Consider the following 57,097-nt stretch of genomic DNA (forward strand, 5'->3'; position numbering starts at 1 on the left):
TTTCGTGGATCTGTGCGCGCAACTCGTCGGCCTGGTCGCCGGCGAGGGTCGCGGTGTGTTCGAGCAAGCGTTCGGTGTCGCTGACCAGGGTCTGGAAATCGTCCATCAGGATCTCTTGAGCAGTCTTTGCCTTGGTGCCGGCCATGGGGAATCTCCGTTAGTGGCTTTCTGAAGCGTTCGAGTATGGGCCTTGCGCGAAGGTTCAGCGCAATCGGCTGGTACAACTCTTGCTGTGTCGTGGTGCGCGATCCGGCCGCTGTGCGCTGTTGCCGGGCGCGGAGCCGGGAAAACCCGGCCCGGATGATAACGGTTTGTGTCAGGACATCGGCCAGGTGCGCCAATACGGTTCATGAACCTTCGGTTCGAGGACCCGCCGGGCGCAACTTGGTGCAAGAAATGCCCGCGTGAACCGCTTTGGTGCCATTTTCAGCCTTGGGTCTGCCTCCTCATGGAAAATCTGCAAAGCGCTGTGGACACGCTGGTTCACAGCTCCAACACGTTGTTCATTCTGATCGGCGCGGTCATGGTGCTGGCCATGCACGCCGGGTTCGCGTTTCTGGAGGTCGGCACGGTCCGCCAGAAGAACCAGGTCAACGCATTGTCGAAGATTCTCAGCGACTTTGCGGTCTCGACCCTGGCCTATTTCTTTATAGGCTATTGGATTTCCTACGGCGTGACCTTTCTCCAGCCGGCGGCGGTGCTCAGCGCCGATCACGGCTACGGGCTGGTCAAGTTCTTCTTCCTGCTGACGTTCGCGGCGGCCATTCCGGCGATCATATCCGGTGGCATCGCGGAGCGGGCGCGGTTCGTGCCGCAACTGTGCGCGACGGCCCTGATCACGGCGTTCATCTACCCGTTCTTCGAGGGCATGGTCTGGAACGGCAACTATGGCCTGCAGGCCTGGCTGGCCGCGACCTTCGGCGCAGGCTTCCATGACTTCGCCGGCTCCGTGGTGGTGCATGCCGTGGGCGGCTGGCTGGCGCTGGCGGCCGTGCTGTTGCTGGGCCCGCGCAACGGCCGCTACCGCGACGGCCGCCTGGTGGCGTTCGCGCCTTCGAGCATTCCGTTTCTGGCGTTGGGGTCGTGGATCCTCATCGTCGGCTGGTTCGGCTTCAACGTGATGAGCGCGCAGACCCTGCAAGGCGTCAGCGGGCTGGTGGCGGTCAATTCGCTGATGGCGATGGTCGGCGGCACGGTGGCGGCGCTGATCGTCGGGCGCAACGACCCGGGCTTCCTGCACAACGGCCCGCTGGCCGGGCTGGTGGCGGTGTGCGCCGGTTCCGACCTGATGCACCCGGTCGGCGCCCTGGCGACCGGGGCGATCGCCGGCGCCCTGTTCGTATGGTGCTTCACCGCCGCCCAGGTCAAATGGCGGATCGATGACGTGCTCGGCGTCTGGCCCCTGCACGGATTGTGCGGCGTGTGGGGCGGGGTGGCCTGCGGGATTTTCGGCCAGAGCGCGCTGGGCGGGCTCGGCGGCGTCAGCCTCGCCAGCCAACTGATCGGCACGGCGCTGGGCGTTGTCGTGGCGCTGGCCGGCGGGTTCGCCGTCTATGGGGCGATCCGCGCGCTGCATGGCCTGCGCCTGACCCAGGAGCAGGAGTACTACGGCGCGGACCTGTCGCTGCACAAGATCGGTGCGGTCAGTCAGGACTAGGTCTCTTCGTCTTCGCTGCCGGGGTAGAACCCGTGCAGCAGGCGATAGCGGTCGATGCGCACCTGATCGACCTTCTCCTGCACCTTGTGCGCAGGCAGGCCCAGCAGGATCAACGCGTGCGAGGCGAGCATCAGGCTCGACTCCAGCAGCTCCGGCACCACTTCGTTGGCGCCGGCGGCCTTCAGTTCCGCCCATTGGCTGTCGTCGCGGGTGCGCACCAGGATCGGCACATCGGCGTTGAGCCGCCGGGCCTCCTTGAGCACCCGCAACGCCACGTCGCTCTGATCCACGGCAATCACCAGCAGCCGGGCGCGCAGCAGGCCGACGGCGGTCAGCAGGTCGCCGCGGGCGGAGTCGCCGTAATGCACGTCCCGCTCGGTGGCGGCAGCCTCTTGAACGCGCACCGGATCGTTGTCCAGCGCAATGTAGGGTTGCCCGGCGTTGCGCATGAAACGGCCGATGGACTGGCCGACACGGCCGTACCCGCAGATCACCACGTGCCGGTCGAACCCGGCGTTGAGGGCGCTGATTTCCTCGATCTGCGCGGTCTGGTTGGGTTTGCGGTGCAGGCGGGCGGCGATGCGCGGGGCGGCGCGCAGCAGCAGCGGCGTGAGCAGCATCGAGCAGAAGGTCGCGGCGAGCAGCAGGGCGCCGAGCCCGTCGGGCAGCAGGCTGTGCTGTTGCATCTGGGCCATCAGCGCAAAGCAGAACTCGCCGCCCTGGGCCAGCGCCAAACCGCTGCGCCAGGCGGTTTCGCTGTCGCTGCCGCGCCACTTCACCAGCGCCGCCACCACCGAGCCCTTGATCAGCAGCAAGCCCAGGGTCAGGCCGAGGATCGCCAGGCTGTGGCTGGCGAACAGCTGCAGGTCGATGAGCATGCCGATGCTGACGAAAAACAGGCCCAGCAGGATGTCGCGGAACGGCCGGATGTCGGCCTCGATCTGGTGCCGGTAGTGGCTCTCGCCCAGCAGCATGCCGGCCAGGAACGCGCCAAGGGCGGGGGACAGGCCGAGCAAGTGAGTCAGCCATGCCGTCAGCAGCACGATCACCAGGGCCAGCAGCACGAACAGTTCGGCCGAGCGTGAGGCGGCCACCTCGTGGAACAGGCGCGGCAGCAGCCAGCGGCTGGCCAGCAGCAATCCGAAGAACAGCACCACGGTCTTGAGCAGCGTGAGCGGCAAGGCCCAGTACCAGGCTTGCCCGCCGGTCCCGGCGAACGCCGGCACCAGCGTCAGCAGCAACACCGCCACCACGTCCTGGAACAGCAGCACGCCCACCGCATTCTGGCCATGGCTGCTGAACACTTCCCCCAGGCTGCCCAGCTCCTTGGTGACGATCGCCGTGGACGACAGCGACAGCCCCGCTCCCAGCAGCAAGGCCGGCAGGGTGTGCATGCCCAGCAACATCAGGACACCGCCCAGCAGCGCCGCACTGAACAGCACCTGCTGGCTGCCCAGGCGAAACACCACGTTGCGCAGGGCGATCATCTTCGACAGGGAAAACTCAAGGCCCAGGGAAAACAGCAGGAACACCACGCCCAGTTCGGCCAGGTCCGGCAGGTGTTCGCTTTCGTTGACCCAGTCGAACGCCGTCGGGCCGACCATCAGCCCCACGCACAGGTAACCCAGCACCGGTGGCAGGCGCAGGCGGCGGAACAGGGCAATCACCAGCAGGGATGAGGCAAGAATGATCAGCAGGTTGGCGAACACGAAACACTCCGGTCGGATGGGCGGGCCATTGAAGCGTAGAGGCAAAAAACATCGAAGCATCGGGTGAAATGCATTTCGGTGCCGTGATCTGTGTCAGGGCATCGGCGGACGGGGGCGATGTGCGGGCGCTGCCGTCAGGGTGGCTCGACGGGTTTTCGGGGGCGGCCTAGAATGTCCGTTCACTTTTTGGGAAGAGCGCACATGCTTCCGGAATGTCAGCTGTTCGGCACCCTGGGGTGCCATCTGTGCGAGGTCGCCGAGTCCCTGTTGATGCCCTTCGTCGAGAACGGGTTGCTGGTCGAGTTGGTGGACATCGCAGACGACGAGTCCTGGTTCGAGGCCTACAGCCTGCGGATCCCCGTCTTGCGCCGCACGGACACCGGGGCCGAACTGGGGTGGCCGTTCAGCGCCGATCAAGTGGTGGCGTTCCTGGGTTAGCGTTGGGTTCCTGCCTGGCGCTTGTTCCGCTTGTCGCGCTCGCCGACACGTCCCTTGGCAATTTCCGTTTGCTTCTATACTGTATGCGCATACAGTAAATGAGCGGATTCGCCATGCCTTGTCCCTTTCGGGCAGCGGCAGGCGCACCGGACGTCAGAGGGATGAGCCGTGGTCAATGTCGAACAGTTGAAGAACAGCGTGAACCGGATGTCGGTTGACGTGGTGCGCGAGGCCGTCCTCGAACTGCGCCTGGACGGACTGGTCACGGAAGGCAAGACGCCGTTCAGCAAGCTGCATTTCAACACCTGCTTCGCCGAGATCGAGGCCCTGTTCCAGCGGGCCGGGTACCACAAGCAACTGGACGTCGTCGGTTATCAGGGGTTGCTGTACGCCTTGTACGACCCGGGTCGTTGGGAGGCTGTCGACGTGTTGCGCTGGCTCAAGGAGTTCACCGAAGCGGCCGCCGCCGAGCCTGCGCCGGCCTGAGGCGGATTGCGGAATCGGCGCTAGGTTCGTTTCGTTCCCTGTTGGATAATGCGCGCCTGCATTGAGGGTTCGAATTTCGTATGTCCACATCAACATTTACCGCGGCCCGGCATCAGGCCAGCACCCTTCACCTGCCGCCCGGCGCCTGGCTGACGGTGCTCGACTGCCTGTGCGAGCGCTTCAGCGCCATCAGCCGCGAGCAGTGGCTGGACCGGATCGCCCGTGGTCGGGTGCTCGACGGCGAGGGCCGACCGATTTCAGTGGACTTGCCTTACAAGGAAGGGCTGCGGATCCATTACTTCCGCGAGGTGCCGGATGAGAAGCCGATTCCGGTGCAGGAGTCGATTCTCTATGTCGACGACCATCTGGTGGTGGTCGACAAGCCGCATTTCCTGCCGGTGATCCCGTCTGGCGGTTATGTCGAGCAGACCTTGCTGCGCCGCTTGATCCGGCGTCTGGACAATCCGCATCTGGTGCCGCTGCACCGCATCGACCGCCACACGGCGGGACTGGTGATCTTTTCCGCCGACCCGCAGAGCCGTTCGGCGTATCAATCGCTGTTCCCGACCCGGCAGATCGAAAAGCGCTATGAAGCGATTGCGCCGGCCTTGCCCCAGCTGAGCTTTCCGCTGGTGCACAAGAGCCGGCTGGTCGATGGCGTGCCTTTCTTCCGCACCCAGGAGGTCGAGGGCACCTGCAACTCGGAAACCCTCGTGCAGGTGCGGGAAAAGAACGGCGACCTGTGGCGCTACAGTCTTTTCCCGGTGACCGGCAAGAAGCATCAGTTGCGCGTGCACATGACGGCGTTGGGCGCGAGCATCTGCAACGATCCGTTCTATCCGCAGGTATCGGCCGACGCTGACGCCGAGGACGATTACGACAAGCCGCTCAAGTTGTTGGCTCAGGGATTGCGCTTCATCGACCCGGTCACGGGCCAGGAGCGCGAGTTCGAAAGCCGCATCACGTTGCAGTGGTGACCATTGCCGGGGATGTTTCCGGCAGGCATGAAAAAGCCCGCATGATGCGGGCTTTTCTGTATCCGGTGTCCGTGCAGAAGGCTTACAGCTCTTTGACGGTACGCACCTGATCCTTGTTGATGCGGGTCTGCTTGCCGTCCAGCTGTTCGAACTCGTAGAAGCCCGAGTCCTTGTCGTACTTGGGCGAGTCGACGGCCTGGATTTCGCGACCGTCATTCAGGGTGATCACGGTCGGCGAAGCGCAGCCGGCAAGCGTGGCCAGGCCCAGAGCGAGCATGAAAGTGGCGAGGGTCCGTTGAGTCATGTGTTTGTCTCCGAAGGGAAATTCTTTTGGTTACTGAGCTTGAGACGTATGCACGGCGTGCAAGTTCCTTGCTTGGCGTCAGTCTGACACAGTGTTATGTGCGCTTAACAGTTCGGGCGTGTTGAGATTGGCCAGCCGGGGATCGTTGTCCGGGCATTGCAGGGCAACGGCGCCGAGGTGGCGCATCACCCGGCCGGGACTGCGCTCACCCGCGTCCCAGGCGGCCTCGAAGGCGGACGAGAGGCTCACGGGGATCACGCACAGCAGGGGTTCCCAGTGCCCGTCATGGTGCAACATTAAAGGTTTGTCAGAATCCAGTGCGGCGGTTTCCCGCATGCCGTGCAGCAATGCCGCGTCAATGCCCGGCACATCGCAGGGCAACACCAACAGGTGCGGGTGGCGCGCGGCCTGCAGACCCGAACGGATGCCGGCCAGGGGGCCGGGAAAGCCGGTTTCGTCGTCCGTCACCAATTGGTCGGCGAATGGCGCATAGCGCTCCCGGTTGCGGTTGCAGGAGATGATCAGGTCGTCCGTCAGCGGGCGCACCTTGCGCTGCAGGTGAGCGATCAGGGGTTCGCCCAGCCACTCCACGAGCCCCTTGTCCTGGCCGCCCATGCGTTGACCGCGCCCGCCGGCCAGCAACAGGATGGAGCAGGGCGGCAATGGTGGGTTCGTGTTCATGGCGGCTCTCCGGTGGGGCAGAAAAAGGGGGCGCTGTGATATAACACCGGGCTGTTTCTCCTACAACTGGACGCGCCTATGAAAGCCAAGGCCGATGTACCTTTCGCACCGCTCAACATCGCGGTGCTGACTGTCAGCGATACCCGCACCCTGGAAACCGACACGTCAGGCCAGGTCTTCGTCGATCGGCTGACGGCGGCCGGCCATCGTCTGGCCGAGCGGGTGCTGCTCAAAGATGACCTGTACAAAATTCGCGCGCAAGTGGCCGGGTGGATCGCCGACGATGTCGTGCAGGTGGTGCTGATCACCGGGGGCACGGGCTTCACCGGTCGCGACAGCACCCCGGAGGCCGTCGCGTGCCTGCTCGACAAGCAGGTCGACGGGTTCGGCGAGCTGTTCCGTCAGATCTCGGTGGCGGACATCGGCACCTCCACCGTGCAGTCCCGGGCGCTGGCGGGCCTGGCCAATGGCACGCTGGTGTGCTGCCTGCCGGGGTCGACCAATGCGGTGCGCACCGGTTGGGACGGCATTCTCGCGGAGCAACTGGACGCACGGCACCGCCCGTGCAACTTCGTGCCTCACCTGAAACAGGCGGTGCCTTGTGAATCCCGCGGGTAAGCCGGGCAAGACCGGCAGCCTGATGCCCGTGGAAACGGCGTTGGCGCGATTGCTGGACATGGCCGAAGCCGCACCGATCGTCGAGCGCGAGCATTTGCCGTTGGCGCAGCTGGAGGGGCGGGTGTTGGCCGTCGATCTGGTGTCGACGCTGGATCTGCCGCCCTGGCCCAACAGCGCCATGGACGGTTACGCCCTGAACCTGAGCGACTGGACAGGGCAGCCCCTGCCGGTCAGTCAGAAGGTGTTCGCGGGGCAGGCGCCCGCCCCCTTGCAGCCCGGCACCTGCGCACGGATCTTCACCGGGGCTCCCGTGCCGGCCGGTGCCGATTGCGTGGAGATGCAGGAAAACAGCGAGGTCCAGGCCGACGGGCGCGTGCGTTTCCTCGAACCCCTGGTGGCCGGGCAGAACATCCGGCCCCAAGGCCAGGAAACCACTGCTGGCGAGTTGATCCTCACGGCAGGAACCCGCCTCGGGCCGATTGAGCAGGGCCTCGCCGCGTCCTTGGGGTGTGCCGGGCTGGATGTCGTGCGCAAGGTGCGTGTCGCCGTGGTGTCGACGGGGGACGAGCTGATCGAACCTGGCCAGCCTCTGGGGCCGGGGCAGATCTACAACAGCAACCGGGTACTGCTGTGCAGTTGGTTGCAGCGCATGGGTTGCGAGGTGATCGATGCCGGCATTCTTCCGGACGACCTCGATGCCACCCGCGTGCGTCTGGGGCAGTTGCAGGATGTCGATCTGATTCTGTCCACGGGCGGGGTCTCGGTGGGGGAGGCTGATTTCCTTGGGGTCGCCTTGAGGGAAGAGGGTGAACTGGCGCTGTGGAAGCTGGCGATCAAACCTGGAAAACCGCTGACGTTTGGCCATTTCCGGGGCGTGCCCGTGATTGGCCTGCCCGGAAACCCGGCCTCGACGCTGGTGACGTTTGCCTTGCTGGCGCGGCCCTACATCTTGCGGCGCCAAGGCGTTCAGGATGTCACACCCTTGAAGTTCCGGGTGCCCGCACGGTTCGACTGGCCTCAGGCCGGTAACCGCCGCGAGTATCTGCGTGGCCGCCTCGATCAGGGCGGTGCCATCATTTACCGCAACCAGAGCTCAGGCGTTTTGCGCAGTGCGGCGTGGGCCGAAGGGCTCGTGGAGGTCATGGAAGGACGCACCCTGTCCAAGGGAGACGAAGTGTCCTTCATCCCCCTGAGCGAGCTGTTGGCCTGATCTTTCCGGGTGGGTGCGAAGTCGCAGGCAAGGCTTGGCACTCACCCGGACATCAAAGGGCTCAGCAGCGATACGAGCTGGTCGAACCGGCTGTTGGCCACCCATCCCAGCATCCCTAGCACAACCGCTGTCGCTCCCGCGGAATAGGCCAATCGATGCTTGATGGATTTGACGTCATCACGGATCTCGTCCATGTCCCGGCGGATGTATTTGAGGTGGGTTTCCAGTTCGACGACGCGTGGTTCCATTTCGGCCTCTCCGGTTTTCCTGTCGTTGGTCTTTTGTTCGCTCTGCTGACCGGGTCGATTCTCGGTGAGGGAGGAAACAGGGCTCAACGGCATTCTGGCTTCATGGCTCAACATGACAGTGCCCGCCTTCTGCCTGGTTCTCGCCTGCGCAACCGTTGAGGTTGCCCAACCCTTCAAGCGCCCATGAGGTGTCTACGCTCATTTCATGCACATCCTTGTGTTGTGGTCAGATGGTGATTGATACCGCCTGCACACGGTCTCCCATTGCCGGAATCAGGTCAATTGAGCCGATTCCTCAGGTTTTGTAAGAAAGATCTTTGTGCTGTAGGACGGGAACGGTGAGCTTCCCGGCCCGCCGAACGCATTCGAGATTTTTTGCCGTCAATGATGGTCAACATGGCCTGTACCGTCTCTGTCCTGAGGGAAACTGGCATGAGTGAACGCAAGGCGCTTTTGATATTGCATGGCAAACAGGCACTCAACGAGCAGGTGCGTGCCGCCGTAGAAGGCAGGCGCAAGGACGGCTGGACGCTGGCGGTGCGCCTGACGTGGGAAGCCGGCGATGCGCGGCGGATCGTGGAGGAGGCGCTGGAGGCCGGCTACCCGCAGATCATCGCAGGCGGAGGGGACGGCACCTTGCGCGATGTGGCGCAGGCATTGGCGAACCACGGGCGCAAGGCCAGCCTGGTCCTGCTTCCGCTGGGCACCGCCAATGACTTTTCCCGTGCCGCCGGCATTCCGTTGGAAGTGCCGCAGGCCTTGGCTTTGCTGGATGCGCCGGCGTGTGACATCGACCTGGGCGAAGTGGGGGGGCAGGTGTTCCTCAACATGGCCACCGGCGGCTTCGGCAGCCAGGTGACCGCCAATACGTCGGAAGACTTGAAGAAGGTGCTCGGCGGCGCCGCTTACCTGTTCACCGGACTGTCGCGGTTCAGTGAGCTGCATGCCGCCTACGGCGAACTGCACGGGCCGGATTTCTGCTGGAGCGGCGACCTGCTGGCGCTGGGCATCGGCAACGGCCGGCAGGCTGGCGGCGGGCATGTGCTGTGCCCGCAGGCGGTGGTCGACGACGGACTGCTGGACATCGGCATCCTGCCGGCGCCGCAAGAGGTGGTGGGCACGCTGAAGACGTTGCTCAGCGATGGTTTCGGTCTGGACAACCTGTTCGTCAGGGCCCGCCTGCCCTGGGTCGAGATCAAGGTCGCCGAGGGGCTGTGCATCAACCTCGACGGCGAGCCGCTGGAGGGCGACAACCTGCGGTTCGAGGCGCGCCCCGGTGCGTTGCGGGTGCACCTGCCGCAGGACTCGCCCTTGCTGGGCGGTACGGGGGTCAGTCGTCCAGGCTGATGATCTGCTCGCGCACCGCGAACAGCACCAGGCCGGCCACGTCGTAGATCTGCAGGCGTTTCATGATCTGTGAGCGGTGGGTCTCCACGGTCTTGATGCTCAGCCCCAGACCGTTGGCTATCTCCCGGGTGGACTTGCCCCTCACGATCAGTCGCAGGATCTCCAGCTGGCGTGCCGTCAGGTTGTGGGTGTCGGTCGTCTCGGGCTGGCTTTTCTGGGTGCGGATCAGCGCCTGGTTGATCACCGTGTGGGCGATGGCCGGGCTCAGGTAGCGCTCGTTGTTGCGCAGGGCCTCCAAGGCATGTTCCAGCTCGGTGGCGGTGGTGTCCTTGAGCAGGTAGCCGTGGGCGCCGGACTCCAGCGCCTGCATGATCAACGCAGGATCGGTGTGCATCGACAGGATCAGCACCTTGCTTTGCGGGCGCACCCGCTTGAGCTGCTGCAAGGCTTCCAGGCCGCCGGTCTCCTTCATCGAGATGTCCAGCAGCACGATGTCCGGAATCAGCCGTTCGACGAGTTCGAGCAGCTGCGAGCCGTCGCTGGCCTCGCCGATGACGGCGTAGCCGGGAATGTCGAGCACCAGAGCGCGCACGCCGGCCCTGATCAGCGAGTGGTCATCCACCAGGAGTAAGTTACAAGTCAACGCAAAACCTTATGGGTGCTGGCCCGCTCAAGCGCGCGGGGCGCCCAGGGGAAAAGTGCTTCGATTTGAGTGCCTTTGCCTGGCTCGCTGGTGACGGTCAGTTTGCCGCCCAGCTGTTCGATCCGTTCGGACATGCCCGCCATGCCACGCTGCCCTTCGCGGCCGGGGTTCTGCGCCGGCGAAAACCCTTGGCCGTCATCGTTGATCATCAGGGTGAGGCCTTGGGGCAAGCGCTGGATGCGGATCAGCAGGTTGCTGGCGTTCGCATGGCGCAGGATGTTGGTCACGGCTTCCTGGGTGATGCGGAACGCGGCCACCGCCATTTCCTCGGGAATGCCGTTCAGGCGCTGCTGGCAGTCCAGGCTCCAGTGAATGGCCGTGCTGCCCAGGGTTTTGAGCAAGTGGGCGCGCAGACTGGCTTCCAGGCCCAGGCTGGTCAATTGCCGCGGGTTGAGGATGGCCGACACGTCCCGCACTTTGTTCAGGGTCTCTTCGAGGGTGTCGCACAGCGCCGAGCAGGAAGTCTGCAGGTCGTCCGGCAGGCGCCGCTTGAGCCATTCGCTCTGCAGTTTGGCGGCGGTCAGCAATTGGCCGATGTCGTCGTGCAGTTCCCGGCTGAGGCGATGGCGCTCGTTTTCCTGGACTTCCAGCAAGCGGTCGGCCAGTTCCTGGGGCTGAAACTTGATCGACTTGCGCGATAGCCGGTACTGCACCGCCACGCAACCGGCGGCCGCGACATTGACCAGCAGCAGGCCGAGGGACATCGGGGCCGACAAGCCATAGGTCAGCGCGCAGCCCGCCGCAGAGCAAATGCACAGCGTCAGGGTGAACCGGCGTGCGTTTTCCCGGGAGGGCGGCCATGTGGTGATTGACTTGAGGCTGGCGTGCATAGCGGATGGAGCCAATGGATGATCGCTGCGGGCAGACCGGCCATGGGGGCTGGCGGATCTCTGTCTTAAAATATTGCCGTTCGGTTCAATGCTTCAACGTGGCGACCGGGTGAAAGTGATCGTTAACTTCGGTCTATGTTGCGGTGGGAGTCACCGTGCCATTAATTGAAAGCAACTAGCGGGCGGCATAATACCACTTCGGATACCGTTGGTCGCGTTTGCGATATATGTCCAGCAGGTCAGAAAACATGCTTTGTTGGACGCCTGTTCCATAAGGGAAAAGTTGATATTCAAGACTCGATAGATATCGGCTTTTCCTGAAGTTTCATGTACAGGCAATCCCCGATATCGACAAGGAAAGTGTTGTCGGGCGGCGATTATTGTTTTTGTGGATTTGTCGCTGGTAGATATGCAAATGGTCTGAATGCGACCTGCGCATGGGCACGTCAGGCGGGCGGCGTGCGCCTGCACGTCAGGGTCAGCGGCCGATGAGGGCCTGTCGCTCCGGGTAACCGACAAGGGTCATCGGCTTGGCGCCGAGGGGCGACTGAAAGCACGGCTGGCCGACTTGAAACGCGAAGGCTTCGATCAGCGACGTCTGTTCGCTTTCATCGAGGCCCAGTTGGCCGGTGTGCTGATCGACCAGCTCCAGTTGCCAGGCCATCAGGGTGAAGCAGTCTTGCAGGGCGCCCAGCGCCTCGGCGTGCAGGTTGACCTGTTCCAGCGTCTGGTTGAGCAGCCGGTGAAGGGTCAGCGAAAACTCGGAGATCGCCTTGAGCGCCAGGTCGTTGGCCTTGTGCGCCAGCTTGAGGAGCGTGCGGAGCATGCAGTCGATGGCGTCCCGGTCGTTGCTGATCAGTTGCAGATGGCTGAGGCATTCTTCGGACTTGGCCAGGAGCGTTTCGGCCTCGACAAGAAATTCGGGGAACCGCTGCGCCCACTCTTTACGGTCGATCGGCATGCTTATCTCCGCAACGTCATGTCTGATGAGCGAATGTCGTGTGTGCCGCCGATCATGGACCGTCGTGAGGCCGCACCCCGGTGCGCCTGGGTAGGGGCTGGGGATTTTGGGAGGGTGGTGAACCACTGACCTGCGATCGCACACAAAAGCCTGACTCCGTTCATGCAATGAGAATGGCGTCACATTAATGGCTATTGGATACTGCGAACATCAGGTTGGGCCTGATTGTTACTAGGGGATTCCCTTAGGCACGGGAACCTGGCACGAAAAACGAGGTCGCGCCGGTGGGACTTCAGCAGATGAAAACTCGGGGCCAGTAAACCATGATGTTAATGTGACATCAATGCTTTGACGTGGCATTTTGCAGTCTTGCGGCGTGGGATCAAGATCCGGCCCATGCAGCCGATAACCCCTTTTAGTAGTGAATTCATCAGAACAAGCCCAGGAGTCATTGATGGCCGGCATTCTCGACACGGTAGACCAACGCACGCAACTGGTGGGTGAGAATCGCCTGGAAATTCTCATGTTTCGGCTGGCCGGGCGCCAATTGTTCGCGATCAACGTATTCAAGGTGCAGGAAGTCCTGCAACTGCCCAAGCTGACCCTGATGCCCCAGCGTCACCCGTTCGTCTGCGGCGTGGTCAACCTGCGCGGCCAGACCCTGCCGGTGATCGACCTGTCCCAGGCCATCGGCATGCGCCCGCTGGTGCCGGGCCCGAACAGCACCATCATCGTCACCGAATACAACCGTTCGGTGCAGGCGTTCCTGGTGGGCGGCGTAGACCGCATCGTCAACATGAACTGGGAAGCCATCCTGCCGCCGCCGACCAGCGCCGGCCGCCAACACTACCTGACCGCGATCAGCAAGGTCGACGATCAGTTGGTGGAAATCATCGACGTCGAAAAGGTGCTGGCCGAAATCGTGCCGTACAACGCCAAAGTGTCGCGGGACAAGCTCGACGATCCGGTGCTGGAGCGTGCACGGGGTCGCGAAGTGCTGCTGGTGGACGACTCCAACGTCGCCCTGTCGCAGTTGCGCGACACCCTCGGCCAGCTGGGCGTGAAGATGCACATCGCCAGCGACGGCCTCAAGGCCCTGAACCTGCTCAAGTCCTGGGCCGACAGCGGCGCGAACATGACCGACAAACTGCTGATGGTCTTCACCGACGCGGAAATGCCGGAGATGGACGGCTACCGCCTGACCACCGAAATCCGCAACGACCCGCGCCTGCGTGGCCTGTATGTGGTGCTGCACACCTCGCTGTCCGGCAGCTTCAACGATTCGATGGTGAAGAAGGTGGGCTGCGACAACTTCCTCTCCAAGTTCCAGCCGGACAAGCTGGTCGACGTGGTGCGCCAACGGCTGATGCTCGACGAAGTGCAGGCCTGATCACGGGCGGGTTCTGCGTCGCCGCATGGGGGCTTTGATTCAGCGGCCGGCTCGTATAGGGTGGCGTTCTTTACCCTCCAGGGAGTTGGCCATGCTGCGTCTGAGCGCGCTTTACCGTTACCCGTTGAAATCCGGCAAGGCCGAGATCCTGCAAGGGATCGGCCTGGACAAGCTGGGGCTTGAAGGGGATCGACGCTGGATGCTGGTGGACGAGCCCAGCGGACGTTTCCTCACCCAGAGGGCCGAAGCGAAGATGAGCCAACTGTCGGCGCTGTGGAATCCCGCAGGTGGCCTGACCCTCAGCGCTGCGGGCCTTGGAGCCATCGATGTCGCCGTGCCAGGCGATGCGGCCGAGCTGCGCGGCGTGACCATCTGGCGCGACACCTTGCGCGTGCCGGACGCCGGCGATGAGGCGGCCCGCTGGGTCAGCGATTTCATCGGCAAACCGACGCGGCTGGTGCAAGTGCCCCTGGACCGCGCCCGCATCACCCAGGCCGGCTACGGCAAGGATGACGACCAGGTGGCGTTCGCCGACGGTTTCCCGCTGTTGCTGATCGGTGAGGCCTCGTTGCAGCACCTGTCGCAAGAGGTCGGGCGTCCGCTGGAAATGCTGCGCTTTCGGCCCAACCTGGTGATCGAGGGCAGCGAGGCCTATGCCGAGGACGGCTGGAAGCGGATCCGCATCGGCGAGGTGGAGTTTCGCGTGGTCAAGTCCTGCTCGCGCTGCATCCTGACGACGATCGACCCCAAGACCGGCGAGCGCAGCGCCGACCGCGAACCGCTGGCGACCCTGCAGAAGACCCGTGCCCAGGCCGACGGCGCGATGTTCGGGCAGAACCTGGTGAACGACGGCAACGGCCGGTTGGAAGTCGGCATGCCGGTGGAAATCCTCGAGTAACCGATCCCTGAACAAAAATGCCCGTGTCCTTGGACACGGGCATTTTTGTTTGTGGCGCGATCCGTCGGATCAGCCGCGGTATTCGCACAGGTAGGCGGTGTCGACGGCCACTTTCAGCTGGAACTTGCTGTTGGCCGGTACGTTGAACTGGCTGCCGGCGGCGAAGGTTTCCCACTCGTTGCTGTCCGGCAGCTTGACGGTCAGCGCACCCGACACCACGTGCATGATTTCGCGCTGGGCCGTGCCGAATTCGTATTCGCCCGGAGCCATGACGCCGATGGTCGCGGGGCCTTCAGCGGTGCCGAACGCGATCGATTTGACGGTGCCGTCGAAGTACTCGTTGACTTTGAACATGGGCGATTCCTCGAAAAGGGTCAAAAAGGGCCGGCCAGTATGCACAAGGCATCCGGCGCCGTCATCTGTCTAAAGCGGCAGCACCAGCGGCAGCAAACGGGCGGTGTTGCGGGCGTCTTCCAGGGCCCGGTGCTGCTGGCCGCTGAACTGCAGGCCGGCCAGTTGCAGGGCGCCGTTGAGCCCCAGGGGCCGCTCCAGGCGCCGGGCCTTGGCGAAGCGTTGCTTGAGGTTCATGTGCGGCACCTGGCTCAGGGCGCTGTCGAGCTGCAGGCGCTGCCATTCCTGGAGCAACTGCTTGCGGTCGTAGTCGCCCCAGCTGGCCCATCCTTCCAGGCGCGTGCGGTGCTGGCCGAGCCAGCGTTCGAAGGCCGGCCAGACCTCGCTCAAGGTCTGCGCCGAATCGATGTTGGCCTGGGTGATGTGGGTGAGTTCGCGGCAGAACGGCGTCAGCAAGGGCCGGCGCAGCGGTTTGACGAAGCGCTGGAAGTGATCGCGCTCGCGGCCGGCGCGGTCGACCAGGGTGGCGCCGATCTCGATGATCTCCATTTCCGTAACCGGCCAGCCACCCTCGTCGGTGGTGGCTTCCAGATCAATGACCAGCCAATGGGGCATCGCAGGGTTCCTGATGTGTACGTTCCGATAGTTCAGAGCGTAGCCAAACCCTGCGGATGCGCCTGGCGACTCACTCGACCTGCAGCAGAACCTGACGATTCTTCACCTGATCGCCGACCTTGACCTGCACCCGCTTGAGCACGCCGTCGATGCCGGCCTTGAGCGGGTGCTCCATTTTCATCGCCTCCAGCACCACCAGCAGCTGCCCTTTGCTGACCGGGCTGCCTTCGCTGACGAGCACGTCGACGATGGCGCCGTCCATGGGCGCCTTCAGCGTGCCGGAACCGACGCTGGTCTGACTGTCGATCACCGCATGAGTTCGATCCGCAAGGCTCAGGCTGCCGCCGTCGGCGAACAGCCAGAGCCGGTCGTCCTCCAGGCGATAGGCATGGCGCTGGCGCAGGCCGTCGATCTGCAGGGTCACGTGGCGTTCGTCCTGTTCGACGAGCACCAGCCCGAGGCGGCGTCCGGGCGTCTCGACCTCAAACCGGCCGCCGGGGCCGGCCAGCAGTTGCACGTTCCAGGTCTGTTCCTCCAGGCCGAGCCGGTAGCCGACCGGCACGCCCGCGTTGTTGCGCCAATCGGCCAGTGCCGGGCGATGCGCCTGGGCGCTGCGCCGGTGGAACAGCACGGTGGCGATGGCCAGTTCCTCGGCGCCTGGCGCCTGCGGCCGCAGGCAGGGGTGATCGGTGAAGTGCCGGGGGATGAATCCGGTGTCGAAACGGCCGTCGATGAACTGCGGGTGCTGCAGCAGGCCGGCCAGCAGGCGCTGGTTGCTTTGCACGCCGAGCAGCACGCTGTCCTGCACCGCCCGCAGAAGTTTGCGCCGCGCCTCTTCCCGAGTGGCGCCATGGGCGATCAGTTTGCCGAGCATCGGGTCGTAGAAAGGGCTGACGAAGCGGTTTTCCGTCAGGCCGTGATCGATGCGCGCACCGTGCCCCAGCGCCGGCTCCCAGGCCAGGATGCGTCCGGTCTGCGGCAGAAAGCCCTGTGCCGGGTCTTCGGCATACAGGCGCACCTCCATCGCATGGCCGTCGAGCCGCACCTGCTCCTGGGTCAGCGGCAGCGGCCGGCCCTCGGCGACCGCCAGTTGCCAGGCCACCAGATCCTGTCCGGTGATGAGTTCGGTCACCGGGTGCTCGACCTGCAGCCGGGTGTTCATCTCCAGAAAGTAGAAGCGTCCCTGATTGTCGAGCAGAAACTCCACGGTGCCGGCCCCCACGTAGTTGACGGCGCGCCCGGCCTTGATCGCCGCCGCGCCCATGGCTTCGCGCAGGGCCGGGGTCATCACCGGGCAAGGGGCTTCTTCGATGACCTTCTGATGGCGGCGCTGGACCGAGCAGTCGCGTTCCCCCAGGTGGATCAGGTGGCCGTGGCGGTCACCGAACACCTGGAACTCGACGTGGCGCGGTTCCACCAGCGCCTGTTCCAGGATCAGCTCGTCGCTGCCGAAGGCGTTGAGCGCTTCGGAGCGGGCGGTACGCAGTTGCGCGGGCAGCGCTTGCGCGTCCTCCACCAGGCGCATGCCGCGTCCGCCGCCGCCGGCGCTGGCCTTGATCATCAGCGGATAGCCGATGCGCTCGGCTTCGCGCAGCAACGTCGCGTCGTCCTGTTCCGCGCCTTGGTAGCCGGCGACGCAGGGGACGCCGGCGGCGAGCATGGCGATTTTCGAGCGGCGCTTGCTGCCCATCAGCTCGATGGCGTCGGCATCCGGGCCGATGAAGGTCAGGCCGGCCTGTTCGCAGGCCCGGGCGAAGTCGGCGTTCTCCGAGAGGAAGCCGTAGCCGGGATGCACCGCATCGGCGCCGCTGCGCCGTGCCGCGTCGAGGATCGCGGGGATGTTCAGGTAGGACTGCTGCACCGGCGCAGCACCGATATGCACGGCCTGGTCGGCCATCTGCACATGCAGGGCGTCGGCGTCGGCATCGCTGAACACCGCCACCGTGCGATAGCCGAGGGACTGGGCAGTGCGCTGGATCCGGCAGGCGATCTCGCCGCGGTTGGCGATCAGGATCTTGTGGAGGACGGGCATGGCGGTTTTCCCTGGAATGTCGCGTTGGATGGGCGGGCCTCATCGCGGGCAGGCTCGCTCCCACATGGGGTTGCGGTGCAGGTCGGCACGGCGGGAGCGCGGTTCAAGGGGCCCACTTCGGCTTGCGCTTTTGCACGAAGGCCAGCGTGCCTTCGGTGCCCTCGGCGCCGGTCACCGCCTCGCTGAACCATTGCGCCGCTTCGTCCAGCAGCTCGGCGCAAGGTTGCCCGGCGCTGGCCAGCAATAGTCTTTTGGTCATGGCGTTGGCTTCCGGGGCGCAGCACAGCACATGCTCGAGCACTTCATCCAGGCGCTCGGCCAGGGCCTGCGGATCCTGCTCGACAAAATGAACCAGGCCCATGCGCCGGGCCTGGTGGCCGTCGAAGCGGGCGGCGGTCAGGGCCAGGCGCCGGGCTTCGGTGAGGCCGATGCGCTGCACCACGAACGGTGCGATCTGCGCCGGCAGCAGGCCGAGGCCGGTTTCCGGCAGGCCGAACCGGGCCTGATGGTCGGCCATGGCGATGTCGCTGACGCAGGCCAGGCCGAACCCGCCGCCCAGCACGGCGCCTTGCAGCACGGTGATCAGCACTTGCGGTACGTGCTGCGCCTCTTGCAGCAGGGCGCCGAACGCACGGTTCAGGTCGCGGTAGGCCGGGCCGCCTTGTGCTCGGGCGTTGGCCATGTCCTTGATGTCGCCGCCGGCGCAGAAATGGCCGCCGGCGCCGCTGAGCACGATCGCCCGCACGCTGCGGTCGTCCCGCACCGCCGCCAGCGCGGCGCGCAGTTCGGCGACCATCTGCAGGCTCATGGCATTGCGGCTGTCGGGGCGGTTGAGGGTGATGTGCAGCACGCCGTTGTGCGGCTCCAGCAACAGCGTCGTGCAATCGGGCAGGGCGCTCATGGGCGTTTCCCCGGCAGGATGCCCATCAGCTTGCAGATGATCCCCAGCATGATCTCGTCGGCGCCGCCGCCGATGGACACCAGCCGCACGTCGCGGTAGGCGCGGGCCACCGGGTTGTCCCACATGTAGCCCATGCCGCCCCAGTATTGCAGGCAGCCGTCGCTGACCTCGCGCCCGAGGCGCCCGGCCTTGAGCTTGGCCATCGAGGCCAGGCGGGTGACGTCCTGGCCTTTGACGTACTGTTCGGTGGCCTGGTAGACCAGTGCCCGCAGGCATTCGATTTCGGTCTGCAGTTCAGCGAGGCGGAAGTGGATCACCTGGTTGTCGATCAGCGCGTTGCCGAAGGTCTTGCGTTCCTTGCAGTACTCGATGGTGCTGTCGATGCAGTACTCCAGCCCCTTGATCATGTTCGCCGCGCCGAACAGCCGTTCTTCCTGGAACTGCAGCATCTGCATCATGAACCCGGCGCCTTCGTGGCCGATGCGGTTGCGCTGCGGCACGCGCACGTCGTCGAAGAACACCTGGGCGGTCTCCGAGCTGCGCATGCCGAGCTTGTCCAGGTGCGGGCTGAGGCTGATGCCGGGCGTGTCCATCGGCACCATGATCAGGGATTTGTTGACGTGGGGCTTGTCGTCCGAGGTGTTGGCCAGCAGGCAGATGAAGTCGGCGCTCGGCGAGTTGGTGATCCACATTTTGCTGCCGTTGATCACGTAATCGTCGCCGTCCTTGCGGGCGGTGGTCTTGAGCCCGGCGACATCGGAACCGGCGCCGACCTCCGAGACGCCGATGCAGCCCACCTGTTCGCCGCTGATGGCCGGGCGCAGGAACTGTTCGCGCAGCTCATCGGAGCCGAAGCGGGCCAGGGCCGGGGTGCACATGTCGGTCTGCACGCCGATGGACATCGGGATGCCGCCGCAATGGATGGTGCCGAACTCTTCGGCGGCGACGATCGAGTAGCTGTAGTCCAGGCCCATGCCGCCGAACTTCTCCGGCTTGGAGATGCCCAGCAGGCCCAGCTCGCCGGCCTTGCGGAAGATCTCGTGGATCGGGAAGCGTCCGGCCCTTTCCCATTCCTCGACGTGGGGGTTGATCTCGTGTTCGACGAACTGGCGCACGGTGCGGCGTAGGGCTTCGTGTTCCGGGGTGAAGATCATTGTTGTTGTTCTCCTCAGGATCCGTTGGGGGTCAGAACCGGCTGACGCCAAAGCTGTTGGGCTGCAACGTGCGGATGTCGGCCTCGTGGCAGATGTCCAGCAGGTAGCCGAGCAGGATGCGGGTGTCGCGGGGGTCGATCAGGCCGTCGTCCCACAGGTTGGCGCTGCCGTAGAGGGCGGTGGACTGGCTGTCGAGCTTCTGCGCGGTGGCCTGTTCGAGCATGTCGAGCATTTTCGGGTCGGGCTCCAGGCCGTCCTTGAGCTGCCGGGCTTCGGTGACGATGCGCAGCACCTTGCCGGCCTGGGCGCCGCCCATCACCGCGGTGCGGCTGTTGGGCCAGGCGAAGATGAAGCGCGGGTCGAGGCCGCGCCCGCACATCGCATAGTTGCCGGCGCCGTAGGAGCCGCCGACCACGAGGGTCAGCTTCGGCACCCGCGCGTTGGCCACGGCCTGGATCAGCTTGGAGCCGTGCTTGATCACGCCGCGCTGTTCCGACTCGGTGCCGACCATGAAGCCGGTGGTGTTGTGGAGGAACAGCAGCGGCGTGCGGCTCTGGTCGCACAGTTGAATGAACTGCGCCGCCTTGCTCGCGCCGTCGGGGGTGATCGGGCCGTTGTTGCCGATGAAGCCGCAGGCCCGGCCCTGGATCTTCAGGTGGCCGCAGACCGTCTGTTGGTCGAATTCGCCCTTGAACTCGAGCAAACGCGATTCGTCGGCGATCCGCGCAATGATCTCGCGTACGTCATAGGGCTTCTTCGGGTCGTCCGGGATCAGCCCGAGCAGTTCGTCGATGGGGTAGAGCGGTTCCTTGTACGGCGGCGCGGGCCGCCACGGCAGCTGTTCGTTCCAGTTCAGCAGGCTGACGATCTCGCGCACCTGACGGATGCCGTCGGCGTCGTTTTCGGCCAGGTATTCGGCGGTGCCCGCCACCTGAGCGTGCATTTCGGCGCCGCCCAGCTCCTCGTCCGTGGCCACTTCGCCGGTCGCGGCCTTGAGCAGCGGAGGGCCGGCGAGAAACAGCTTGGCCTTGCCCCGCACCACCACCACGTAATCCGACAGCCCCGGCTGGTAGGCGCCGCCGGCGGTGGCCGAGCCGTGCACCACGGTGATCTGCGGCAGGCCCATGGCCGACATCCGCGCCTGGTTGGCGAAACTGCGCGCGCCTTCGACGAAAATCTCCGCCGCGTAGTTGAGGTTGGCGCCGCCGCTTTCGGCGAGGGTGATCACCGGCAGTTTGTTTTCCTGGGCGATCTGTTGCAGGCGCAGGGATTTCTTCAGGCCGGAAGGGGAGATGGTGCCGCCCTTGATCGCGCTGTTGTTGGCCACCACCAGCACCCGCACGCCGGACACCTGGCCGATCCCGGCGATCAGGCCGCCGCCGGCGGCGCTGCCGTCCTTGTCGTCATGCAGCTTGTAGCCGGCCAGGCTGGCCAGTTCGAGGAAGGGCGAGCCGGGGTCGAGCAGCAGGTTGAGGCGTTCGCGGGGCAGCAACTGGCCGCGCTTGTCGAATTTCGGCTTGGCTTCGGCGGCCTTGTCCAGCAGGTTGCGTTCGAGCTGCTGCACGTGCTCGACGGCGGCCAGCATCGCGGTGCGGTTGCGGGCGAAGGCTTCGCTGTGAGGGTCGAGAAGGGACTGAATGGACGGCATGGCTTATTCCTTGTCCTTGAGCACGTCGGGCAGGCAGGCGCGGTGGAAGCCGTTGAACGGTTCGCTGTGGCTTGCCTTGTGCAGCGGCCAGGCGCGGTTGCCGAGGCTGGCGGCGCCGTCGATGCGCACGGTGCTGCCGCTGATGAACGCGGCGGCCGGGCTCAACAGGAACACGATCGCGGCGCTGACCTCGGATTCGGTGCCGATGCGTTTGAGCGGCACGTGTTCGCGCAGGGTCGGGATCACGGCCTTGAACGCACCTTCATAGGTGTCCATGCCGCTGGAGGCGATCCAGCCCGGCGCCACGGCGTTGACCCGCACGCCGGCGCAGCCCCATTCGAAGGCGGCGGTCTTGGTGAAGTTCTCCATGCCCGAACGCGCAGCGCCGGAATGGCCCATGCCGGGCATGCCGCCCCACATGTCGGCGAGCATGTTGACGATGCTGCCGCCGTGTTTGCCCATCGACTGGTTGAACACTTCCCGGGCCATCAGGAAGCCGCCGACCAGGTTGGTGCGCAGCACGGTCTCAAAGCCTTTCTGACTGATCGAAGCCAGCGGCGACGGGTACTGGCCGCCGGCGTTGTTGACCAGGCCGTGGACCGGCCCATGCTCGCGGATGATTTCGCCGACCGTCGCCTTCACGGCTTCTTCGTCGCGGATGTCGCAGGCTTTCCAGTGCGCGCGGCCGCCGTCCTCGGCGATTTCGGCGGCAACCTTCTGCAGCTTTTCGGGCTTGCGTCCGACCAGCAGCACCGTGGCCCCGAGCGCGGCCAGCTCATGGGCCGTGCAGCGGCCGATGCCGCTGCCGCCGCCGGTGACGATGACCGTCTGGCCGTCGAACAGCCCGGCGTTGAATATCGATCGGTAAGCCATGGCGCCATCCTTTATTCGAATTGTTCGGCGATGCTTTGCGGCACCGGGATCTGGATCTCCAGCAGTTGCTGGGCGAAGGCCTTGCCTTGCGGGTCGATCCGCAGGCTGGCCACGCCACCGCCGCCCAGGGCGTTCTCCAGCAGAAAGTTCAGGCTGTGGGTGCCGGGCAGGTACCAGCGTGCGACCCGCCCGTGGACCGGGTCGAGGACATGGCCCATCCAGTCCACCACCACTGCCGGGGTCAGCGCTTCGGCGATCCACGGCAGGTATTCGGGACGGCGCGGCATCACGCCGATGTTGCTGTGGTCGCCCTTGTCGCCTGCGCGCGCCACGGCCAGTTTCACCAGCGGCACGCTGGCGTCGGCGCGGCCCTGGGGCCTTGGCGGTTCGTGGGGTACGGGCAAGTCATCGCTGCTGAAGGTGGCCGGGGGAGGCAATGCGCAGAGATGGCGTTCGCCGGCGATGTCGACCTGCAGGGTGCAGGCGGCCTTGTCGATCAGGAACGAGAACAACCGGATCAGTGGGTACACCGTCGGCCGTCCGCCGACGATACCGGTCAGCCCCGGCGCCATGCCGGTGGCGGCCTGGGCGATTTCCCGGGAGAACAGCACCAGCGCCTGCTTGTTCGGGTGGCGCACCGCGAGCTTGATCACCACTTCGCGGCTGTCGCGGCGCCGGCCGTGGGGGCCGTAGGTGGCTTCGCTGCCCAGCAGTTCGACGTTGACTTCGCTGTAGGGGCCCCAGCCGCGCTGCTCCAGCATCTGCGTGGTCTTGTCGATGATCGCCTGGCTGACGCGCCGCGCCTTGTCCACCGCATCGAGGCCGGCGATCAGACAACTGGCGGTGCAGCGGAAACCGTCCGGATACGTCGCGCTGACCTTGTACTTGCCGCTGGGCGGCAGGCCCTTGGCGCCGTGCACCCGCACGGCGTTCTTGCCGTGTTGCTGGAGTTTGACCTGGGTGAAGTCGCAGATCACATCGGGCAACAGATAGGCCTGCGGATCGCCGATCTCGTACAGCATCTGTTCGCCGACGGTCAGCGGCGTCACCAGCCCGCCCGAGCCTTCGGGCTTGCTGACGGTGAACTGGCCGTCGGCGCTGACCTCGACGATCGGAAAGCCGATGTGCTCGTAGTCCGGCACCTCGCGCCAGTCGGTGAAGTTGCCGCCGGTGCACTGGGCGCCGCATTCGATGATGTGCCCGGCGAGGGCGGCCTGGGCCAGCCGGTCGTAGTCGTGCCACGACCAGCCGAACCCGTGCACCAGCGCCGCGCTGACCACGGCGCTGTCGACCACCCGTCCGGTGATGACGATGTCGGCGCCCAGGCGCAGGGCCTCGACGATGCCCGGCGCGCCGAGGTAAGCATTGGTCGAGACGCACAGGGGCGGCAGCGGGGCGCCGCTGAACATCTCGGTGATGCCTTGGGCGCCGAGCCCTTTGAACTGCGGTTGCAGGTCATCGCCCAGCAGCACGGCGATCTTCAGGTTCACGCCGGCCCGGTCGCAGGCGGCCTGCAGCGCGGCGGCGCATGCGGTGGGGTTGACCCCGCCGGCGTTGCTGATGACGCGGATGCGCTGCTGCGCCAACTGCGGCAAGAGCGGGGTGAGGATATCGATGAAGTCGCCGGCGAATCCGGCCTGGGGGTCTTTCAGGCGGGCGCCGGCCATGATGGACATGGTGATTTCGGCCAGGTAATCGAACACCAGGTAGTCCAGGCGTCCGCCCTTGACCAGTTGCTCGGCGGCGGTCGAGGTGTCGCCCCAGAAGGCGCTGGCGCATCCGATGCGGATAGCGGTGGGCACGGTTGGCATCGTTGTCTCCGACTCAGGAACCTGCGACAGAAGTGCGTCGAGGCTACCAAGCAAGCGCTTGGTTTGTAAACAGCGGGATCATCTTCCGCCCAAGCGCTTGCTTGGGCGCGGCCGGCGGCTTAAATTGCCCGCGCAACCCTGCGTTTCCGGGCGCAGCAGACTGATCGACTGTAGGAGAGAACGGGTGGACGAGCAAAAAGCCCTGGGGGTCATGCGTGAACTGGTCGAGGCAGGCCAGTTGACCGATCCGGACAGCGCCCGCGGCAAGCTGCTGCAAGTGGCGGCCCACCTGTTTCGCAACAAGGGCTACGAACGCACCACCGTGCGCGACCTGGCCGGCGCCGTGGGCATCCAGTCGGGCAGCATCTTCCATCACTTCAAGAGCAAGGACGAAATCCTGCGGGCGGTGATGGAAGAGACCATCCGCTACAACACCGCCCTGATGCGCGCCTCGCTGGCCGAGGCCGGCAACGTGCGGGAGCGGGTGCTGGCGCTGATCCGCTGCGAACTCCAGTCCATCATGGGCGGCAGCGGCGAGGCCATGGCGGTGCTGGTCTATGAATGGCGCTCGCTGTCGGACGAAGGCCAGGCCCGGGTGCTGGCCCTGCGCGACATCTACGAGGCCCTCTGGCTGCAGGTGCTGGGCGAAGCCAAGGCGGCCGGGTTCATCCGCGGCGACGTGTTCGTAACCCGACGTTTTCTCACGGGGGCGTTGTCGTGGACCACCACCTGGTTCCGCGAAGGCGGCAGCCTGAGCCTGGATCAGTTGGCCGAAGAGGCCTTGATTCTGGTGCTCGAAGAGCGCTGAGCGCTTTCTATGGGGCCGGGAAACTGGCTAACTGGGCGAAAACGCCTAGTTTGAATGCAGGGAACGTTTCTTTTTCGGGGAGTGGGGTGATTTGAAGTCTTTGCCAGTTCGCAAGGCCGCCGGGTTTCTGCTCGCAGCGCTCGCGTGTTCGGTGCTGCCGGTTCAGGCGGCGCAATTGGTGCGGGTGGGCGCTGCGCACTTTCCGCCGTACACCATCCGCCCGGAGAACGGCGCCGACACCGGCCTGCTTCCGCAACTGGTCGAAGCGCTGAACCGCTTGCAGGGCGACTACCAGTTCGTCCTGGTGCCGACGTCGATTCCCCGGCGCTTCGGCGATTTCGAGCAAGGCCGGATCGACATGGCCATCTTCGAGAACCCCGAGTGGGGCTGGAAGGACATTCCCCACACCAGCGTCGACATGGGCCTGGAGGACGCCGAGATTTTCGTCGCCCAGCAGGCGCCCGGCCGGCAGCAGAACTACTTCGCCGACCTCGGCGGCAAGCGTTTGGCGCTGTACAGCGGCTACCACTACGAATTCGCCAACTTCAATGCCGACCCCAAGTACCTGGCGCAGAACTACAACGCCACGCTGACCTACTCCCACGACAGCAACCTGCTGATGGTGCTGCGCGGGCGTGCCGACATCGCGCTGGTCACCCGTTCCTACCTCAGCGATTACCTGCTGCGCAACGAGAAGGTGCGCGGCGAGCTGCTGGTGTCGCAGCGCATCGACCAGATCTACCACCACTACGCCATCCTGCGTCCGGTCGCGCCGATCACCGGTGAGGCGTTCGGCAAGCTGCTGCAAGGGCTGCGCGACAACGGGGAGATGCTGAAGATCTTCGATCCGTACAAGATCGCCGTGGTGCCGGTGCCTCACCCATGACCCGCAGGTTTTCGCGTCCGGCCTAAATTTCCTGCCCCGGCTCACGTCCCATCGTTGAACTGTCGACGATTACCGTGAGCCCGACCCATGTCCAATCTGAATGATCTGGTTGCCTTGGCCTTGCCTTCGGGCAGCCAATTGATAGCCGATGCCACCGAAAGCCGTCTGAGCCTGAGCCTGGACGGACAACCCTTGATCCGCCTGCGCGTCGACATCGAGCTGCAGGGGCCGATCCGGATCGACGAGCGCTTTGCGCTGCCGCTGGGGCAAGCGTTGTGGGCGGCCTGCTATTGGCTGTTCGCCCGCGACCCGGCGCGCCGTCAACTGACCTGGCAACTGGAGCAACCGCCGACCGAGGCCTTGCTCAGCGGCCTGCTGGTGGCCACCGAGACCGCCGGCGAATACCGCTGCGAACGCACGCTGTTCTGGCAATTGCCGCAGCCTTGGCTGGGCGCGTCGATGACCGGCGGCTACCCGCAGCAAATGGTCATCAGCCAAGGCAAGCGCCATCCGCTTCGTCCGCCCAAGCCCCGCGGCGAAGTCTACCGGCGCTTCGATGCGCGTCTCGGCGCGTGGATTTCCTTGCGCACCGTGGAGATCGAGCAGGATCTGGCGCGCTTCAACCGCTGGCAGAACAACCCGCGGGTGGCCAGCTTCTGGCAGGAGGAGGGTACGCTTGAACAGCACCGCGAGTACCTGACCAAACTCGATGCCGACCCGCACACCCTGACCCTGATCGGTTGCTTCGACGACCAGCCGTTCGCCTACTTCGAGGCCTATTGGGCCAAGGAAGACCGGATCGCGCCTTTCTACGATGCGGACAACTACGACCGCGGCATCCACATGCTGGTCGGCGAGGAAAACCACCGCGGGCCGCACAAGGTGGCGAGCTGGTTGTCGGCGCTGGTGCATTACCTGTTCCTGGACGATCCGCGCACCCAGCGGGTGGTCGCCGAGCCGCGCGCCGACAACGCGAAGATGATCGGCCACATGCACAACCAGTGCTTCCACTGCGAAAAGGAATTCGATTTCCCGCACAAGCGTGCGGCGCTGATGATTCTGGGGCGTGAGCGGTTCTTCGACAGGTGCTCGTTGGCGTGAGGGGCGGGGCCCGGGATTGCCGGGCCTGGCATTGCCGCTGCCGCAGGTGGGCGCAATCCCTGCGGGAGCAGCGGCTGTGTGTGGCGTCCTTGGTGACGCCATTGCCGGCAGGCCGGCTCTCGCAGGGATCTTGGGTGAATGCGGAATCGGCCGCCGATGCAGCGATGCCTGACCGCAGGTTTTCGCGGGCAGGCTTGTGCGGTCAGCCGCGGGCGGCCATGGCGGTGCGGCTACCCGACACTTTGCGGCAGTGCACCAGGGCGTCGCGGATCATGAAGTTGACCAGGGTCGGCGAAACGCCCAGTTCCTTGGCGATGTCCTTCTGCGGCACGCCGTGCAGGCGGTACATCTCGAAGGCGTAGCGGGTGCGGCTGGGCAGCTCGGTCAGCGCATCGGCGATGTTTTCAAGGGTCGAGAAGTTGATGTGCGAGGTTTCCGGCGAAGCGCCCTGGATGACCACGTTCAGTCCTTCCTCTTCGGGGCCGGCGTACTTCTGCTCCAGCGCCTGCTTGCGGTAGTGGTCGATGGCCAGGTTGCGCACGATCTGGAACAGATAACTCAATTGCGCCTTGATCGACGACGTGATCGGCGGCGCCGACTGCAGTCGGAAGAACGCATCCTGCACCACATCTTCGGCACGTGACCGGCAGCCGGTGATCCGGGCTGCAATCTTGACCAGGATCAGTCGGTTGTCGACGAAGGCCTGAAGTAGCGGTGAATCGCACCTGCTTGTGGATACTTGTTCCGTCATGGAAATCACCTTGCTGCCAATAGGTTAGTGGGACGCCTGGGGACGGGGCCGTCCTACACATCGAGCGACAAATTATGTTGAATGATAATGATTGTCAATTGAGAAAGAGAACTAATGATCCATGACGGTGCAAACCGAGAACTGCGACACACCGCCGCAGCGGTTGCCCCTCTCCCGGCCCCATTGGGGTTCCAGCCTGCCGACTAATTATTTCAAGACGTCATCCGTTCTCATTGGTGAATGGTTCCGGGTACGCAGCCCCGGCCACACAGCATTCCCATGCCTTGCGCGGTCGGCACAGACCGCGCCCTGCACGCCCTCGCCGGGCGTGACGCAGAACCCGATTCCACTAGCAAGCCGAATTCAGGCAGGAAACCTCATGACCGACGCGTTCGAACTCCCCAGCACCCTGGTCCAAGCCCTTCAGCGCCGGGCGGCCCTGACGCCGGACCGGCTGGCCTTGCGCTTTCTCGCTGAATCCGAGGAGCAGGCCGTGGTGCTCAGCTATGCCGAGCTCGACCGGCGCGCGCGCACGATCGCGGCGGCGCTGCAGGCCGAGGCCGGGTTCGGCGAGCGGGCGGTGCTGTTGTTTCCCAGCGGCCCGGATTACGTCGCGGCGTTCTTCGGCTGCCTGTACGCCGGCGTCATCGCCGTGCCGGCCTATCCGCCGGAGTCTGCCAAGCGCCATCACCAGGAACGCCTGCTGTCGATCATCGCCGACGCCGAGCCGCGCCTGCTGCTGACCAGCGCCGGCCTGCGCGACGCCTTGCAGCAGATCGAAGGCGCGCCGCCGCTGCTGTGCGTCGACACCCTCGACGACACGCTGGCCGAACGCTGGGTCGGGCCGGCGTTGCCTGGCGACCACATCGCCTTCCTGCAATACACCTCCGGCTCCACCGCGCTGCCCAAGGGCGTGCAGGTCAGCCACGGCAACCTGGTGGCCAACGAATTGCTGATCCGCCACGGCTTCGGCATCGACGTGAACCCGGACGACGTGATCGTCAGCTGGCTGCCGCTGTACCACGACATGGGCCTGATCGGTGGCCTGCTGCAGCCGATCTTCAGCGGCGTGCCGTGCATCCTGATGTCGCCGGCGTATTTCCTCGGCCGTCCGCTGCGCTGGCTCGAAGCGATCAGCCAGTACGGCGGCACCATCAGCGGCGGCCCGGACTTCGCCTACCGGCTGTGCAGCGAGCGGGTCAGCGAATCGGCGCTGGAGCGTCTGGACCTGAGCCGCTGGCGCGTGGCGTACTCCGGTTCCGAGCCGATCCGCCTGGACACCCTGGAACGTTTCGCCGAGAAATTCACCGCCTGCGGCTTCAGCGAGGACAGCTTCATGGCGTCCTACGGCTTGGCCGAAGCGACCCTGTTCGTCGCCGGCACGCCGCGTGGCCAGGGCATTGCGGCCCTGCGCGTGGACGACGCGGCACTGGCGCAGAACCGCGCCGAACCGGGCGAGGGCAGCCCGGTCATGAGCTGCGGCATCAGCCAGCCGCAGCATGCGGTGCTGATCGTCGATCCGGTCACCATGCAAGAGCTGCCCGACAACGCCGTCGGCGAAGTCTGGGCGGCCGGGCCGAGCATCGCCCACGGCTACTGGCGCAACCCCGAGGCCACCGCCAAGACCTTCGTCCAGCACGCCGGGCAGACCTGGCTGCGTACCGGCGACCTGGGTTTTTTCCGCGAGGGTGAGCTGTTCATCACCGGCCGTTTGAAAGACATGCTGATCGTGCGCGGCCACAACCTGTACCCGCAGGACATCGAGAAGACCGTCGAGAACGAAGTGGAAGTGGTGCGCAAGGGCCGCGTGGCGGCGTTCGCGGTCACTCGGAACGGCGAGGAGGGCATCGGCATCGCGGCGGAGATCAGCCGCAGCGTGCAGAAGATCCTGCCGCCGGAGGCGCTGATCAAAGCGATCCGCCAGGCGGTGGCCGAGGCCTATCAAGAAGCGCCGAGCGTGGTGGTGCTGCTCAATCCGGGCGCGTTGCCTAAGACCTCCAGCGGCAAGCTGCAACGCTCGGCGTGCCGCAACCGCTTGGCCGACGGCAGCCTCGACAGCTATGCGGTGTTCCCGTGCGCGACCGCAGAGAGTCAGGCAGCGGTTGCCTCGGCCTCTGAGCTTGAGGCACGCATCGGCCAGATCTGGGCCGAACACCTGAACGTCAAACAGGTCAACGCCGACGACCATTTCTTCCTGCTCGGCGGCAACTCCATCGCCGCGGCCCAGGTGATCGCCAAGGTACGCGAAGCGCTGGGCCTGGAGCTCAACCTGCGCCTGCTGTTCGAAGCGCCGACCCTGAGCGCGTTCGCCGCCGCCGTGGCGCAGCAGCAACAGGACGGCGGCAGCGCCCAGGGCGACATCACCGCGTTGCCGCTTCATGAAGCGTTGCCGCAGTCCCTGGCGCAGAACCGTCTGTGGATCACCTGGCAACTGGATCCGCACAGCAGCGCCTACAACATTCCCGGCGGCCTGCGCCTGCGCGGCGAACTCGATGAAGACGCCCTGAGCGCCAGCTTCCAGCAACTGATCGAGCGCCACGAATCCCTGCGCACCCGCTTCTTCGAACGCGACGGCGTGGCCCTGCAGCAGGTGCTGCCTGCCGGCGGGTTCGAGCTGCAGCGGATCGACCTCAGCGACCTGCCGGCCGCCGAGCGCGAAGCCCGCGCGCAGCAAATCCGCGAAGACGAGGCGCGCACCCAGTTCGACCTGGAAAAGGGCCCGCTGCTGTGGGTGACCCTGATCCGCCTCGACGATGAAGACCACCAACTGCTGGTGACGATGCACCACATCATCGCCGACGGCTGGTCGCTGAACGTGCTGATCGACGAGTTCTCGCGCCTGTACGCCGCCGCGTCCCAAGGCCAGCGGGCGGAGCTGGCGCCGTTGCCCACCCGCTACGCCGACTACGGCAGCTGGCAGCGCCAATGGCTGGCCCAGGGCGAAGGCGAGCGGCAACTGGCCTATTGGAAAGCGCAGTTGGGAGACGAGCAGCCGACCCTGGAGCTGGCCACCGACCATCCGCGCTCGGCCCGTCAGGCCGGCAGCGCCGCACGCCACACCGTGCGGCTGAGCGTCAGTCTCAGCGAGGCGGTGCGCAACGCCGCGCAGGCCAATGCCGCCACACCGTTCATGCTGTTGCTGTCGGCGTTCCAGAGCCTGCTGCACCGCTACAGCGGCCAGTGCGACATCCGCATCGGCGTGCCCAACGCCAACCGTCCGCGCCTGGAGACCCAAGGCCTGATCGGCTTCTTCATCAACACCCAGGTGCTGCGCGCCGAGCTGGATCCGCGCCTGCCGTTCAGCGAACTGCTGGCCCGCACCCGTGAGGCGGCGCTCGGCGCCCAGGCCCACCAGGACCTGCCGTTCGAGCAACTGCTCGAAGCCTTCCCAAAGGCCCGCGAGCAAGGCCTGTTCCAGGTCATGTTCAACCATCAGCAACGCGACCTGAGCGCACTCAAGCGCCTGCCGGGCCTGCTCGCCGAAGAGCTGCCGTGGCACAGCCGCGAGGCCAAGTTCGACCTGCAGCTGCACAGCGAGGAAGACCGCAACGGGCGCCTGACCCTGTCGTTCGACTACGCCGACGAACTGTTCGACCTCGCCACCGTCGAGCGCCTGGCGGAGCATTTCACCCGCCTGCTGGCCGATGCCTGCGAGCGCCCGCAAGCCGCCATCGGCGACCTGCAACTGCTGACGGCCCACGAACTGTCGCGCCAGGATGGCTGGAGCACCGCGCCGTGCGCCGCCGCGCAGCAGTGGCTGCCGGAACTGCTCAACGAACAGGTGCGGCAGACCCCGGAGCGCACCGCGCTGATGTGGGACGGCGGCAGCCTCGACCTCGCCGAACTGCACACCCGCGCCAACCGCCTGGCCCATTACCTGCGCGACAAGGGCGTCGGCCCGGACGTCTGCGTGGCTATCGCCGCCGAACGTTCGCCGCAGCTGCTGATCGGCCTGCTGGCGATCATCAAGGCCGGCGGCGCCTACGTGCCGCTGGATCCGGACTACCCCGCCGAACGCCTGGCCTACATGCTGGCCGACAGCGGCGTCGGGCTGCTGCTGACCCAGACCGCGTTGCTCGACCGCCTGCCGGCCAGCGACGGCGTCAGCGTCATCGCCATGGACAGCCTGCACCTGGACACCTGGCCGAGCCAGGCGCCGGGCCTGCACCTGCACGGCGACAACCTTGCCTACGTGATCTACACCTCCGGCTCCACCGGCCAGCCCAAAGGCGTGGGCAACACCCATGCCGCCCTGGCCGAGCGTCTGCAATGGATGCAGGCCACCTATCGCCTGAACGATGCCGACGTGCTGATGCAAAAGGCGCCGATCAGTTTCGACGTGTCGGTGTGGGAATGCTTCTGGCCGCTGATCACCGGCGCACGCCTGCTGATCGCCGGCCCCGGCGAGCATCGCGATCCGCACCGCATCGCCGAACTGGTGCAGCAGTACGGCGTGACCACGCTGCACTTCGTGCCGCCGCTGCTGTCGCTGTTCATCGACGAACCCCTGAGCGCCGAATGCACCAGCCTGCGCCGGGTGTTCTCCGGCGGCGAAGCGCTGCCGGCGGAACTGCGCAACCGCGTGTTGGCGCAACTGCCGGCGGTGCAACTGCACAACCGCTACGGCCCGACCGAAACCGCCATCAACGTCACCCACTGGCATTGCAGCGAGGCCGACGGCGAGCGTTCGCCGATCGGCCGCCCGCTGGGCAACGTGATCTGCCGGGTGCTCGACAGCGACCTCAATCCGGTGCCGGCCGGGGTGCCGGGTGAGCTGTGCATCAGCGGCATCGGCCTGGCCCGCGGCTACCTCGGGCGGCCGGCGCTGACCGCCGAACGTTTCGTGGTCGATCCGATGGGCGAGCAGGGCGCACGCCTGTACCGCACCGGCGACCGGGCACGCTGGACGAACGCCGGCGTGATCGAATACCTCGGCCGTCTCGATCAGCAGGTCAAGCTGCGGGGCTTCCGGGTCGAGCCGCAAGAGATCGAAGCGCGCCTGCTGGCGCAGGACGGCGTCGCCCAGGCTGCCGTACTGGTGCGCGACACCGCCGCCGGCCCGCAACTGATCGGCTACTTCACCGCCGGCGACGCCAGCGAGGAGCAGGAGGCGCAAATCGCCCGCCTGAAGGCCGCGCTGGCTGCCGAATTGCCGGAATACATGGTGCCGGCGCAGTTGATGCGCCTGGACGAAATGCCGCTGAGCCCCAGCGGCAAGCTCGACCGCCGTGCCTTGCCCGAACCGCAGTGGCAGGTGCGCGAGCACGTCGAACCGGTCAGCGACCTGGAACGCCAGATCGCCGCAATCTGGCGGGCGGTGCTGGGCCTGTCGCAGGTCGGTCTGCGCGATGACTTCTTCGCCCTCGGCGGCCATTCGCTGCTGGCCACCCAGATCATTTCCCGCACCCGCCAGGCCTGCGACGTCGAACTGCCGCTGCGGGCGCTGTTCGAACACAGCGAACTCGGCGATTTCGCCGAGCAGATCCGCTTGATCCAGACCAGCGGTCGCACCAACAAGCAGCCGCCGATCGACAAGGTCGACCGCAGCCGGCCGGTGCCGCTGTCCTATTCGCAGCAGCGCATGTGGTTCCTCTGGCAGATGGAGCCGGACAGCCCGGCGTACAACGTCGGCGGCATGGCGCGCCTGCGCGGGGTGCTGGATGTCGGGCGCTTCGAAGCGGCGCTGCAGGCGCTGATCCTGCGTCACGAAACCCTGCGCACCACGTTCCCGAGCGTCGATGGCGTGGCCCGTCAGCAGGTGCATGCCCAAACCGGTCTGCGCATGGACTGGAAGGATTTCTCCAGGCACCCGGCCGAAGTCCGCGAGCAGAAGGTCCAGCAACTGGCCGATGAAGAGGCACACCTGCCGTTCGACCTGGAAACCGGTCCGCTGCTGCGCGCCTGCCTGGTCAAGACCGCCGAGCAGGAGCACTACTTCGTCCTGACCCTGCACCACATCGTCACCGAAGGCTGGGCGATGGACATCTTCGCCCGGGAGATCAGCGCGCTGTACGAAGCGTTCGTCGATGACCGCGACTCGCCGCTGGAACCGCTGCCGGTGCAGTACCTCGACTACAGCGTCTGGCAGCGCCAGTGGCTGGAGTCCGGCGAACGCCAGCGTCAGCTCGACTACTGGACCGCGCAGCTGGGCCGCGAACACCCGCTGCTGGAACTGCCGGGCGACCGTCCGCGTCCGCCGGTGCAGAGCCACCGGGGCGAACTGTTCCGCTTCGACCTGAGCGATGACCTCGCCGCCCGGGTGCGTGCCTTCAATGCGCAGAACGGCCTGACCCTGTTCATGACCATGACCGCCGCGCTGGCCGCCTTGCTCTACCGCTACAGCGGCCAGACCGACCTGCGCATCGGCGCGCCGGTGGCCAACCGCATCCGCCCGGAAAGCGAAGGGCTGATCGGCGCGTTCCTCAACACCCAGGTGCTGCGCTGCCAGCTCGACGGGCGGATGACGGTGGGCGAGCTGTTCGACCATGTGCGTCACACCGTGATCGAGGGCCAGTCCCACCAGGACCTGCCGTTCGACCATCTGGTGGAGGCCTTGCAGCCGCCGCGCAGCGCCGCCTACAACCCGCTGTTCCAGGTGATGTGCAACGTGCAGCGCTGGGAATTCCAGCAGACCCGCACCCTGGCCGGCATGACCGTCGAGTACCTGGTCAACGACGCGCGGGCGACCAAGTTCGACCTCAACCTGGAAGTCACCGACCTCGACCACCGTCTGGGCTGCTGCCTGACCTACAGCACCGACCTGTTCGACGAGCCGACCATCGCCCGCATGGCCGGGCATTGGCGCAACCTGCTGGAGGCGCTGATCGCCGACCCGCAGCGGCCCCTGAGCGAACTGCCGCTGCTGGACGCGCCGGAGCGCCAGCGCCTGCTCGACAGCCTCGGCGTCGAGGCCGGCGAGCGCCGTCTCGACCAGTGCATCCATCACCTGTTCGCCGAACAGGCGCTGGCGCGCAAGGACGCGCCGGCCCTGACCTTCGCCGGGCAGACCCTGAGCTACGCCGAACTCGACGCCCGCGCCAACCGTCTGGCCTGGGCGCTGCGCGAACGCGGCGTCGGCCCGCAGGTGCGCGTCGGCCTGGCGCTCGAGCGTTCGCTGGAAATGGTCATCGGCCTGCTGGCGATCCTCAAGGCCGGCGGCGCCTATGTGCCGCTGGATCCGGAATACCCGCTCGACCGCCTGCATTACATGATCGAGGACAGCGGCGTCGGCCTGCTGCTCAGCGACCGGGCGATGTTCGCCGCCCTGGGCCAACTGCCGCCGAACGTGGCGCGCTGGTGCCTGGAGGACGACAGCGCTGCGCTGGCCGGCCAGCCGTCCGGCGAGCTGCCGTTCATCAGCCTGGCGCAGCATCAGGCGTACTTGATCTACACCTCGGGCTCCACCGGCAAGCCGAAAGGCGTGGTGGTGTCCCACGGTGAGATCGCCATGCATTGCCAGGCCGTGATCGAACGCTTCGGCATGCGTCCGGACGATTGCGAACTGCACTTCTACTCGATCAACTTCGACGCCGCCACCGAGCGTCTGCTGGCGCCGCTGCTCAGCGGCGCCCACGTGGTGCTGCGTGCCCAGGGGCAATGGGACGCCGAGGAAATCTGCGGCCTGATCCGCACCCATCGCATCAGCATCCTCGGTTTCACCCCGAGCTACGGCAGCCAGTTGGCGCAGTGGCTGGCGACGCAAAGCCAGACCCTGCCGGTGCGCATGATCATCACCGGCGGCGAAGCGCTGACCGGCGAGCACCTGCAGCGGATCCGCGCCGCGTTCAAGCCGAGCCTGTTCTTCAACGCCTACGGCCCCACCGAAACCGTGGTCATGCCGCTGGCGAGCCTGGCGCCCGAGGTGCTGGAGGAGGGGGCCGGCAGCGTGCCGATCGGCAGCGTGGTCGGCGACCGCGTCGCCTACATCCTTGACGCCGACCTGGCGCTGGTGCCGCAAGGCGCGACAGGCGAGCTGTATGTCGGCGGAGCCGGCCTGGCGGTGGGTTATCACGAGCGGGCGGGCATCACGTCCGAACGCTTCGTGGCGGATCCGTTCGCCGCCGACGGCGCACGCATGTACCGCACCGGCGACCTGGTGCGCCAGCGCGCCGACGGCCTGGTGGAGTACATGGGCCGGATCGACCATCAAGTGAAGATCCGCGGCTTCCGCATCGAGCTGGGGGAAATCGAAACCCGTCTGCTGGACCACGAGGCGATCCGCGAAGCCGTGGTGCTGGCGCTGGACGCGCCGAGCGGCAAGCAATTGGTCGGCTACCTCGTCACCGAGGTGGCCGACCAGGACGAGACGCACCAGGCCGCACTGCGCGAAGCGCTCAAGGCGCACCTCAAGGCGCAACTGCCGGACTACATGGTGCCGACTCACCTGATCTTGCTGGCCAGCATGCCGCTGACCGCCAACGGCAAGCTCGACCGACGCGCCTTGCCGGCGCCGGACCCTGCGCTCAACCGCCAGGACTACGTGGCGCCGAGCAACGAGCTGGAGCAGACCCTGGCGCAGATCTGGTGCGAGGTGCTCAACGTTGCGCAGGTCGGCCTCAACGACAACTTCTTCGAACTGGGCGGCGACTCGATCCTGTCGATCCAGGTGGTCAGCCGCGCACGGCAGCAGGGCATCCATTTCAGCCCGCGCGACCTGTTCCAGCACCAGACGGTGCAGACCCTGGCCGCCGTGGCGAGCCGCAGCGAAACCGTGACCGCCGAGCAAGGGCTGGTGGCGGGCGAATCAGGCCTGACGCCGATCCAGCATTGGTTCTTCGACACGGAAATCACCGAGCGCCAGCACTGGAACCAGGCGTTGCTGCTGGCGCCTGCCGCCGCGCTGGAACCCCATCGCCTGGAGCAGGCGCTGCTGGCGGTGATCGAACAGCACGACGCCCTGCGCCTGCGCTTCACTGAGGGCCATGGCGAATGGCAGGCGAACCATCAGCCGGTGACCGACGCGGCCGTGCTGTGGCAAGTGCGCGTGCCGTCCATGGACACGTGCGCCGCGCTGTTCGCCGACGCCCAGCGCAGCCTCGACCTGGAACACGGGCCGCTGCTGCGTGCGGTGCTGGTGGACGGGCCGGAAGGTCAGCAGCGTCTGTTCATCGCCATCCACCACCTGGTGGTCGATGGGGTGTCGTGGCGTGTGCTGCTTGACGACCTGCAGACCGTGTACCGCCAGCTCGATGCCGGGCAGTCGGTGAACCTGCCGGCCAAGACCAGCGCCTTCAAGGACTGGGCGGCGCGTTTGCAGGCCTATGCCGGCAGCGAATCCCTGCGTGAGGAACTGGGCTGGTGGCAAGCGCAACTGGCAGGTCCTGCGGCCGGGCTGCCGTGCGAGAACCCCGAGGGCGGGCGCCAGAACCGTCACGGGCAAACCGTCAATGTGCAACTGGATGCCGAGCGCACGAAGCAGCTGCTGCAACAGGCGCCGAGCGCCTACCGCACTCAGGTCAACGACCTGCTGCTGACCGCGCTGGCCCGCGTGCTGTGCCGCTGGAGCGGCCAGCCGTCGGCGCTCGTCCAGCTGGAAGGCCACGGCCGCGAACCCCTGTTCGACGACATCGACCTGACCCGCACCGTCGGCTGGTTCACCAGCGCCTACCCGCTGCGCCTGACCCCGCACGGCATCGAAGAGGCGGCCGGACAGGGCGCCTCGATCAAGGCGATCAAGGAGCAATTGCGCGCGGTGCCGCACAAAGGCCTGGGCTACGGCGTGCTGCGCTACCTGGCCGACGGCGCCAGCCGTGACAGCATGGCGGCGCTGCCGAACGCGCCGGTCACCTTCAACTACCTCGGCCAGCTCGACCAGACCCTGGGCAACGACGCACTGTTCCGTCCGCTGGACGAACCGGTGGGCGCCGCCCACGATCCGCAGGCCCCGCTGCCGAACGAGCTGAGCGTCGACGGCCAGGTGTCCGGCGGCGAGTTGCAGCTGCGTTGGACCTTCAGCGCCGAGCGCTACGACCCGCAGACCATCCAGGACCTGGCCGATGCCTACATCGGCGAGCTGCAGAGCCTGATCGGCCACTGCCTGCAAGACGGCGCGGGCGGCCTGACGCCGTCGGACTTCCCGCTGGCGAAACTGACCCAGGCCCAGCTCGACGCGTTGCCGGTGCCGGCGGCGCAGATCGAAGACGTGTACCCGCTGACCCCGATGCAGGAGGGCATGCTGCTGCACACCCTGCTCGAACCGGGCACCGGCCTCTACTACATGCAGGACCGCTACCGCATCAACAGCGAGCTCGACCCCGAGCGTTTCGCCCAGGCGTGGCAAGCGGTGGCAGCCCGTCACGAAGCCTTGCGCGCGTCGTTCTGCTGGAACGTCGGCGAAGACATGCTGCAGGTGATCCACACCCCGGGCCGCACGCCGATCGAGTACCTGGACTGGAGCGCGGTCGCCGACGCCGAGCAGGAGCCGAAACTCCAGGCGCTGCTGAAGGCCGAGCGCGAGGCCGGGTTCGATCTGCTCAACCAGGCGCCGTTCCACCTGCGCCTGATCAAGGTCGGCGCGGCGCGCTACTGGTTCATGATGAGCAACCATCACATCCTGATCGATGCCTGGTGCCGCTCGCTGCTGATGAACGATTTCTTCGAGATCTACACCGCCCTGGGCGAAGGCCGCGAAGCGCAACTGGCCGTGCCGCCGCGCTACCGCGACTACATCGGCTGGCTGCAGCGCCAGAGCCTGGCCGAAGCGCGCCAGTGGTGGCAGCGGAACCTGCAAGGGTTCGAGCGCACCACGCCGATCCCGAGCGACCGGCCGTTCCTGCGTGAACACGCCGGCGAAAGCGGCGGCATGATCGTCGGCGACCGCTACACCCGACTCGATGTGCGGGACGGCGCCCGCCTGCGCGAGCTGGCCCAGGCCCATCAGCTGACCGTCAACACCTTCGCCCAGGCGGCGTGGGCGCTGGTGCTGCGTCGCCTGAGCGGCGACCGCGACGTACTGTTCGGCGTCACCGTGGCCGGCCGTCCGGTGGAGATGCCGCAGATGCAGCGCACCGTGGGGCTGTTCATCAACAGCATCGCGCTGCGGGTGCAGATCCCGGCGGACGACCAGCGCTGCGGCGTGCGCCAGTGGCTCAGCGGCCTGCTCGACAGCAACATGCAACTGCGCGAGTACGAATACCTGCCGCTGGTGAACATCCAGGAACAGAGCGAACTGCCCAAGGGCCAGCCGCTGTTCGACAGCCTGTTCGTGTTCGAGAACGCCCCGGTGGAAGTCTCGGTGCTGGACCGGGCGCAGAGCCTCAACGCCACTTCGGACTCGGGCCGTACCCACACCAACTTCCCGCTGACGGCGGTGTGCTACCCGGGCGACGACCTCGGCCTGCACCTGTCCTACGACCAGCGCTACTTCGACGAGGCGACGGTCGAGCGCATGCTCGGCGAGTTCAAGCGCCTGCTGCTGGCGCTGGTGGACGGTTTCCATGGCGACATGGCCGACCTGCCGCTGCTGGGCGCCGACGAGCAGGACTTCCTGCTGCACGGCTGCAACCAGAGCGCCCACGACTATCCGCTGGAGAAGAGCTACGTCGAACTGTTCGAAGCGCAGGTGGCGGCGCACCCGCAACGCATCGCCGCCAGTTCCCTCGACCAGCGCCAGAGCTACGCCGACCTGAACCTGCGCGCCAACCGTCTCGGCCATGCGCTGGTCGCGGCCGGGGTGCGGATGGACCAGCCGGTGGCGCTGCTGGCTGAGCGTAGCCTTGACCTGCTGGGCATGATCATCGGCAGCTTCAAGGCCGGCGCCGGCTACCTGCCGCTGGATCCGGGCCTGCCGGGCCAACGCCTGCAACGCATCCTGGAGCTGAGCCGGGCGCCGGTGCTGGTGTGCACCGAGGCGTGCCGCGAGCAGGCCCAAGCCTTGCTCGACGAGTTCGGCTGCGCCAACCGTCCGCGTCTGCTGGTGTGGGATGAGATTCAGGCCGGCGGGCAACCGTCGTCCGACCCCGGCATCTACAGCGGCCCGGACAACCTGGCCTACGTGATCTACACCTCAGGCTCCACCGGCCTGCCGAAAGGGGTGATGGTCGAGCAGCGCGGCATGCTCAACAACCAGTTGAGCAAGGTGCCGTACCTGAGCCTGAGCGACGCCGACGTGATCGCCCAGACCGCGTCGCAGAGCTTCGACATTTCGGTCTGGCAGTTCCTCGCCGCGCCGTTGTTCGGCGCGCGGGTGGACATCGTGCCGAACGCCATCGCCCACGATCCGCAAGGCTTGCTGGTGCACGTGCAGCAGCAGGGCATCACCGTGCTGGAAAGCGTGCCGTCGCTGATCCAGGGCATGCTCGCCTCGGATCGCCTGAGCCTGGACGGCCTGCGCTGGATGCTGCCGACCGGCGAGGCGATGCCGCCGGAGCTGGCGCACCAATGGCTGCTGCGCTACCCGGACATCGGTCTGGTGAACGCCTACGGTCCGGCGGAGTGTTCGGACGACGTGGCGTTCTTCCGGGTCGACCTGGCCTCGACACGTGGCAGTTACCTGCCGATCGGCACGCCGACCGACAATAACCTGCTGTACCTGCTCGACGGCGCGCTGGAGCTGGTGCCGTTGGGGGCGGTGGGCGAACTGTGCGTGGCGGGCACCGGGGTCGGACGCGGTTACGTCAGCGATCCGCTGCGCACCGCACCGGTGTTCGTGCCGAACCCGTTCGGCGCGCCGGGCGAGCGGCTGTACCGCACCGGTGACCTGGCCCGCCGTCGCAGCGACGGTGTGCTGGAGTACGTCGGCCGGGTCGACCATCAGGTGAAGATCCGCGGCTACCGGATCGAACTGGGCGAGATCGAGGCGCGTCTGCACGAGCAGCCGGAAGTCCGCGACGGGGCGGTCGGCGTGCAGGAAGGCGCCAACGGCAAGCACCTGGTCGGCTATCTGGTGGCGGCCGATTCGGCCCTCAGCCCGGCCGAACGGCTGGAGCGGATCAAGCAGCGCCTGCGCGCCGAACTGCCGGAGTACATGGTGCCGCTGCACTGGCTGTGGCTGGACCGCCTGCCGCTCAACGCCAACGGCAAGCTCGACCGCAAGGCCTTGCCGGCGCTGGAGATCGGCCAACTGCAGAGCCAGGACTACCTGGCGCCGCGCAGCGAACTGGAGCAGACCCTGGCCGACATCTGGGCCGAGGTGCTGAAGGTGGAGAAGGTGGGCGTGCGCGACAACTTCTTCGAGCTCGGCGGCCATTCGCTGCTGGCCACGCAGATCGCCTCGCGGGTGCAGAAGGCCCTGCAACGGGACGTGCCGCTGCGGGCGATGTTCGAATGCAGCACGGTGGCGGAACTGGCCGAGTACATCGAAGGACTGGTGGCCAACGACATCACCGCGGACAAGGCGGACCGGCTCAACGACCTGATGGCGGAGCTGGAAGGGCTTTAATCTCCGGGGCCGAGCCGGCCCCATCGCCAGCCTGCTGGCGATGCGTCCGGCACCGCAAAACCGTCTTGTGCATTGCCGTACATTTCCAAGGTTGACGACAACGAACCGGCAGCTCAGTCTGCCGGTTCTCTTTTTCTCGCGGAGGTGATGGATGCCCTTTTTCACGGTGGACGGACAAGCGCTGCACTACACGGATCAAGGCTCGGGCCCGGCGGTGCTGCTGGCCGGCAGCTACCTGTGGGACGAGGCCATGTGGGCGCCGCAGATCGCCGCGCTGTCGCCGCACTACCGGGTGATCGCATTGGACCTGTGGGGCCACGGCGGGTCCGGGCGCTTGCCCGAAGGCACCGCGTCGCTGGACGACATCGCCCGCCAGGCCCTGGCGTTGCTCGATCACCTGGACATCGACCGGGTCACCCTCGTCGGCCTGTCGGTGGGCGGCATGTGGGGCGTGCGCCTGGCGCTGTCGGCGCCGCAGCGGCTCAACGGGCTGGTGCTGATGGACACCTACGTCGGCGTCGAGCCGGAGGCGACCCGTCAGTACTACTTCTCCCTGTTCAAGCAGATCGAAGAGAGCGGCGCGATTTCCGAGCAACTGCTGGACATCGTCGTGCCGATCTTCTTCCGCCCGGGCATCGACCGCCAGTCGCCGCTGTACCGGGACTTTCGCGCGAAACTGGCGGGCTACTCGCCGCAGCGCCTGCGCGAAAGCATCGTGCCGATGGGGCGCATCACCTTCGGGCGTAATGATTTGCTGCCGCGTCTCGGGGAACTGGATGCAGCGACCACGCTGGTGGTGTGCGGCGACCAGGACAAACCGCGTCCGCCGTCGGAGGCACAGGAAATGGCGGAGCTGATCGGCTGCCCGTGTGTGCTGGTGCCGGAGGCGGGACACATCTCCAACCTTGAGAACCCGGCGTTCGTGACCGAAGTGCTGTTCACGTTCCTCAGCGAGCGCAACCGCTAGGCCGGTTTCAAACCTGTAGGAGCTTGCCTGCAAGCGATGAGGCCGGCACATCCAGCATCACCGTTGCCTGACCCACCGCCATCGCCAGCGGGCTGGCTCCCGCAGGGATCTCGGGTGAACGCAGAGCTGTGTTCACCGCAGAACAATGTGGGAGCAGCGCTGCCCGCGAAGACCCCGGCGTTACCTGGGCCCCAGGATCTTCGCCAGTTTGTCCGGCGCCGGCGCCCCCTGCTGTTGCTGCAGGTCGCCCTTGTCGTCCATGTAGAAGATCGCCGGGGTGGCCTGCAATTCCAGCTCGTCCATCAGTTGCATGTTCGCTTCCAGTTTGGCCTGCACCGCCGCCGGCACTTCCTTCAGCGCCTTGAGCGAGCTGCCCTTGCCGGCCTTTTCGTGGTCTTCCAGGGCCTTGGCCGGATCCTTGGCCGCCAGCAACGCGGCGGATTTGCCCGGGCTGTCCTCGCGGATGATGCCGACCATGATGTGGCGCAGTTGCACCTTGCCGGCCTTGACCCAGGGGCGGGCCTGCTCCCAGAACATGTTGCAGTACGGGCAGTTCGGGTCGCTGAACAGGTACACGGTGCGCGGGGCGTCCTTGTTGCCGTCCTGAATCCAGTTGCTCGCCTCGAACTTGCCCCAGATCTCCTTGGCCATCGGCGCGTAGACCAGCTTCTGCAACGGCTCGCTGCTCAGGTCATTGCCCTCGGCGTCGTACAGGTTGCCCAGCAGCACGTGCTTGCCGTCGGGCGTCAGGTACAGCGCCATGCCACGGTTCTGGTACTGCGCCGCATAGCCGCGCAGGCCGTCCGGGGCATCGAAGCGGCCGACGATCTTCGCGCCCTTGGCTTCGATCTTCTTGATCGCGTCGGGCAGTTCTTCAGCGGCCTGCACGGACGGCAGATGCAGCAGGGCAGCGCCCAGGGTCAGCGTCAGCAGGTGGCGGAGGCGGGGCATGGCAGTTTCCTTGCAGAGGTGGCCGGTGCGGCGTTCGGGTTCGAATCGGGGGTGTCGAAGTTTTCCAGGGCGCGGGCCAGGCTGGCGTTCGACAGCTCGCCTAGGTGGCTGCCCAGCAGGCGCCCGTCCGGACTGTAGAACAAGGTGGTCGGCAAGGCCATGGAACCCACGGCCTGACCCAGGCGCCCGCTGCGGTCGAACAAGACGTTGTTCAGGCTCAGGCCCTGGGTCTCAAGAAAGGTGGCCACGCTCTGCATGCTCTCGGCCTGGTTGACGAACAGGAACGTCAGGTCCGGGCGTTGCTGCTGGGCGTTCTCCAGCACCGGCATTTCCCGCCGGCACGGCGGGCACCAGGTGGCCCACAGGTTGATCACCAGCGGCCCGCCCCGGTAGTCGGTCAGTTCCACGGTTTCCCCGGCGGCGTTGCGCAGGGTGATCTGCGGCAGGCGCGTGCCTTGTTCATAGATGCCCAGCGCCAGGGTCGCCAGCAGCCAGAAGCCCACGCCGCTGGCCACGCCGAAGCCCAGCGGACGGCGCAGGCCCGGCCGGCGCCAGCCGCGGTACAGCGCGGCGAGCAGCAGCGCGATCACGCCCGGCCAGGCGAGGAAGCCGCCGTCGCGCAGGTCGATGATCTGCCAGGGATCGCTGCGGTAATGGCCCCAGTACACGGCCACGAACGCGATGCGCGCCGCCAGCAGGCCGAGCAGGAACAGGCTGAACAGCGCCGACTCGGGATTGTCCCCGCCACGCTTGGCCACCCGCCAGCCGACGAACGTCGCCAGCGCCAATGCACTGATCAGCAGCAGGTGGTTGAGCGCGATGGCAAAGGTGCCGAGGGTGAAGGTCAGCATTAACGGGCGTCTCGGGTGATGGTCCAGTGTTGCAGGAAGGCGTCGGCGCTCATCTCGCCGGTGATGCGCCGGCCGCGCCGCTCTTCGCCGTCGGCGCCGATCCACACGAAACTCGGCGGCCCCGGCACTTTGTAGCGGCCGAGCAGTTCACGGCTGGCGGCATTGTCGGCGGTGACGTCGATCCGGAGCAAGCGCACATCGCTCAGCGCCTGCATCACCCGCGCCTGGCCGAACACCTGCTTTTCCATGACCTTGCACGACACGCACCAGTCGGCGTAGTAGTCGAGCATCACCCACTGGCCCCGGGCCTTCGCCGCATCCAGCTCACGGGCCAGGGCGGCGGAATCCTTGATCGTGGTGAACGCCTCATGGCCGTCGGCTGCCGCTGCGCCGGCGCGTGCGGCGCTGTAGACCTGCAAGGGGCGGTACGGATCGTCGCTGCCGCCGGCCGCTCCCACCACCAGCAGGCTGCCCCACAGGCCCAGCAGCAGCGAACTTGCACCGAACACATGGGCGACGCGGCCGAAGCCCTCGGATTGTTTCCAGGCGCTGTACGCGGCGATCAGCAGCAGGGCGCCGCACAGGCCCAGCCACAGCACGGGATCCAGCACAGGGCGCAGCATCAGCAGCGCGGTGGCGAGGAACAGGAAACCGAACACGCCTTTGAGCAGGTTCATCCAGGCGCCGGGCTTTGGCAGGAAGCGGTTGCCCACCGTCACCAGCACCAGCAGCGGCACACCGATGCCGATGCCGAGCGCGAACAGGATCAGCCCGCCGTGCACGGCGTTGCCGCTCTGGGCGATGTAGAGCAGGGCGCCGGCCAGCGGAGCGGTCATGCACGGGCCGACCAGCAGGCCGGACAGCGCCCCCAGCACCCCGGCGCCGACCAGGCTGCCGCCGGTGCGGCTGCGCGAGGCGTGCTCCAGGCGGTCGCGCAACGCCACCGGCAATTGCAGCTCGAAGAACCCGAACATCGGCAGCGCCAGCACCACGAAAATCGCCGCGAAAGCCCCCAGCAGCCAGGGGTTCTGCAACCACGCCTGCAGGTTGGCGCCCAGCGAAGCCGCCACCACGCCCATCGCCGCGTAGACCAGCGCCATGCAGACCACATAACTGCCGGCCAGGGCAAAACCGCGTCGCGGGGTGGCGCCGCTGCCGACGATCATGCCCGCCAGGATCGGCAGCATCGGCAGCGAACACGGGGTGAACGCCAGCAGCAGCCCGAGGCCGAAGAACACCAGCAGGCTCCAGCCCAGCGCCCGTTGCTGCAAGCCGCTGGCCAGGGCCTGATCCGGCGCCTCAGTGCCCGTGGTAGGCGTTGCCTGACCGCCAAGGTCGATGACCCGGGTCTGCGGCGGATAGCACAGGCCGGCGTCGGCGCAGCCTTGGTAACTGACCTTGACTTGACCGCTGGCGCCGGCCGGGATCTTCAGTTCCAGGCCCTGGCGGTACACCGGTTGCTCACCGAAAAACTCGTCGCTGTGGGACTCGCCCTCCGGCAGGGCCGGCTGCCGGTCGGCGCTCAGGCCATCGAATTTCAGACGTTTCTGATACAGGTAATAGCCGTCGGCGATTTGCCAGAACAGCTGGGTTTCGCCGGATTCCAGGCGTTCGGACGTCAGCACGAACGCCTTGTCCACCGGCAGGAATTCGGGCTTGGCGTCGAACGGATTGTTGCCGGCCTGGGCCAGCGTGGAGATCAGCAACGCAAAAAAGAGAAAGAAGTGACGCATGGAGAAGCCTTGTCCCTGTGCAATTGAGGTGCACAGTGGCGCGCGGCGATTAACCGATGATTAACCGCCGCGCCCTTGTCGCTGCGGCGTTCGGGGCATAATGTCGGCTTAATCGGCCGGCGGCCTAATCTGCCTTTTTCTACGGGATCCACCATGCACGTACTGGTTTGCGAAGACGACGAGTTGATCGCCAGCGGCATCGTCGCGGGGCTGACGGCCCAGGGCCTGACCGTCGAGCACGTCAGCACCGCCTCCAAGGCGCGGGCGATGCTCAAGGTCGCGGAATTCGACGTGATGGTGCTGGATCTCGGCCTGCCCGACGAAGACGGCCTCAAGCTGTTGCAGCAGTTGCGCCAGCAGGGCCTGGAGATTCCGGTGCTGATCCTCACCGCGCGGGATTCGGTCACCGACCGGGTCGACGGCCTGCAGGCCGGCGCCGACGATTACCTGCTCAAGCCGTTCGACCTGCGCGAACTGTTCGCCCGCCTGCAGACCCTGTTGCGGCGGGTGGCGGGGCGCAGCGTCAACCTGATCGAGCACGGCGCGCTGACCTACGACCCGAGCAGCCGCGAAACCACCCTCGCGGGGCGGCCGGTGGATCTGTCGCGGCGCGAGCAGTCGCTGTTGCAGGCCCTGCTGCACAACCGTGGCCGGGTGCTCTCCACCGAACAGTTGAAGGACAGCGTCTACGGATTCAACGACGAGCTGGAAAGCAACGCGCTCAACGTGCACATCCACCACCTGCGCAGCAAGCTGGGCAAAGGCATTGTGGAGACCGTGCGCGGCCTGGGCTACCGCCTGGGCCCGGCCGACGGCGGAGATTCCGACAAGTGATGAGCCTGCGCCTGCGCCTGAGCCTGACCCTCGGCGCCGCCTTCGCGCTGATCTGGGCCCTGGCCGCCGCCTGGATGCTCAGCGACCTGCGCAACCAGATGATGTTCTCCCTCGACCAGCGCCTGGTGGCGTCGGCGCGGATGGTCGCGGGGCTGCTGGAGCAGTTGCCGGCGTTGCCGGGCAAGGGCGAGGGCACCCATTTCAGCGCCGAGCAACTGAACATCCCTGGCGGCATGGCCTGCCAGGTCAGCTCGCTGCGCGGCGAGATCCTCGCCCGCAGCCACAACAACCCGGAACAGGCGCTGGAAGCCGAGAAAATGGGTTTCCACGACCAGATGATCGACGGCGCGCCGTGGCGCACCTTCACCCTGGCCCGGGGCGACGTGCGGATCACCACGGCGGACCGGGTGATCGAGCGCGAGGCCCTGAACATGTCGATCCTGCTGGCGGCCTCGGTGCCGGTGGGCGTGGCGCTGCTAGGCTGCCTGTGCCTGCTGTGGCTGGGGATCGGCCAGGGGCTGACGCCGCTCAACCGCCTGCGCGAAGCCTTGATGCGGCGCAACGCCGATTCGCTGGAACCGCTGCAGATCCAGGCGTTCCCCAGCGAGCTGAAACCGCTGCTCGAAACCCAGAACCAGCTGTTCCTGCGCATCGGCAAGACCATCGAGCGCGAACGCCGGCTGACCGGCGACGCCGCCCATGAGCTGCGCAGCCCGCTGACGGCGATCAAGACCCACCTGCAAGTGGCGCGCATGACCGAAGGCAACGCCCGCGACCAGTCCCTGGCCCGGGCCGAGGAGGGTGCCGACCGGCTGCACCGCACCCTTGAGCAACTGCTGTTGCTCGCCCGGGTGGAGGGCAGCCTGTCGTTCGATGACGGCGTGCAGTGCAGCGCCGAGCAAGTGGCGAAACTGGCGATCCAGGATTCGGCCAGCGACCAGCGCCAGCGGATCCGGCTGCACTTGCCGGAGCGCTTGTCGGCCGCGCCGCTGCAGATGCCGGCGGTGCTGTCGATCGCGGCCCTGCGCAACCTGCTCGACAATGCCCTGCGCCACACCCCGGCGGACGGCCCGGTGGAACTGAGCCTGGAAACCAGCGGCAACCGCGTGCGTTTCGTGGTGCGCGACCACGGCCCCGGCATCGCCCCGGACGACCTGCAGCACCTGACCCAGCGCTTCTGGCGCAACGGCCAGAGCACCGGCTGCGGCCTGGGGCTGGCGATCGTCCAGGCGATCGTCCAGCGCTGCGCCTGCACCCTGCATTTCGACAGCCGCCCCGACGGCCTGCGCGTCGAGCTGACCATGCCGCTGCAACCGGCCTGAACCGGACGGGCACCTCGCCAGCAGGTCGGCTGCGCAAGGTGTCGCGCCGGGCACATCAAATGTAACGCCTGCGCATTGGCGATCCGCCCGCCGCACCGCTATCGTCCTGCTCAGCCTGACTCAACGGACTGAGGAAACCGCGACATGGACGCCTCCATCTACATCTGCCCGGCCACCCCCCGCGATGCCGGCGTGATCAGCCGCATCGTCGAGCGCTCGATCCGGGTCGGTTGCGCCCTCGACCACCGCAACGACGCGCAATTGGTCGACCACTGGATCCGTCGGCAATCGCCCGAACACATCCGCGCCTGGCTCGCCGACCCCGAGCGCTACCTGAACCTCGCACTGCTGCGGGACAAGCCGGTCGGGGTCGGCATGGCGGTGGCCAGCGGCGACGTCACCTTGTGCCACGTGCAGCCGGAGTGGTTCCGCCGCGGGGCCGGGCGGGCGCTGATGGGGGATCTCGAAGGCTGGCTGCGGATCCGCGGCACGCCCCGCGCGACGCTGCGCAGCACCCGTGCCGGCGAAGCCTTCTACCGGCGCCTGGGCTACCGCGAGTCGGCGCCGCGCCAGCTCCATCACGGTGTGCAGGCGCTGCCCATGCACAAGCGGCTGCCGTTGTCGGCCTGATCGTCGATCAAGGGTGTAAATCCTCGACGCGCTTAAGCGTTTCCAGAACAGGAAAACCTGCATGTGCGCTCCGCGACCGGAACGCGCACCTGCGTGGTGTGCAGTTTTGGTCACTATCCATAGCGCATTGAGGGGTCGAGAGATGTCAGTCGCCACCAGCCAAATCGAAACATCGCCGGCCGAAACCGGCCATGAACCGGCGGAAACGCTGTACCAGTTCAACGAGTCGCCGCTGCTGGCCCGCCAGAGCCGCCAGGAGTCCAACGCCCGCAGTTACCCGCGGCGCATTCCCCTGGCGCTCAAGCGCGCCAAGGGCCTGTATGTCGAAGACGTCGAAGGCCGTCGCTTCATCGACTGCCTGGCCGGTGCCGGCACGCTGGCGCTGGGGCACAACCACCCGGTGGTGATCGAGGCGATCCGGCAGGTGCTGGCCGATGAGCTGCCGCTGCACACCCTCGACCTGACCACCCCGGTCAAGGACCGGTTCGTCCAGGATCTGTTCGGCCTGTTGCCGCAGGCGTTGGCCGCGGAAGCGAAAATCCAGTTCTGCGGCCCGACCGGCACCGACGCCGTGGAAGCCGCGCTGAAACTGGCGCGCACCGCCACCGGGCGCAGCACCGTGCTGTCGTTCGCCGGCGGTTACCACGGCATGAGCCAGGGCGCGTTGAGCCTGATGGGGAGCCTGGGGCCGAAACGCCCGCTGGGCGCGCTGCTCAGCAACGGCGTGCAGTTCATGCCGTTCCCGTACGACTACCGCTGCCCGTTCGGCCTCGGCGGCGCCGCAGGGGTGAAAGCCAACCTCAGCTACCTGGAGAACCTGCTCAACGACCCCGAGGCCGGCGTGCAGTTGCCGGCGGCGGTGATCGTCGAGGCGGTGCAGGGCGAGGGCGGGGTGATTCCGGCGGACATCGAGTGGCTGCGCGGCCTGCGCCGCATCACCGAGAAGGCCGGCGTGGCGCTGATCGTCGACGAGATCCAGAGCGGTTTCGCCCGCACCGGCAAGATGTTCGCCTTCGAGCACGCCGGCATCGTGCCGGACGTGGTGGTGCTGTCCAAGGCCATCGGCGGCAGCCTGCCGCTGGCGGTGGTGGTCTACCGCGAGTGGCTCGACAAATGGCAGCCGGGGGCGCACGCCGGTACGTTCCGCGGCAACCAGATGGCGATGGCCGCGGGGTCTGCGGTCATGCGTTACCTGGTCGAACACAAGGTCTGCGAGCATGCCGCCGCCATGGGCGAGCGCCTGAGCGAGCATTTGCGCCTGCTGCAGCGGGATTTCCCGCAACTGGGCGACATTCGCGGCCGCGGCCTGATGCTCGGGGTCGAACTGGTCGATCCGCAGGGTGCGCCGGACGCCTTGGGCCATCCGCCGGCCTTCGCTCGGCTGGCGCCGCTGGTGCAGCGCGAATGCCTCAAGCGCGGCCTGATCCTGGAGTTGGGCGGCCGCCATGGCGCGGTGGTGCGGTTCCTGCCGCCGCTGGTGATCACCGCAGCGGAAATCGACCGCGTCGCCGAGATCTTCGGCCGTGCCTTGGCCGCCGCGACCGCGGCTCTGTAAATTTTTCGCGGCGCCGAACGTTCCTTCTACATACCCGGCTGCACCGCTCGTGCAGCCCACCCTTACAGCGATGGAGACACAGCATGACGTCAGTATTCGACCGCGAGGACATCCTCTTTCAGGTCGTGGTCAACCACGAAGAGCAGTACTCGATCTGGCCGGACTACAAGGCCGTGCCGCAAGGCTGGCGCACCGTGGGCAAAAGCGGCATGAAGAAAGAGTGCCTGGCCTACATCGAAGAGGTCTGGACCGACATGCGTCCGCTGAGCCTGCGCCAGAAGATGGAAGCGCAAGCGGCTGCCCAGTAAGCCGTCGGCCAAAGAAAAACCCGCTGGACCGGTGACGGTCGGCGGGTTTTTTCTTGCCTGCGGTTTTTGTCAGGACCGGTAGGGCCTCATCGCCAGCAGAGTTCTGCATGTCCCTGACCCTTGTGGGAGCCAGCCTGCTGGCGATGAACGATGACACGGTTGCGGATGAGGTTACGTGCCGCTCAAACCCTTGAGCAGCAGGTCCACATTGCCCTCCAGCTCGGCCACCGGATCCGCCCCGTCGGTGCCCAGCACCACGAGTCGGCTGCCGGCGTCGGCAATCGCCGCCTTCAGCGCCGGGGAAGGCTCGCGGTGATGCAGCACCACCGCCACGTCGTTGTCCTTCAGGGTGGCGGTGAGCCGTTTCAGGTCCTCGGGCGTCCACTCGGCGTCCGGCCGTGGATCCTGGCCGGCCAGTTCCAGGTTGAGGCTGCCGATCAGGTACCCGAAATGGTCGCTCAGGCTCATCACGCTCAGGTTGTCGGCGCTCGCCAGCCGCGCCTCGGTGTCGGCGTTGAGCTTGAGCAGGCGCTGTTTCAGCGCCGCCAGGTTGGCCTCGATCTTCGGCTTGTCCTGCGGCGCCAGGCGCACCAGGTCCGCCGCCATCACATCGGCCATGCGCCCCATGTTGTTGCCCGCCAGCCACGGTTGGCTGTTCAGGCCGTCGACCTTGAGGCCCGGCTGCACGGCGATGCCGGGCAGGGCGCCGTCCACGGGCCGGGCGGCATCGACCTCGACGATGCGGATGTTGCTGCGCCGGGCCATCGGGTACAGCGGATCATCGACCCACAACGAGCGCACGCCGATCACCGCATCGGCACCGGTCGCCAGCTTGCTCAGCGCCGGAGCGCCGCGACCGCTGAAGTAGGCGGTCTGGCGGCTGCCCGGCAGGTTGGCCGGCGCCGCGCGTTCCAGGCTGACGGCCGTGCCTTTGAGCAGCGTTTCGCCCAGGCCGTAGGTGATCGGCAGCGAGGCCAGCACCCGCAGCGGCCTGGCGCCGTCGGCGGCCAGAACGGAAGTGGAGACCGCGCCGCACAGGGCGAGGGCCAGGGTCAGTCGTCGCAATGCAAAAGTCATTTATCCGAGGTTCCCTTTCAGGCTGGGGACGATGCCGCGCGCGACGGCGGCGAGGGCGAAGGCAAGGCCGGCGACCAGGATGATCGCGGCGCCGGACGGCACCGGCAGGTCGAACACGATGGGCGCCAGGATCCCGCACAGGGTGCTGACGGTGGCGATCAGCACCGAGCACCAGAAGAAGCCCTTGAGCGACTGGCTCAGCAGGCGCGCGGCCGCGGCCGGGATCACCAGCAGGGCGCCGACCAGGATCGCGCCGATGACCTTCACCGCCGCGACGGTGATCAGGGTCACCAGGATCACGAACAGGTAGTCCAGCGCCTTGACCGCCACCCCGCGCACCGCAGCCAGTTGCGGATTGAAGCTGGCGAGCATGATCCGGTTGTACAGCGGCAGGGCCAGGGCCATCACCAGCGAACCGACGATGGCCAGCACCAGCAGGTCGTTGCCGTTGACCGTCAGCACCGAGCCGAACAGGACGTTCTCGAGGATGTGCACGTTGATCTTGCCGGCCAGGATCAGCAGCAGGCTGGCGCCGAGGGCCAGGGACACCGACAGAAACACGCCGATCAGGGTGTCCGGCGCCAGGCCGGTGCGGTTGCGCAGGTAATTGAGCAGGATGCCGAACAGCAGGCAGTAGCCGAACAGGCTGCCGTAAGGGCCGGTGTAGGGCTCGCCGAGCAGGATGCCGATGGCCACGCCGGTCAGCGCCGCGTGGCCGACCGCTTCGGAGAAGAACGCAAAGCGCTTGACCACCACCAGGGTGCCGAGGCCGCCGAGCACCGGGCCGATCAGCAGGCCGGCGAGCAGCGCATTGACCACAAAACCATAGGCCAGCGCCTCCGGCAGGTAACCGGACGAGGCCCAGCCCTGGACCATCAGCCGAAAGGCTTCGTAACTCATCGCGCAGCGCTCCGTGGGTGGGTCGAGAACAGGGTCAGCAGGCGTTCCGGGGTCAGGGCCTGTTGCGGCGGGGCGTCGAACAGCACGCGGCGGCTGAGGCCGGTGACGTGATCGGCCAGGCGGCCGACCGCTTCCAGGTCGTGCTCGATCCACAGCACGGTGATGCCGACGGCGCGCCAGTCGCCGAGCAGGCGTTCGAACACCTGGATCCCGGCTTCGTCCAGCGCCGACATCGGTTCGTCGAGCACCAGCAGCTGCGGTGCCGGGATCAGGCCCTGGGCCAGCAGCACCCGCTGGCGTTCGCCGCCGGACAACGCGCCCATCCGGCGCTTGCGCTTGTCCTGCATGCCGACCCGCTCCAGCGCATCGCCGATGGCCCCGGCGTAGTGCCGGCTCAGGCCAAGGAACGCCGGGCGGCGCTGGCACATGGCGGCCATGAAGTCATCGACGGTCATCGGCAGGCCCCGGTCGAACTCCAGCGCCTGCGGCACGTAGCCGATGGTGCCGGGCTCGCCCGGCCACTGCAGGGTGAGCCGGCCCTGGTGGGGCATCTGGCCGAGCAGGGTCTTGATCAGCGAACTCTTGCCGCCGCCGTTGGGGCCGACCAGCGCGTGCACGCTGCCGGGACGCACCGTGAAGGTGACGTTGTCCAGGATCGTCGTGCGCCCGAGCGTCAGGTTCACTTCGCTGAAATTCAGGGTCGGCCCCAGTGGAACCGGGGTTGCTCGCGAAAGCGCAGGATCGGTCGGCGTCACCGCTGGATGACTCGCCGCCTTCGCGGGCACGCCTGTTCCCACAGGGGATTCGATGTCTGTCGAACTCATGCGCCGGACTCCTGGATCGCCCGCACCACGGTGTTGAGGTTGCCGGCCATTTCCTTTTCGTACTTGTCGGCGGTGTATTCGCCGTAGGAAATGTGCGACAGCGGATAGAGCTTCACGCCGGATTCGCGCTGGATGGTGTCGACGTAGGTGGACGGGAAGTCCATCTCGGAGAAGATCACCTTCACGTCCAGCTCACGCAACTGGTCGATGGTCTTCTTCAGCTGGCTCGGGCTCGGCTCGATGCCGTGGGCCGGTTCGACCACGGCGGTGACCTCCAGGCCGAATTCGCGCAGCAGGTAGTCGTAGGCCGCATGCACAGTGGCCACCCGCAGTTCGGCGTTGGGCGCCTGGGTCAGCTTGGCCAGGGCGTCGGCGCGCATCTGCCGCAGGCGCTTGCCGTAGGCGCGGGCGTTCTGGGTGTAGGCCTTGGCGTTGTCCGGGTCGAGCTTGCCCAGTTCCCGGGCGATGTTGTTGACCTGGGCGATGGAGGCGCTGACCGACAGGAACGTGTGCGGGTTGACCACCTTGCCGGCACCGCGTGCGGCGACGCCGGTGGCGGCCAGCAGCGGTACGTTTTCGTTGGCTTCGATGGTCTTGATGTCCGGGGTTTCGCTGGCGGCGATCATGCGGTCGGCGAAGTCGTCATGGCCTACGCCGTTGAGCACGATCACGTCCAGCCCGCTGATGCGCTTGATGTCTTCGGCGCGGGGTTCGTAGGCATGCGGGTTGAAGCCGGCGGGAATCAGCGGCACCACGTCGGCCTTGTCGCCGACGATGTTGGCCACATAGCTGTAGTACGGGTGCAGGGTGATGCCGATGCGCAGGCGCTTGGCCGGGTCGGCGCTGGCCAGCGGGCTCAGCAGGCAGGCGCACAGGCCGGCCAGCAGCAGGCGCAGGAAGGGGCGGCGGGCAGAGGAAATGGACATGGGCAAGCGGTCTTCCGTGGAATGGAGGCGGGAGGTCAATGGCGATGCTCGCGGGTCACCCCGGCATCGTATTGCGCGACGATCTGTTTCCAGCCGGCGGCCGACAGTGCGTCGTCGGAAAGCGCGGTCGGCGCCCCGGCGTCGGCCGTGCGGTTGAGCCAGATGTCGGGCGGGGCATGCCCGTCGGCGTCCGTTCGCATCAGGAACGAACCGGCCACGGCAGGCGCCCTGCTCTGGCCGAAGTAGGCCGAGTCGGCCAGCAGTTGCCATGTGTGACCGCCACGGCTGACGGAGCTGGCGTCCCGGGCGAACGGCGCGAAGCCTTCGTCGGCCAGGGCCTGCGGTGTCGGCAGGGCCTGTTGCTCTTCGCGCAGCAGGCGGATCTCGTCGAGGGTGACCCGCAGGTCGGCGTAGAGGCCCTGCTCGGCGGCATTGAGGTCGCGGCGGGCGTCCAGCTGATGGCCGGAAACCGGCTCCGGCTCGTGGGACACGCCGCGCCAGGCCACCACGGAACCGGCGACCGCCAGGATCAGCAGGCACAACAGCAGCACGTTGAGGGTTTCATGGCCGGCGCCGGCCGGGCGAACGGTTTGGGTGGTGGATGGGGTCATGGGCTTTCGATGTCCGCCTGGTCGATTTCGACGACGTGGCCGGGGCCGGCGTCGAACAGCACGTAGAACTCGGCGCCGGGCTTCTTGAAGGTCAGGGTCGAGTCGGCGCCGAGCTTGCCCGGCAGCAGGATGGTTTCGTCATAGCCGATCACGTCGAGGGTCACCCCCGGCGCTCCGCTGCCGTCGGAGAAGCCGCCGGTGCATTTGATCTGTTCGGCGTCGATGGCCTTGCACTCGCACATCGGGTTGTGGGCCAGGGCGCCGGCGCTGAAGACGGCTCCGAGCGCCAGCAGCGCGGCGCTCAGGCACCGGCGCGGGCGCAGGCGGAAAGGACGTGGGGCGCGGCTCATGGTTTGGCTCCTTGTTTGTTCAGCCAGGCGATCGTGGCGGGGGAGGCCTGGCTCAGCGGAATCGAGGCCTGGTGCATGCTGCCGTCCCAGCCTTCCATGGTGATCCACAGTTCGGCGTCGGCGCGGGTCTTGTCCGGCACCGGCAACTGGGTGCCCATGCGGTACGGCGTGCCGAAGAAGATCGAGCCGGCGGCGCGCAGGCTGCGGGGCTTGCCGATGCGCAGGTAAGTGGCCTTGACCTGATCGACGCAGGCGCTGCACAGGGCGGCGTTGAAGCCTTTGAGGTAGCCGGCCGGGCCGTCGGAGCGCGGGGCCTCGTCGCGCAGCTCGGCCAGGCGCAGGCTCCAGGGGCCGACCTGGATCTGCCCGATCTCCCGCTCGCCCAGGCCGCTGTCGCCGCGGAACAGCGCGGCGTCGGCGAAGTACTTGGGCATGAAGCCCAGCGGAATCAGGAGCAGCAGGACATTGATGTGGAAACGCCACTTGTGCCAGAACAGGCTCAGCCGTGAAGGCTGCGGTGCGGGGGTGGATCGGCTCACAGGCTGGCCTCCGACGGTTCGCGGCGCGGGGCCGGTTGTGCCTTGACGCGCTGCTGCTTGTGCTCGCGCTTGAGCGCATTGGCGGTGGCCAGGGCCGTGCGTTTGGTCCAGATCAGCAGCCCGCTCAGCACCATCATGCTCAGCAGCAGGCCGAAGAAGAACCAGATCAGCTTGATCCACAGCCCGCCGAAGTCGCCGGTGTGCAGCGGGCGCATGGATTCGGTGACGAACTCAAGCGAAGTGCGGTCGGACAGCAGGCGCGTGGCCGCCACGTCGCCGCTGTAGGGGTTGAGCGTGGCGCTCTGGAACATCAGCGGATACCAGCCGCGCCCGCCGATGTCGAGGTGGGCGTAGGCGTTGCCCGGCAGGCTGACGAAGCTGGCTTCCAGGCCGGGGATTTTCTCCCGGGCGATTTCCACGGCGCGGTCCAGGCTGATCCGTCGCGGCGGCGTGCCGTCGCCGGACATCGGCACGGCTTCCCGGGCCATGGCCGGGATGATCGGTTCGCTGGAGATGGAAATCTGGTTGTCCGACAGCAGCGCCTGGATCAGGAACCAGGTGCCGGTGATGGAGATCACCGCGATGAACCAGATCGACCAGATGCCGCTCAGGCGATGGAAATCGCCCCAGAAGATCCGTGCGCCGTGGTTGAAGCGCAGGGTCGGGCGCAGGAAGCCTTTCCAGAACCGTTTGTACACCACGAGCCCGGTCACCAGCGAGGCCAGCATCGGCAGGCCGAGGAACGACACCAGGTACCAGCCCCAGCTGAAGCCGTTGGTGAACGGCACCAGCCACCAGCCGTGCAGCGCCCGGGTGAAGGCCTTGAAGTTGAAGTCCGGCGCCGTGCCCTGGATGGCGCCGGTGTACGGGTTGACGTACACCGTCTGCACGCGCCCGTCGGGGTAGCTGACGTCGACGTCGAGGGCAAAGTGCGATTCGTCCGGACGGTTGATGCTTTGCACCACGGTCTGCGGTTCGGCTTTCTTGAGGGCGGCGAGGATCTGGTCGTAGCTGAGCCGCGGGGCGTCGTCGGACGGCTGGCTGGCGCGCATCTGCGGGTTGGCCAGCCAGACGATTTCCTGGCTGACCACCGCCAGGGTGCCGGTGACGCAGACGATCAGGACAAAGAACCAGATCGGCAAGGCCAGCCAGCTATGCACCAGGAACCACAGTTTCGAGCGGGATTTCTTCGACATGATTGAACGTCTTGATTCAGTGGGAGGAGCGGCTGCTACGGGCTTCGCAGCAGGGGCGTCCCTGGAGGGCGCGGTCGAGGCGTTTGCCCGGGCGACCGGCCCGCATCTTTATAAGACGGATGAGCGAGGAAATTCCCGATGGGTGATATGAAAGTAAATGTTTCGCACTTCGCCGCAGCGCTGTCCGCACTGCGGGAGCGAGCCTGCCCGCGATTGCGTCAAGTCAGTCGGCACCTTCATTGACCGACACACCGCAATCGCGAGCGGGCTCGCTCCTACCGGCATTCGGCAAGGAGGTCGTTCAGCCTTGCTTGAACATCTCCATGGCCCGCTGACGGATCTGCTCTTCGGTCAAGTCTTCCTTGCGCGAGGCCAGGAACCACAGATGCCCGTAAGGATCTCGCAAGGTGCCGCTGCGGTCGCCGTAGAACTGATCCTTGACCTCCGATACGGAGGTCGCACCGGCATCGATCGCCCGCCGGAACGACTTGTCGACGTCGGTCACATATAGATGCAAGCCGACCGACACGAACTGCTCCGGACTGCTGAACGGCCCTTCTTCGCACGGGGTGCCGAGCATGATCGCGCTGTCGCCGATGCGCAGTTCGGCATGGCCGATGTTGCCGTCGGGCATGGCCAGGCGCATGACTTCGGTGGCGCCGAAGGCTTTCTTGTAGAAGTCGATGGCCTCGGCGGCCTTCTTGATGCCGAGGTACGGGGTAATGCTGTGATACCCCTCAGGAATGGGTTTGACGCT

At 66.5% G+C, this 57,097-nt stretch carries 48 protein-coding genes (2 of these 48 only partly in view); 19 read left to right on the forward strand and 29 right to left on the reverse strand.

From position 1 onward, the window contains the following. Positions 1-145, reverse strand: the beginning of a protein-coding gene (locus KVG96_RS05750) for an ElaB/YgaM/YqjD family protein (protein ID WP_217891171.1). 170 nt of this gene lie to the left of the window's left edge; 145 of the gene's 315 nt are visible here — the first part of the coding sequence; it begins with the start codon at positions 143-145; its stop codon lies beyond the left edge, outside the window. Between the two features lie 303 nt (positions 146-448). On the opposite strand from KVG96_RS05750, the gene KVG96_RS05755 reads away from it, so the two are divergent. Next, a complete protein-coding gene (locus KVG96_RS05755) occupies positions 449-1,657 on the forward strand; it encodes an ammonium transporter (protein WP_217891172.1) in 1,209 nt (402 codons plus the stop codon). On the opposite strand, the gene KVG96_RS05760 is transcribed toward KVG96_RS05755, so the two are convergent. Next, complete coding sequence (locus KVG96_RS05760) at positions 1,654-3,366, reverse strand: cation:proton antiporter (protein ID WP_217891173.1); 1,713 nt, start codon at positions 3,364-3,366, stop codon at positions 1,654-1,656. The genes KVG96_RS05755 and KVG96_RS05760 overlap by 4 nt on opposite strands. A 201-nt stretch (positions 3,367-3,567) precedes the next feature. Between KVG96_RS05760 and KVG96_RS05765 the strand changes: the two genes are divergently transcribed. The 3 genes from KVG96_RS05765 (at position 3,568) to KVG96_RS05775 (ending at position 5,267) form a co-directional block, all read left to right on the forward strand. Further along, a complete protein-coding gene (locus KVG96_RS05765) occupies positions 3,568-3,804 on the forward strand; it encodes a glutaredoxin family protein (RefSeq protein ID WP_217891174.1) in 237 nt (78 codons plus the stop codon). A gap of 168 nt (positions 3,805-3,972) precedes the next feature. Continuing rightward, complete coding sequence (locus KVG96_RS05770) at positions 3,973-4,290, forward strand: transcriptional regulator (protein WP_217891175.1); 318 nt, start codon at positions 3,973-3,975, stop codon at positions 4,288-4,290. Positions 4,291-4,370: 80 nt separating this feature from the next. After that, the gene (locus KVG96_RS05775) at positions 4,371-5,267 is read left to right on the forward strand and encodes a pseudouridine synthase (protein WP_217891176.1); all 897 of its coding nucleotides are present in this window, start codon (positions 4,371-4,373) and stop codon (positions 5,265-5,267) included. Between the two features lie 82 nt (positions 5,268-5,349). Here the strand turns inward: KVG96_RS05775 and KVG96_RS05780 are convergent, their stop codons facing one another. Next, positions 5,350-5,571, reverse strand: a complete 222-nt coding sequence (locus KVG96_RS05780; protein ID WP_085710733.1) for a YgdI/YgdR family lipoprotein — start codon at positions 5,569-5,571, stop codon at positions 5,350-5,352. 78 nt (positions 5,572-5,649) lie between these two features. After that, positions 5,650-6,252 carry a molybdenum cofactor guanylyltransferase MobA gene (gene mobA / locus KVG96_RS05785; protein WP_217891177.1) on the reverse strand — a complete coding sequence of 201 codons (603 nt, stop codon included), beginning with the start codon at positions 6,250-6,252 and terminating at the stop codon, positions 5,650-5,652. A gap of 78 nt (positions 6,253-6,330) precedes the next feature. Between mobA and moaB the strand changes: the two genes are divergently transcribed. Together moaB and KVG96_RS05795 are read left to right on the forward strand one after the other, a co-directional pair. Then, a complete protein-coding gene (moaB, locus tag KVG96_RS05790; RefSeq protein ID WP_085577945.1) occupies positions 6,331-6,870 on the forward strand; it encodes a molybdenum cofactor biosynthesis protein B in 540 nt (179 codons plus the stop codon). Beyond that, a complete protein-coding gene (locus KVG96_RS05795) occupies positions 6,854-8,080 on the forward strand; it encodes a molybdopterin molybdotransferase MoeA (RefSeq protein ID WP_217891178.1) in 1,227 nt (408 codons plus the stop codon). The genes moaB and KVG96_RS05795 overlap by 17 nt, the downstream gene beginning before the upstream one ends. 41 nt (positions 8,081-8,121) lie before the next feature. On the opposite strand, the gene KVG96_RS05800 is transcribed toward KVG96_RS05795, so the two are convergent. Then, a complete protein-coding gene (locus KVG96_RS05800; protein ID WP_217891179.1) occupies positions 8,122-8,442 on the reverse strand; it encodes a hypothetical protein in 321 nt (106 codons plus the stop codon). A 318-nt stretch (positions 8,443-8,760) separates the two neighbouring features. Between KVG96_RS05800 and yegS the strand changes: the two genes are divergently transcribed. Beyond that, positions 8,761-9,675 carry a lipid kinase YegS gene (gene yegS / locus KVG96_RS05805; protein ID WP_217891180.1) on the forward strand — a complete coding sequence of 305 codons (915 nt, stop codon included), beginning with the start codon at positions 8,761-8,763 and terminating at the stop codon, positions 9,673-9,675. Here the strand turns inward: yegS and KVG96_RS05810 are convergent. The 3 genes from KVG96_RS05810 to KVG96_RS05820 all read right to left on the reverse strand — a co-directional run bounded on the left by KVG96_RS05810 (position 9,659) and on the right by KVG96_RS05820 (position 12,169). After that, positions 9,659-10,318: a response regulator transcription factor gene (locus tag KVG96_RS05810; protein WP_085577942.1), complete on the reverse strand. Its 660-nt coding sequence runs from the start codon at positions 10,316-10,318 to the stop codon at positions 9,659-9,661. The two genes, yegS and KVG96_RS05810, sit on opposite strands and share 17 nt — an antisense overlap. Next, the gene (locus KVG96_RS05815; protein ID WP_217892443.1) at positions 10,315-11,208 is read right to left on the reverse strand and encodes a sensor histidine kinase; all 894 of its coding nucleotides are present in this window, start codon (positions 11,206-11,208) and stop codon (positions 10,315-10,317) included. Before KVG96_RS05815 ends, KVG96_RS05810 begins: the two co-directional genes overlap by 4 nt. Before the next feature lie 478 nt (positions 11,209-11,686). Beyond that, positions 11,687-12,169, reverse strand: coding sequence for a hypothetical protein (locus KVG96_RS05820; RefSeq protein WP_217891181.1), 483 nt, complete (start codon positions 12,167-12,169; stop codon positions 11,687-11,689). A 454-nt stretch (positions 12,170-12,623) separates the two neighbouring features. Between KVG96_RS05820 and KVG96_RS05825 the strand changes: the two genes are divergently transcribed. After that, the gene (locus KVG96_RS05825) at positions 12,624-13,559 is read left to right on the forward strand and encodes a chemotaxis protein CheV (RefSeq protein ID WP_217891182.1); all 936 of its coding nucleotides are present in this window, start codon (positions 12,624-12,626) and stop codon (positions 13,557-13,559) included. 91 nt (positions 13,560-13,650) lie between these two features. Further along, entirely contained in the window at positions 13,651-14,457 is an 807-nt protein-coding gene (locus tag KVG96_RS05830; protein WP_217891183.1) for an MOSC domain-containing protein, read from the forward strand. A gap of 69 nt (positions 14,458-14,526) precedes the next feature. Here the strand turns inward: KVG96_RS05830 and ppnP are convergent, their stop codons facing one another. From ppnP to KVG96_RS05870, 8 genes are all read right to left on the reverse strand, one after another. Continuing rightward, positions 14,527-14,811: a pyrimidine/purine nucleoside phosphorylase gene (ppnP, locus tag KVG96_RS05835; protein ID WP_085577937.1), complete on the reverse strand. Its 285-nt coding sequence runs from the start codon at positions 14,809-14,811 to the stop codon at positions 14,527-14,529. Positions 14,812-14,880: 69 nt separating this feature from the next. Next, positions 14,881-15,423 (reverse strand): 3'-5' exonuclease, encoded by a 543-nt coding sequence (locus KVG96_RS05840; protein ID WP_085577936.1) that lies wholly within the window; start codon positions 15,421-15,423, stop codon positions 14,881-14,883. A gap of 70 nt (positions 15,424-15,493) precedes the next feature. After that, the gene (locus KVG96_RS05845) at positions 15,494-17,455 is read right to left on the reverse strand and encodes an acetyl/propionyl/methylcrotonyl-CoA carboxylase subunit alpha (protein ID WP_217891184.1); all 1,962 of its coding nucleotides are present in this window, start codon (positions 17,453-17,455) and stop codon (positions 15,494-15,496) included. A 103-nt stretch (positions 17,456-17,558) separates the two neighbouring features. Then, positions 17,559-18,356: an enoyl-CoA hydratase/isomerase family protein gene (locus KVG96_RS05850; RefSeq protein ID WP_217891185.1), complete on the reverse strand. Its 798-nt coding sequence runs from the start codon at positions 18,354-18,356 to the stop codon at positions 17,559-17,561. After that, a complete protein-coding gene (gene atuD, locus KVG96_RS05855; protein ID WP_217891186.1) occupies positions 18,353-19,510 on the reverse strand; it encodes a citronellyl-CoA dehydrogenase in 1,158 nt (385 codons plus the stop codon). The genes KVG96_RS05850 and atuD overlap by 4 nt, the downstream gene beginning before the upstream one ends. Positions 19,511-19,541: 31 nt before the next feature. Then, positions 19,542-21,158 (reverse strand): geranyl-CoA carboxylase subunit beta, encoded by a 1,617-nt coding sequence (gene atuC, locus KVG96_RS05860; protein ID WP_217891187.1) that lies wholly within the window; start codon positions 21,156-21,158, stop codon positions 19,542-19,544. A gap of 3 nt (positions 21,159-21,161) precedes the next feature. Then, complete coding sequence (locus tag KVG96_RS05865) at positions 21,162-22,031, reverse strand: SDR family oxidoreductase (RefSeq protein ID WP_217891188.1); 870 nt, start codon at positions 22,029-22,031, stop codon at positions 21,162-21,164. An 11-nt stretch (positions 22,032-22,042) separates the two neighbouring features. Then, the gene (locus KVG96_RS05870; RefSeq protein ID WP_225927217.1) at positions 22,043-23,842 is read right to left on the reverse strand and encodes an acyclic terpene utilization AtuA family protein; all 1,800 of its coding nucleotides are present in this window, start codon (positions 23,840-23,842) and stop codon (positions 22,043-22,045) included. Between the two features lie 184 nt (positions 23,843-24,026). Between KVG96_RS05870 and KVG96_RS05875 the strand changes: the two genes are divergently transcribed. The 3 genes from KVG96_RS05875 to KVG96_RS05885 all read left to right on the forward strand — a co-directional run bounded on the left by KVG96_RS05875 (position 24,027) and on the right by KVG96_RS05885 (position 26,637). Beyond that, on the forward strand, positions 24,027-24,650 hold the full coding sequence (locus tag KVG96_RS05875) for a TetR/AcrR family transcriptional regulator (protein ID WP_217891189.1): 624 nt from the start codon (positions 24,027-24,029) through the stop codon (positions 24,648-24,650). Positions 24,651-24,741: 91 nt separating this feature from the next. Next, positions 24,742-25,536, forward strand: a complete 795-nt coding sequence (locus KVG96_RS05880) for a substrate-binding periplasmic protein (RefSeq protein WP_217891190.1) — start codon at positions 24,742-24,744, stop codon at positions 25,534-25,536. An 87-nt stretch (positions 25,537-25,623) separates the two neighbouring features. After that, entirely contained in the window at positions 25,624-26,637 is a 1,014-nt protein-coding gene (locus tag KVG96_RS05885) for a GNAT family N-acetyltransferase (RefSeq protein ID WP_217891191.1), read from the forward strand. Positions 26,638-26,839: 202 nt separating this feature from the next. Here KVG96_RS05885 and KVG96_RS05890 read toward each other — a convergent pair whose 3' ends face one another. Beyond that, complete coding sequence (locus KVG96_RS05890) at positions 26,840-27,388, reverse strand: RNA polymerase factor sigma-70 (RefSeq protein WP_217891192.1); 549 nt, start codon at positions 27,386-27,388, stop codon at positions 26,840-26,842. Between the two features lie 379 nt (positions 27,389-27,767). Between KVG96_RS05890 and KVG96_RS05895 the strand changes: the two genes are divergently transcribed. Together KVG96_RS05895 and KVG96_RS05900 are read left to right on the forward strand one after the other, a co-directional pair. Continuing rightward, positions 27,768-40,766: a non-ribosomal peptide synthetase gene (locus KVG96_RS05895; RefSeq protein WP_217891193.1), complete on the forward strand. Its 12,999-nt coding sequence runs from the start codon at positions 27,768-27,770 to the stop codon at positions 40,764-40,766. Between the two features lie 151 nt (positions 40,767-40,917). Further along, positions 40,918-41,733, forward strand: coding sequence for an alpha/beta fold hydrolase (locus tag KVG96_RS05900; protein ID WP_217891194.1), 816 nt, complete (start codon positions 40,918-40,920; stop codon positions 41,731-41,733). A gap of 180 nt (positions 41,734-41,913) precedes the next feature. On the opposite strand, the gene dsbG is transcribed toward KVG96_RS05900, so the two are convergent. From dsbG to dsbD, 3 genes are read right to left on the reverse strand one after another with little or no spacing between them, the layout of a single operon-like run. After that, complete coding sequence (dsbG, locus tag KVG96_RS05905) at positions 41,914-42,684, reverse strand: thiol:disulfide interchange protein DsbG (protein WP_217891195.1); 771 nt, start codon at positions 42,682-42,684, stop codon at positions 41,914-41,916. After that, complete coding sequence (locus KVG96_RS05910) at positions 42,660-43,535, reverse strand: TlpA family protein disulfide reductase (RefSeq protein WP_085577923.1); 876 nt, start codon at positions 43,533-43,535, stop codon at positions 42,660-42,662. Before KVG96_RS05910 ends, dsbG begins: the two co-directional genes overlap by 25 nt. Continuing rightward, positions 43,535-45,268, reverse strand: a complete 1,734-nt coding sequence (gene dsbD, locus KVG96_RS05915) for a protein-disulfide reductase DsbD (RefSeq protein ID WP_217891196.1) — start codon at positions 45,266-45,268, stop codon at positions 43,535-43,537. Before dsbD ends, KVG96_RS05910 begins: the two co-directional genes overlap by 1 nt. A 153-nt stretch (positions 45,269-45,421) precedes the next feature. On the opposite strand from dsbD, the gene KVG96_RS05920 reads away from it, so the two are divergent. The 5 genes from KVG96_RS05920 to KVG96_RS05940 all read left to right on the forward strand — a co-directional run bounded on the left by KVG96_RS05920 (position 45,422) and on the right by KVG96_RS05940 (position 49,917). Continuing rightward, positions 45,422-46,102, forward strand: a complete 681-nt coding sequence (locus KVG96_RS05920; RefSeq protein WP_217891197.1) for a response regulator — start codon at positions 45,422-45,424, stop codon at positions 46,100-46,102. After that, positions 46,102-47,424 carry an ATP-binding protein gene (locus KVG96_RS05925; protein ID WP_217891198.1) on the forward strand — a complete coding sequence of 441 codons (1,323 nt, stop codon included), beginning with the start codon at positions 46,102-46,104 and terminating at the stop codon, positions 47,422-47,424. Before KVG96_RS05920 ends, KVG96_RS05925 begins: the two co-directional genes overlap by 1 nt. 144 nt (positions 47,425-47,568) lie before the next feature. Continuing rightward, complete coding sequence (locus KVG96_RS05930; protein WP_217891199.1) at positions 47,569-48,054, forward strand: GNAT family N-acetyltransferase; 486 nt, start codon at positions 47,569-47,571, stop codon at positions 48,052-48,054. A gap of 142 nt (positions 48,055-48,196) precedes the next feature. Continuing rightward, a complete protein-coding gene (locus tag KVG96_RS05935; protein ID WP_217891200.1) occupies positions 48,197-49,609 on the forward strand; it encodes an aspartate aminotransferase family protein in 1,413 nt (470 codons plus the stop codon). Positions 49,610-49,692: 83 nt separating this feature from the next. Beyond that, positions 49,693-49,917: an MbtH family protein gene (locus KVG96_RS05940; RefSeq protein ID WP_085577917.1), complete on the forward strand. Its 225-nt coding sequence runs from the start codon at positions 49,693-49,695 to the stop codon at positions 49,915-49,917. 171 nt (positions 49,918-50,088) lie between these two features. Here KVG96_RS05940 and KVG96_RS05945 read toward each other — a convergent pair whose 3' ends face one another. From KVG96_RS05945 to KVG96_RS05985, 9 genes are all read right to left on the reverse strand, one after another. Next, positions 50,089-50,994, reverse strand: coding sequence for a metal ABC transporter substrate-binding protein (locus KVG96_RS05945; RefSeq protein WP_217891201.1), 906 nt, complete (start codon positions 50,992-50,994; stop codon positions 50,089-50,091). Then, positions 50,995-51,894: a metal ABC transporter permease gene (locus KVG96_RS05950; protein ID WP_217891202.1), complete on the reverse strand. Its 900-nt coding sequence runs from the start codon at positions 51,892-51,894 to the stop codon at positions 50,995-50,997. After that, positions 51,891-52,718 (reverse strand): metal ABC transporter ATP-binding protein, encoded by an 828-nt coding sequence (locus KVG96_RS05955; protein ID WP_225927218.1) that lies wholly within the window; start codon positions 52,716-52,718, stop codon positions 51,891-51,893. The genes KVG96_RS05950 and KVG96_RS05955 overlap by 4 nt, the downstream gene beginning before the upstream one ends. Further along, positions 52,715-53,644 carry a metal ABC transporter substrate-binding protein gene (locus KVG96_RS05960; RefSeq protein WP_085577913.1) on the reverse strand — a complete coding sequence of 310 codons (930 nt, stop codon included), beginning with the start codon at positions 53,642-53,644 and terminating at the stop codon, positions 52,715-52,717. Before KVG96_RS05960 ends, KVG96_RS05955 begins: the two co-directional genes overlap by 4 nt. A gap of 35 nt (positions 53,645-53,679) precedes the next feature. Then, the gene (locus tag KVG96_RS05965; protein ID WP_217891203.1) at positions 53,680-54,255 is read right to left on the reverse strand and encodes a DUF6162 family protein; all 576 of its coding nucleotides are present in this window, start codon (positions 54,253-54,255) and stop codon (positions 53,680-53,682) included. Beyond that, the gene (locus KVG96_RS05970) at positions 54,252-54,605 is read right to left on the reverse strand and encodes a hypothetical protein (RefSeq protein ID WP_217891204.1); all 354 of its coding nucleotides are present in this window, start codon (positions 54,603-54,605) and stop codon (positions 54,252-54,254) included. The genes KVG96_RS05965 and KVG96_RS05970 overlap by 4 nt, the downstream gene beginning before the upstream one ends. Next, on the reverse strand, positions 54,602-55,144 hold the full coding sequence (locus KVG96_RS05975) for a PA2404 family protein (protein WP_217891205.1): 543 nt from the start codon (positions 55,142-55,144) through the stop codon (positions 54,602-54,604). Before KVG96_RS05975 ends, KVG96_RS05970 begins: the two co-directional genes overlap by 4 nt. Beyond that, complete coding sequence (locus tag KVG96_RS05980) at positions 55,141-56,340, reverse strand: PepSY-associated TM helix domain-containing protein (protein ID WP_217891206.1); 1,200 nt, start codon at positions 56,338-56,340, stop codon at positions 55,141-55,143. Before KVG96_RS05980 ends, KVG96_RS05975 begins: the two co-directional genes overlap by 4 nt. 301 nt (positions 56,341-56,641) lie before the next feature. Continuing rightward, positions 56,642-57,097: the 3' portion of a VOC family protein gene (locus KVG96_RS05985; RefSeq protein ID WP_217891207.1), read on the reverse strand. The gene runs 3 nt beyond the window's last position; 456 of the gene's 459 nt are visible here — the last part of the coding sequence; its start codon lies off the right edge, out of view — the gene reads right to left on this strand; the stop codon is at positions 56,642-56,644.

Source organism: Pseudomonas ekonensis (genome assembly GCF_019145435.1).
GTDB classification, from domain to species: Bacteria; Pseudomonadota; Gammaproteobacteria; order Pseudomonadales; family Pseudomonadaceae; genus Aquipseudomonas; species Aquipseudomonas ekonensis.

What these genes read in the sequence shown, in the direction of transcription:
- KVG96_RS05755 (WP_217891172.1), top strand. Translation starts at nt 449, where the DNA reads ATGGAAAATCTGCAAAGCGCTGTGGACACGCTGGTTCACAGCTCCAAC.
- KVG96_RS05765 (WP_217891174.1), top strand. Translation starts at nt 3,568, where the DNA reads ATGCTTCCGGAATGTCAGCTGTTCGGCACCCTGGGGTGCCATCTGTGC.
- KVG96_RS05775 (WP_217891176.1), top strand. Translation starts at nt 4,371, where the DNA reads ATGTCCACATCAACATTTACCGCGGCCCGGCATCAGGCCAGCACCCTT.
- KVG96_RS05780 (WP_085710733.1), bottom strand. Translation starts at nt 5,571, where the DNA reads ATGACTCAACGGACCCTCGCCACTTTCATGCTCGCTCTGGGCCTGGCC.
- mobA (WP_217891177.1), bottom strand. Translation starts at nt 6,252, where the DNA reads ATGAACACGAACCCACCATTGCCGCCCTGCTCCATCCTGTTGCTGGCC.
- moaB (WP_085577945.1), top strand. Translation starts at nt 6,331, where the DNA reads ATGAAAGCCAAGGCCGATGTACCTTTCGCACCGCTCAACATCGCGGTG.
- KVG96_RS05800 (WP_217891179.1), bottom strand. Translation starts at nt 8,442, where the DNA reads ATGTTGAGCCATGAAGCCAGAATGCCGTTGAGCCCTGTTTCCTCCCTC.
- yegS (WP_217891180.1), top strand. Translation starts at nt 8,761, where the DNA reads ATGAGTGAACGCAAGGCGCTTTTGATATTGCATGGCAAACAGGCACTC.
- KVG96_RS05815 (WP_217892443.1), bottom strand. Translation starts at nt 11,208, where the DNA reads ATGCACGCCAGCCTCAAGTCAATCACCACATGGCCGCCCTCCCGGGAA.
- KVG96_RS05820 (WP_217891181.1), bottom strand. Translation starts at nt 12,169, where the DNA reads ATGCCGATCGACCGTAAAGAGTGGGCGCAGCGGTTCCCCGAATTTCTT.
- KVG96_RS05825 (WP_217891182.1), top strand. Translation starts at nt 12,624, where the DNA reads ATGGCCGGCATTCTCGACACGGTAGACCAACGCACGCAACTGGTGGGT.
- KVG96_RS05830 (WP_217891183.1), top strand. Translation starts at nt 13,651, where the DNA reads ATGCTGCGTCTGAGCGCGCTTTACCGTTACCCGTTGAAATCCGGCAAG.
- ppnP (WP_085577937.1), bottom strand. Translation starts at nt 14,811, where the DNA reads ATGTTCAAAGTCAACGAGTACTTCGACGGCACCGTCAAATCGATCGCG.
- KVG96_RS05840 (WP_085577936.1), bottom strand. Translation starts at nt 15,423, where the DNA reads ATGCCCCATTGGCTGGTCATTGATCTGGAAGCCACCACCGACGAGGGT.
- KVG96_RS05845 (WP_217891184.1), bottom strand. Translation starts at nt 17,455, where the DNA reads ATGCCCGTCCTCCACAAGATCCTGATCGCCAACCGCGGCGAGATCGCC.
- KVG96_RS05850 (WP_217891185.1), bottom strand. Translation starts at nt 18,356, where the DNA reads ATGAGCGCCCTGCCCGATTGCACGACGCTGTTGCTGGAGCCGCACAAC.
- atuD (WP_217891186.1), bottom strand. Translation starts at nt 19,510, where the DNA reads ATGATCTTCACCCCGGAACACGAAGCCCTACGCCGCACCGTGCGCCAG.
- atuC (WP_217891187.1), bottom strand. Translation starts at nt 21,158, where the DNA reads ATGCCGTCCATTCAGTCCCTTCTCGACCCTCACAGCGAAGCCTTCGCC.
- KVG96_RS05865 (WP_217891188.1), bottom strand. Translation starts at nt 22,031, where the DNA reads ATGGCTTACCGATCGATATTCAACGCCGGGCTGTTCGACGGCCAGACG.
- KVG96_RS05870 (WP_225927217.1), bottom strand. Translation starts at nt 23,842, where the DNA reads ATGCCAACCGTGCCCACCGCTATCCGCATCGGATGCGCCAGCGCCTTC.
- KVG96_RS05885 (WP_217891191.1), top strand. Translation starts at nt 25,624, where the DNA reads ATGTCCAATCTGAATGATCTGGTTGCCTTGGCCTTGCCTTCGGGCAGC.
- KVG96_RS05890 (WP_217891192.1), bottom strand. Translation starts at nt 27,388, where the DNA reads ATGACGGAACAAGTATCCACAAGCAGGTGCGATTCACCGCTACTTCAG.
- KVG96_RS05895 (WP_217891193.1), top strand. Translation starts at nt 27,768, where the DNA reads ATGACCGACGCGTTCGAACTCCCCAGCACCCTGGTCCAAGCCCTTCAG.
- KVG96_RS05900 (WP_217891194.1), top strand. Translation starts at nt 40,918, where the DNA reads ATGCCCTTTTTCACGGTGGACGGACAAGCGCTGCACTACACGGATCAA.
- dsbG (WP_217891195.1), bottom strand. Translation starts at nt 42,684, where the DNA reads ATGCCCCGCCTCCGCCACCTGCTGACGCTGACCCTGGGCGCTGCCCTG.
- KVG96_RS05910 (WP_085577923.1), bottom strand. Translation starts at nt 43,535, where the DNA reads ATGCTGACCTTCACCCTCGGCACCTTTGCCATCGCGCTCAACCACCTG.
- dsbD (WP_217891196.1), bottom strand. Translation starts at nt 45,268, where the DNA reads ATGCGTCACTTCTTTCTCTTTTTTGCGTTGCTGATCTCCACGCTGGCC.
- KVG96_RS05920 (WP_217891197.1), top strand. Translation starts at nt 45,422, where the DNA reads ATGCACGTACTGGTTTGCGAAGACGACGAGTTGATCGCCAGCGGCATC.
- KVG96_RS05925 (WP_217891198.1), top strand. Translation starts at nt 46,102, where the DNA reads ATGAGCCTGCGCCTGCGCCTGAGCCTGACCCTCGGCGCCGCCTTCGCG.
- KVG96_RS05930 (WP_217891199.1), top strand. Translation starts at nt 47,569, where the DNA reads ATGGACGCCTCCATCTACATCTGCCCGGCCACCCCCCGCGATGCCGGC.
- KVG96_RS05935 (WP_217891200.1), top strand. Translation starts at nt 48,197, where the DNA reads ATGTCAGTCGCCACCAGCCAAATCGAAACATCGCCGGCCGAAACCGGC.
- KVG96_RS05940 (WP_085577917.1), top strand. Translation starts at nt 49,693, where the DNA reads ATGACGTCAGTATTCGACCGCGAGGACATCCTCTTTCAGGTCGTGGTC.
- KVG96_RS05945 (WP_217891201.1), bottom strand. Translation starts at nt 50,994, where the DNA reads ATGACTTTTGCATTGCGACGACTGACCCTGGCCCTCGCCCTGTGCGGC.
- KVG96_RS05950 (WP_217891202.1), bottom strand. Translation starts at nt 51,894, where the DNA reads ATGAGTTACGAAGCCTTTCGGCTGATGGTCCAGGGCTGGGCCTCGTCC.
- KVG96_RS05955 (WP_225927218.1), bottom strand. Translation starts at nt 52,718, where the DNA reads ATGAGTTCGACAGACATCGAATCCCCTGTGGGAACAGGCGTGCCCGCG.
- KVG96_RS05960 (WP_085577913.1), bottom strand. Translation starts at nt 53,644, where the DNA reads ATGTCCATTTCCTCTGCCCGCCGCCCCTTCCTGCGCCTGCTGCTGGCC.
- KVG96_RS05965 (WP_217891203.1), bottom strand. Translation starts at nt 54,255, where the DNA reads ATGACCCCATCCACCACCCAAACCGTTCGCCCGGCCGGCGCCGGCCAT.
- KVG96_RS05970 (WP_217891204.1), bottom strand. Translation starts at nt 54,605, where the DNA reads ATGAGCCGCGCCCCACGTCCTTTCCGCCTGCGCCCGCGCCGGTGCCTG.
- KVG96_RS05980 (WP_217891206.1), bottom strand. Translation starts at nt 56,340, where the DNA reads ATGTCGAAGAAATCCCGCTCGAAACTGTGGTTCCTGGTGCATAGCTGG.